This window comes from Pseudofrankia coriaricola (assembly GCF_032027725.1).
Taxonomy (GTDB): Bacteria; Actinomycetota; Actinomycetes; order Frankiales; family Frankiaceae; genus Pseudofrankia.
Window position 1 is genome coordinate 57,672 of the sequence record NZ_JASNFO010000058.1, and the last position, 48,213, is coordinate 105,884.

28 protein-coding genes, 1 tRNA gene and 1 pseudogene (1 of these 30 cut by a window edge) are annotated in these 48,213 nt (G+C 68.6%); 17 read left to right on the forward strand and 13 right to left on the reverse strand.

Translation table 11 applies throughout. The features are described 5' to 3' along the window. The 3 genes from QOZ89_RS28915 to QOZ89_RS28925 form a co-directional block, all read left to right on the forward strand. Positions 1 to 170 carry the 3' end of a hypothetical protein gene (locus QOZ89_RS28915; protein WP_312626621.1) on the forward strand. The gene continues 451 nt to the left of window position 1, outside the view, so only the last 170 of its 621 coding nucleotides appear in the window; the start codon falls outside the window, past its left edge; it ends in the stop codon at positions 168 to 170. Between the two features lie 2 nt (positions 171 to 172). Further along, on the forward strand, positions 173 to 934 hold the full coding sequence (locus tag QOZ89_RS28920) for a hypothetical protein (protein WP_312626623.1): 762 nt from the start codon (positions 173 to 175) through the stop codon (positions 932 to 934). A gap of 608 nt (positions 935 to 1,542) precedes the next feature. Further along, a complete protein-coding gene (locus tag QOZ89_RS28925) occupies positions 1,543 to 2,094 on the forward strand; it encodes an excalibur calcium-binding domain-containing protein (protein WP_312626625.1) in 552 nt (183 codons plus the stop codon). 603 nt (positions 2,095 to 2,697) lie between these two features. Here the strand turns inward: QOZ89_RS28925 and QOZ89_RS28930 are convergent. After that, positions 2,698 to 2,898: a hypothetical protein gene (locus QOZ89_RS28930; protein ID WP_312626627.1), complete on the reverse strand. Its 201-nt coding sequence runs from the start codon at positions 2,896 to 2,898 to the stop codon at positions 2,698 to 2,700. Between the two features lie 403 nt (positions 2,899 to 3,301). Continuing rightward, positions 3,302 to 3,478: a hypothetical protein gene (locus QOZ89_RS28935; protein ID WP_312626629.1), complete on the reverse strand. Its 177-nt coding sequence runs from the start codon at positions 3,476 to 3,478 to the stop codon at positions 3,302 to 3,304. Between the two features lie 82 nt (positions 3,479 to 3,560). Here QOZ89_RS28935 and QOZ89_RS28940 point away from each other — a divergent pair, with 82 nt between their 5' ends. The 3 genes from QOZ89_RS28940 to QOZ89_RS28950 all read left to right on the forward strand — a co-directional run bounded on the left by QOZ89_RS28940 (position 3,561) and on the right by QOZ89_RS28950 (position 7,202). Further along, positions 3,561 to 3,806 (forward strand): DUF6932 family protein, encoded by a 246-nt coding sequence (locus QOZ89_RS28940; RefSeq protein ID WP_312626631.1) that lies wholly within the window; start codon positions 3,561 to 3,563, stop codon positions 3,804 to 3,806. Positions 3,807 to 3,963: 157 nt separating this feature from the next. Further along, positions 3,964 to 4,569 carry a toll/interleukin-1 receptor domain-containing protein gene (locus tag QOZ89_RS28945; protein WP_312626633.1) on the forward strand — a complete coding sequence of 202 codons (606 nt, stop codon included), beginning with the start codon at positions 3,964 to 3,966 and terminating at the stop codon, positions 4,567 to 4,569. Positions 4,570 to 4,586: 17 nt separating this feature from the next. Continuing rightward, a complete protein-coding gene (locus tag QOZ89_RS28950) occupies positions 4,587 to 7,202 on the forward strand; it encodes an NACHT domain-containing protein (protein ID WP_312626635.1) in 2,616 nt (871 codons plus the stop codon). 794 nt (positions 7,203 to 7,996) lie between these two features. Here QOZ89_RS28950 and QOZ89_RS28955 read toward each other — a convergent pair. The 3 genes and pseudogenes from QOZ89_RS28955 to QOZ89_RS28960 all read right to left on the reverse strand — a co-directional run bounded on the left by QOZ89_RS28955 (position 7,997) and on the right by QOZ89_RS28960 (position 14,948). Next, on the reverse strand, positions 7,997 to 11,479 hold the full coding sequence (locus QOZ89_RS28955; protein ID WP_312626637.1) for an NACHT domain-containing protein: 3,483 nt from the start codon (positions 11,477 to 11,479) through the stop codon (positions 7,997 to 7,999). 393 nt (positions 11,480 to 11,872) lie between these two features. Continuing rightward, positions 11,873 to 12,331, reverse strand: a pseudogene (locus QOZ89_RS47670) (toll/interleukin-1 receptor domain-containing protein); the annotation flags it as partial. Positions 12,332 to 13,178: 847 nt separating this feature from the next. Continuing rightward, positions 13,179 to 14,948 carry a lytic transglycosylase domain-containing protein gene (locus QOZ89_RS28960; RefSeq protein WP_312626639.1) on the reverse strand — a complete coding sequence of 590 codons (1,770 nt, stop codon included), beginning with the start codon at positions 14,946 to 14,948 and terminating at the stop codon, positions 13,179 to 13,181. A gap of 1,147 nt (positions 14,949 to 16,095) precedes the next feature. Here QOZ89_RS28960 and QOZ89_RS28965 point away from each other — a divergent pair. Further along, positions 16,096 to 26,277: a DNRLRE domain-containing protein gene (locus QOZ89_RS28965; RefSeq protein ID WP_312626641.1), complete on the forward strand. Its 10,182-nt coding sequence runs from the start codon at positions 16,096 to 16,098 to the stop codon at positions 26,275 to 26,277. A gap of 13 nt (positions 26,278 to 26,290) precedes the next feature. Continuing rightward, entirely contained in the window at positions 26,291 to 26,773 is a 483-nt protein-coding gene (locus tag QOZ89_RS28970) for an SMI1/KNR4 family protein (protein ID WP_083419933.1), read from the forward strand. Between the two features lie 1,912 nt (positions 26,774 to 28,685). On the opposite strand, the gene QOZ89_RS28975 is transcribed toward QOZ89_RS28970, so the two are convergent. Genes QOZ89_RS28975 through QOZ89_RS28985 form a run of 3 tightly spaced genes read right to left on the reverse strand, consistent with a single transcriptional unit; the run spans position 28,686 to position 30,045 of the window. Further along, a complete protein-coding gene (locus QOZ89_RS28975; RefSeq protein WP_071053611.1) occupies positions 28,686 to 28,943 on the reverse strand; it encodes a hypothetical protein in 258 nt (85 codons plus the stop codon). Between the two features lie 11 nt (positions 28,944 to 28,954). Beyond that, on the reverse strand, positions 28,955 to 29,482 hold the full coding sequence (locus QOZ89_RS28980; RefSeq protein WP_071053610.1) for a hypothetical protein: 528 nt from the start codon (positions 29,480 to 29,482) through the stop codon (positions 28,955 to 28,957). A gap of 59 nt (positions 29,483 to 29,541) precedes the next feature. Continuing rightward, a complete protein-coding gene (locus QOZ89_RS28985; protein WP_071053609.1) occupies positions 29,542 to 30,045 on the reverse strand; it encodes a hypothetical protein in 504 nt (167 codons plus the stop codon). Between the two features lie 143 nt (positions 30,046 to 30,188). On the opposite strand from QOZ89_RS28985, the gene QOZ89_RS28990 reads away from it, so the two are divergent. From QOZ89_RS28990 to fxlM, 6 genes are all read left to right on the forward strand, one after another. After that, positions 30,189 to 31,037 (forward strand): helix-turn-helix domain-containing protein, encoded by an 849-nt coding sequence (locus QOZ89_RS28990; protein WP_071053608.1) that lies wholly within the window; start codon positions 30,189 to 30,191, stop codon positions 31,035 to 31,037. A 13-nt stretch (positions 31,038 to 31,050) separates the two neighbouring features. After that, positions 31,051 to 31,251 (forward strand): DUF397 domain-containing protein, encoded by a 201-nt coding sequence (locus QOZ89_RS28995; protein WP_071053607.1) that lies wholly within the window; start codon positions 31,051 to 31,053, stop codon positions 31,249 to 31,251. A gap of 486 nt (positions 31,252 to 31,737) precedes the next feature. Continuing rightward, positions 31,738 to 31,923, forward strand: a complete 186-nt coding sequence (locus tag QOZ89_RS29000) for an FxLD family lanthipeptide (protein WP_116271820.1) — start codon at positions 31,738 to 31,740, stop codon at positions 31,921 to 31,923. A gap of 78 nt (positions 31,924 to 32,001) precedes the next feature. Next, positions 32,002 to 35,067 carry a lantibiotic dehydratase gene (locus QOZ89_RS29005; protein WP_071053605.1) on the forward strand — a complete coding sequence of 1,022 codons (3,066 nt, stop codon included), beginning with the start codon at positions 32,002 to 32,004 and terminating at the stop codon, positions 35,065 to 35,067. Positions 35,068 to 35,069: 2 nt separating this feature from the next. Next, positions 35,070 to 36,266, forward strand: coding sequence for a lanthionine synthetase C family protein (locus QOZ89_RS29010; protein WP_071053604.1), 1,197 nt, complete (start codon positions 35,070 to 35,072; stop codon positions 36,264 to 36,266). Between the two features lie 64 nt (positions 36,267 to 36,330). Further along, entirely contained in the window at positions 36,331 to 37,524 is a 1,194-nt protein-coding gene (gene fxlM / locus QOZ89_RS29015; RefSeq protein ID WP_312626655.1) for a methyltransferase, FxLD system, read from the forward strand. 28 nt (positions 37,525 to 37,552) lie between these two features. On the opposite strand, the gene QOZ89_RS29020 is transcribed toward fxlM, so the two are convergent. Together QOZ89_RS29020 and QOZ89_RS29025 are read right to left on the reverse strand one after the other, a co-directional pair. Next, entirely contained in the window at positions 37,553 to 37,852 is a 300-nt protein-coding gene (locus tag QOZ89_RS29020; RefSeq protein ID WP_071053602.1) for a 4a-hydroxytetrahydrobiopterin dehydratase, read from the reverse strand. Beyond that, entirely contained in the window at positions 37,845 to 39,353 is a 1,509-nt protein-coding gene (locus QOZ89_RS29025; protein WP_491723677.1) for an NsdA family TPR-like regulatory protein, read from the reverse strand. The genes QOZ89_RS29020 and QOZ89_RS29025 overlap by 8 nt, the downstream gene beginning before the upstream one ends. Positions 39,354 to 40,177: 824 nt before the next feature. On the opposite strand from QOZ89_RS29025, the gene QOZ89_RS29030 reads away from it, so the two are divergent. Continuing rightward, positions 40,178 to 42,019 carry a hypothetical protein gene (locus tag QOZ89_RS29030; RefSeq protein ID WP_071053600.1) on the forward strand — a complete coding sequence of 614 codons (1,842 nt, stop codon included), beginning with the start codon at positions 40,178 to 40,180 and terminating at the stop codon, positions 42,017 to 42,019. Between the two features lie 539 nt (positions 42,020 to 42,558). Continuing rightward, complete coding sequence (locus QOZ89_RS29035) at positions 42,559 to 44,067, forward strand: site-specific integrase (RefSeq protein WP_071053599.1); 1,509 nt, start codon at positions 42,559 to 42,561, stop codon at positions 44,065 to 44,067. A 52-nt stretch (positions 44,068 to 44,119) separates the two neighbouring features. Here QOZ89_RS29035 and QOZ89_RS29040 read toward each other — a convergent pair. The 3 genes from QOZ89_RS29040 to QOZ89_RS29050 all read right to left on the reverse strand — a co-directional run bounded on the left by QOZ89_RS29040 (position 44,120) and on the right by QOZ89_RS29050 (position 46,363). Continuing rightward, positions 44,120 to 44,206 (reverse strand) — tRNA-Ser (locus QOZ89_RS29040). A 213-nt stretch (positions 44,207 to 44,419) separates the two neighbouring features. After that, complete coding sequence (locus QOZ89_RS29045) at positions 44,420 to 45,304, reverse strand: MTB12 C-terminal domain-containing protein (protein WP_071053598.1); 885 nt, start codon at positions 45,302 to 45,304, stop codon at positions 44,420 to 44,422. A gap of 150 nt (positions 45,305 to 45,454) precedes the next feature. Next, positions 45,455 to 46,363 (reverse strand): class II glutamine amidotransferase, encoded by a 909-nt coding sequence (locus QOZ89_RS29050; protein WP_071053597.1) that lies wholly within the window; start codon positions 46,361 to 46,363, stop codon positions 45,455 to 45,457. Positions 46,364 to 46,691: 328 nt separating this feature from the next. Here QOZ89_RS29050 and QOZ89_RS29055 point away from each other — a divergent pair, with 328 nt between their 5' ends. Continuing rightward, positions 46,692 to 47,642 carry an AfsR/SARP family transcriptional regulator gene (locus tag QOZ89_RS29055; RefSeq protein WP_083419938.1) on the forward strand — a complete coding sequence of 317 codons (951 nt, stop codon included), beginning with the start codon at positions 46,692 to 46,694 and terminating at the stop codon, positions 47,640 to 47,642. Positions 47,643 to 48,213: the final 571 nt, after the last annotated feature.

Consider the following 48,213-nt stretch of genomic DNA (forward strand, 5'->3'; position numbering starts at 1 on the left):
TCGAGGCGGCGGTCGCGTTCTACCTGGACGCGCGCCGCGAGGAGATGCAGGCCGGCATGCGGGAGCTGCTGAGCGAACTCGACGGCAGCCGTGCCTCGCGTGTGGCGATGCTCGCGGGGATGACCCGCGCCGAACTCGACGCGGTCGGCGGCGTCGACGAGGACGACTGACGGTGGCCCGACAGGCCCGCCCGACGCTGCGCTGCCTACGAGAAGATCTTGCCTTGGCCGTCCCGCGTGTGGACACGCCCTTGGAGGACATCGACCACCCGCTGCTCACCAAGGCCAGCGACCGCTTCGCCGACGACGACACGCCACGAGAGCGGATCGCCGCGATCGACGACCGGGTGCTGTTCAAGGTGAAGATCCAGCGCTGGCGCGGCGCAGTGTGGGTCGATGCCGGTATCCCATGGCTCGTGGCGGCCGGGCAACGTGAGGAAGGTTCGCCCGACGACTTCTACGCGGCGCTGGCCGCACGCGCGACTGCCGCACGGGCGCGCTACAACACTGAGCACTCGCCCGCCCTCACTACCACGACCTACACCGGCGACCTGCTGCCCCGCCACGAGGACGAGCTCAGGTGGAGGGCCGAGTCGGCGGTGCGCGCCGAGCGCGCGCTCAGACCGGCGGTGCACAGGCTCGTACGCGAGTCGCTGCTGGACGGCCGGGAACACGCCGCCATGCTGGATGGCGCGGCCCTGGGTATCCAGGTCCTCGCTGACCAGGGCCACGAAACCTACGTCGCGATCCGCATCATCGGCTCGGTCCCACCACGGCTCATCGCGACGATCCTCAGCCTCGTACCGGGCTGCCAGGCTGACACGTGGATGTCCGACTACGCGATGCCACAGCGGCCGGTGGCCCCCGAAGAGCAGATCTGGTCCAACATCATGGACCCAGCCGAGGCCGCGAAATTTCTCGACCAGCAGCCATGAGCCTCTCGCCCCGCAGGCCAACCTGGGCTGGCGCGCTGAACGTCGCCAAGGCGTTCGCCGGGTTCTGCTGCGCTATACGCGGCGCGCAGACGACCGCCGATTAGCTCACCCTGCTCACCGGCCCGTCCCGCATGCCGGGGCGGGCCGCGGCATTCAGCCTGCGGACAGTCTCCGGCAGGTGCAGCCCGGTGGACGTTCCCGACCAGTCAGGGTGAGCGCCAGCTGGCGGACGGCTCGGTACCGCGACGACGGGTGACGGACCCGGTGCAGCTCCTGGCATGGCGCGCAGCGGATCGTGAACCTGATCGACGGCCCCGCGTCCGGTCGTGGTGGATCCCCCATGGCGCGCCAGAGTAGAGCCTGGCCCGCGCCATGGGGAAGGGTCATGAAGGTGGCGAACCTGGCGCGGCGGTCACCCGGCCGCCGGGGCGTCGCCTCGCCAGCCAGACTGGCTAGCGTCCAGTTCGGCTGCCCCCAGTTGTGCCAGTCGTTGTGGTCGGCCTCGATGTGGCTGCGCTTGTCGCCACGGTCGATCAGTCACCCCGGTTACTGTCTGGTTAGCAAACGTGCGTTAGCGTGCCCCACCTAGACAACGGGGGAAACCAGGCATGCCACGCAACGATCTGCGCGACCGCGCCCTCATCGCCCTCGCCTGGATCCGGCGGCACCCCCGCCAGGCCGCCGGCGTAGGAGTCGGCGGATTCGTCGCCCTCATCCTGTTCGCCAGCTGCGTGGCCGCGATCGGCGGTGCTGGCACAGCAGATTCCGACCCGAGCCCCCGGCCGGTTGTCGCCACGGCGGCCACATCCACCACGCCGCTGGCAACTGGCACCACCAGTCCCGCGACAACACCTGCCACTACGAATCCGGCGACAACGCCGACCACCACAGCCCCGGCGGTCGCGGTGACTGACCCTGCTGGCGCGACCAGTCCGCCCGGTCAGGTCGACCCGCCGCGCACCCAGCAGGCACCTCCACCACCACCGCCAGCCCCGGCTACCACTGCCGCGCCGCCTCCGGCAGACCCCGATCCGGTGGATGTCTATTACGCGAACTGCGCCGAGGCGCGTGCCGCGGGGGCAGCACCGCTGCACCGAGGGGAACCGGGATATCGGAGCGGCCTGGACCGGGACAACGACGGCACGGCCTGCGACACCTGAGCGGTCGTATCAGAACGGCCCCGGCTTCGGTCGGGGCCGTTCCCGTTTTCGGGGCTGGCGGCGCAGGCCGGAAGGGTACGGCCCGTACGCGAGACCAGGCCATGACGGGACCCTCCGGCTAGGACGGGTGTACTGGAAGCTCGTAGAGGAGCTTGTTCCGGTCCCCTGCCATGACGAATATCGACACCATACGATTCCCCTCACTGCCTCTGCGGCGACGAACGCGTCGCTCTCATGTACGCGACCCGCGGTTCCAGCGTCTCTGAGCCGGTCGACCGTCCAGATCCCCACGGCGAGTCGTGGGACAACGGGACGCTTCCGAACCAGCACGGCAAGCCGGTCAAGCTGTCGGGGCTGATGTTCACTCGACCGGACGGTCGGCATCTGGCTCCGAGATACGTCTCCCAGCGCATGCAGACGATCGCGCATCGGGCGGGCCTACTTGCCACAATCCGGTTCGCTGCGCCGACCACAGCCGATCACCTCGTCGTCGGGGTGCTCCAGCGCGACCATGACCCGATCGGCGAGTGGACGCTCTACGTCAACCGCGAACCCGCCGGAACGGTGACCGTGACCGCGGTGACCCGACTGCGCGGCAATCGATCACGCCTCGACCTGGCCGCACCGCTCGCTGCCGACGTCCCCGCCGAGGCCGAACTCGGCCGCGGCCTGCTCTCTCCCCGACGTCTGCACGACCTCCGCCACGCCCGCCATCACCGGGGCGCTGTACGCCCACCTGCTGCGCCCGGCCGGCCGGCGCGCCGCCCTGGCCGTGGCGAACGCCGTCCTGCGTTCGACGCGCACCCCCACGCCCACCTGACGCCCACAATGATCTTCAAGGCGCCAGACCGGCCTCGCCGGAACGCAAACGCGCAGGTCAGGAGCGGAGGGCGTGGGATTCGAACCCACGATGAGGTTGCCCCCATAGCGGTTTTCAAGCCGCCCCTGAGACGTGTCACGGTGTGTCACGAAGATCCGCATGAGATCGCGGAGTCCAATGACCGCAGGGGTTTTCGCGGCACGTCGGGTTGCCCCGTGCCGGCCCGTTCCGCCCCGTGACGGGGCTTCCGCGACCACATACCGACCACAATGATCTTGGTGTTGCTGCCTGATTGAGCCTCGGATCCAGTCTCCCGTAGGCCGCGATTCATCGAGGCGGTCGGCTACGCACAGTGAGATGTTCGGTCATTGCCGAACACCGAACGTGCTAGGCGGGCGGCATCACCTGGCCGGCTGCCTCGCCCTCCGCGGCGGTGTGGTGGCTCGACGTCGCGGTGCAGGTCTTCGTCTCGTCGGACGCGAGCGCGAAGAACGATCGGGTCGCCCGTACTCCGGCCCGGTTTGTGATCTCCTGGCGTCGGATATCCCGGTCCGTATCTGCCACGGGTCTGCGACTTTCTGTAGCGTAAGGCAATCCCTGTCGCGACAGCGCCGGCCCGAAGATACTTAGCCGGAGTCCGCTGGTCGTGATCCCACCCTTGGTTGGTCAGCCGCCGCACCTACCTCCCGGCCGGTACCGGGCGACCCTCGACGAGGTCCTGGAGCGTTTCGTGGACGGCTTTCCCGGATCTTCGACCCGTCGGGGGATCTGGGACGGCTTCGTCGCCTACCTGCGCGTCTGGGTGGACTTCGAGGAGCGGTCGTCGTGCATTGATGGGCTGACTGGCTCTCGATCTCCGGGAACCATCTCGCTCGGCGGAACAGGCACATGATCAGCTTTGGTCCGTCACCCAAAGATCGACGATCTTGATCGTCATCGGGGCCGACGGTCAGCCACAAAGATCGGTGGGCAGAAAGTGGCGAGCGGGTGACAAGGGAAGCCCAACGATGCCACAATCTAAGATTGACAGATGAAGGCTGGGAGGCCCAGTGGCCGGACCAACAATCTTTATAAGCTATGCCGAAGTCGACCGGGCCTGGGCAGACTGGGTCGCATGGCAGATCAGTGATAAGGGCTATCCTCCGCTGTTGAAGGCTTGGCATGCCGTACCCGGGGCGAATCTAACGCGCTGGTTACATGAGGCCGTTTCCCAGGCCGGATTCACATTGCTTCTGCTTACTGAAGAATATCTCGTCGACACGAATGCTACCCTGGAGTGGCAGGCAGGCTTCGATGATGAGGGCCGGCTGTTGCCCGTGCGGGTAAAGCCGTGCGCCACCAATGGCCTGCTGGGCAATCTTGTCACGATCGACCTCGTCGGGCTCGACGAGAGTACGGCGCGACGGACCCTCCTTGAGGGCCTCCGATCTGCCGGCACCGGGTTGGCCAAACCTACGGGATCGCCGTCCTTTCCGGGCGCTCCATCGGACCCGCCTGCGTTCCCTGCCGGTCGGGATACTCAGCCTCTGCCGGACGCCAGGCCGGCAGCTGTCGCTCCGTCGACGAACGGGCACTTCAATACGCTGATCTCGGGCCGATCCCGGGTGGGAACAATTGCCAACATTGACTCGATCCAAGGGAATGTCACCTTCTGAGGAGTTGCCGATCTTTGATGTCTACTGACAATACGCAGTCGGAGGAAGAGGTTCTTTGGCGAGCGCTGCGGCACTGGTTAGAACGCGACCGGAGAGGCGCGGCAATCCTCGCCGTGCTGCTCGGTGACCCGGACGCTGGCGCGCCTGCGCTCACACAATGGCTCACCGTGCAGCGCGGCTTGGACGCGGTGCCACAGAATCTCGCCACGTATGTAGTAGGAAGCCGCGTCGAAAAGCTTGTAAACATAGCCTACGCTCACGCGGTCCACATAGCACAGGTAAATAATGTAGCCCCGATCGCGGACGCGTTGCTCCGCGCCTATTGTTGCGATCTGGCCGTCAATATACCCTGGGATGACGAAAGATACATCCAGTTAAAGGTGCGTCCAACTTCTGGTGTTAGCCAGTCCATATCCGTGATTGATGCGACTGAAGCGAGCTCTCGTCTTCTAGTGCTGGGAGGACCCGGCGCGGGGAAAACGACATCCATCCAATACGTCGCCCGCGTGCTTGCGAATCGTTACGTTCGTGGGGAGGGGCGGGGCATGATCCCGGTTATTGTTCCGCTCGCAAGCTATACTGGAGATCTCCGAGCGTCCATTAGAGGAGCACTTAACTCATCGGGCATCGTGCGCGCGTCCCTTGACCAGACGTCGCTTCTTCTCGAGCATGGCAACATGTTGTTGATGTTCGACGGGCTCAACGAGGTTCCCTATTCCACACGAGATGGCCTCCCCGCACAACTGAGCCTGCTCTTCCAAACTTACCCGCAGCACCGCTGTCTGGCAACATGCCGCCCGGAGGACCCTATCTGGTTGGCATTGCCGAGCGCGGTCGTAGGGACATCCGTTCAGATCGACGTCCTCACCGCTGTAGATATTGTGGAATTCCTAGCGTCGAGAATAGGTCCCAGGTCGGCACGGCTCGCCTTCGGCGACCTGCCTGGCGAGTTCTGGGATATCTTGAGCTCCCCCTTGCTCCTGTGGATGTTTTCCGAGAAACTCGGCAACCGGAACGTCGGCACACCAGACGCGGAGATCCGTATCAATGAGGCACATTTCCGCGCCGCCCGCCTCGGCAAGGAGACTCGCACCAAGGTCTACACCGAGTTCATCGAAGGCATTCTGGATCGCGAGGGCCGTAAAGGTGTCCACGCAACCCGCTTTACTTCAGTTCTCAAAAGGAGCATTCTTGATGACCTGGCGTTCCAGATGCAGCGTGAACACGTGGTATCACAGGCCTCGACAACACTCATTGGTATTGTTCGAAACGCGATGGACCGGAATGGCTTCATGGACCCGCCGGCGCAAATTCTCCAAGAACTGCGATTGAATGGCTTCCTTCTCGGTGAAGAGAAAATAAGATTTGCGCATCAATCCTTTCAAGACTATTTTGCCGCGCGGGTCCTTGCCAGGATGGAAGATTTCGAAGATGTCGTTTATGATCCTTGGTGGACGGAGTCGCTCGTCTTCTGCGGCGGACTCGTGGATGATCTCGTTTTGGCCGGCTTGACCGGAACAATGGCACGACATGATCCGACACTTGCTTTCCGGTGCAGCGTTGAGGCAGGTCAGGGGGCTCGGGCGACACGACAGGCTCTCTTCGACAACCTAATCATGTTTTTGGGCGACGAGAGCTGGGTCCGACGCCGGGAGGCAGTTGAGATACTGGGACTAATCGGAGGCGACAACATAGCAGAGATTCTTTGGCGGTCGCTTGACGATGAGAGCCAAGAGGTCCGCTGGCAGGCGGCGTCATCGCTGAGAAACTTCAGTTCGAAAGACGCAGCCCCCGCCCTCAGACGTGCTCTTATGGACCAACACTGGGCCACACGTGCGCGAGCGGCGGAAGCACTCGGAAGAATGCATGCCCAGGATGCCGCGAGAGACTTTGCGCCTCTGCTGGTATCTCGGTATCCTCGGGAGCGATGCGATGCAACCTATTCTTTGGTCCTCCTGCGTCCAGATTCTGACGACCCTGGACTACTGTCACTGCTGAACGCCAAGGACGAACTAGTCGCTACAGCGGCGCAGCTCGCCATCGACGTTGTCAGCTCGGCCGAACCCACGACGCTGCTTCAGCGTCTACTGCATCACGAAAAGGCATGCATACGAGAAAAGAGCGCCTACCTGTTGTGCCGGCTCGAGTGCGCTGAGGCCATCCCCGCCATAGCATCGCTCCTGGACGATCCAAACTCGGACGTCGTCATCATTGCGATGCAGGCCCTTGCCGAGCTATACGCGGTTGAGTATCTGCCGAATGTGCTCGAAAAACTGGCCGACGGCACCCCGTTTGTGCGAGCCATCGCTTCTTTCTGCTGCCAGCTTTTTGGGTCGCGTACAGTGGTCCCCAGGCTCCTCCCCCTTCTGTCAGATCCGGACAGCGAAGTGCGATTTGCCACGGCTCGGACACTTGGTGGGCTTGGGGCTGCTGAATCGGCGGATTATCTCCTCCCGTTGCTGCAGGATTCATCAGAACGGGCGCGCGCAGAAGCGGCGATCGCTCTGGGAGTTTTCGGCTCCGAACGACACCTGGAAGCTCTCTCCCTCCTGGTAAAGGATCCGAGCGCGGACGCGCGTGGAGCAGGGATAGCCGCGATCGCCGAGATTCAGCGAAGATCGGATCGAGCTTGATCAGTTCAGCGCCGGTCAGCCGTCCTTACCTGGCCAACAAACGCCTGGAGCCGTACCAACAGATGACCAGGATTTCGCGCATCTTCCACCGCCAGAGCGACCGTCTTACATTTGTGTCATGTCGGACGGTGTTATTTAGGCCGGCCGGCACGACCGTCTCAATTCCTAGTCGGCGGCAAACGCTGTCCGCCCTTGGCAGGTGCGCCGGAAAAGCGATCAGAAGGGCTGTTCTGTAGCTATTTTCGACCATCACCTTTCGTGCCCAGACAGCGGCCGCATGCGTGTCCACGCCCTCGGGCATCACGTGGATCGCACGATGTCCATCATGGAGATGGCAAGCCACTTCTGCGGGTAGTATCTTAGGAATGGAAACATCGTTTGCGATCCGCGCCAGATCCTTGTTTGTAACGTCATCGAAGCTCATACTCAAGAGGCAGTCGGCCGTAGCTGGATCTCCGTGCTGGGTGTAAGATCCGGTAATGCTCGAGTAGATCAAGTTCCACCACCCCGAAAACCAGTTAAGAATTTTCCTCGGCAACTCGGTTGTCCTTTCACGAAAAAGAGATAATTGCGACGATTACAAATTCTACCGACCCCATCAGGACTGGCTCGGGCACCTGGCACAGAGGAGCGCCCTGCGGGCGGAGCCGGGGCATGGCAGCTGGTACTTCGCCGTCCAGGCCACCACCAGCGGCGGACGCAAAGCCCGCTACCGCCGGGGCGGCTATGCGACCCCCACGTCGCCGGCCTAAGCAGCTGCCGACTTATGGGTCACAGTGAACCGACGCCGGTCGCTACCGGGCAGCGGCGAGTGCGTCTTGCAGGTCGAAGGCGCCGGCGTCGGAGAGCTGGTCGATGACGTTGAGGCATCGGTTCCGGAGCGGTTCGTGGCCCTGCCTGTAGATCCGCAGGACAAGGCCGACGATGTCGATCGCGGCTCCGGCCGCCGCGGTCCTGATGTCGCCGAGGTCGGTGCCGGTGAGGTTGATGGCGCGTTGGCATGCGTCCAAGGCGGTTTCGGGCAGGAGGCGGTTGCTGCGTTGGAAGGCGTGAAAGATCTCGTCCAGGTTCTCCGCGAAGGCGGCGCTGCGGGTGAACGCATCGACGAGGGCAGTGGCGACGGTTTCTGGCATGTGGTCAAGGCGGTCGAAGGTTGTCGAGGCGTTCTGCCTCACCTGTGGATCTTGGTCGTCGAACAGTGCGACGAGTTGGTCGAAGGCCTCCGCGGGTTGTGTGGCGAACTGGTCGGTGGCGCCTCGCTGGGCGGCGAGCGGAAGAGCATCGACGGTGCGAGGCAGCACGGCGGGAAGGTCGCCTCGAAGTGACTGGTAGGCCCAGATGGCGCCCGCGTACTCGGCGACGACCGGCTCAGGTCCATTCATCGCGTGCAGGAGGTAGCTGGCAAAGCGGTCCGGGTTCTGTTGGAAGACGGCGCCGAGGAGGTGCATGGTGTGGGGTCCTGGGGGCTCCTCGGCGGTGATGGCGTCGAGGACGGTCGTGGCGATCTGCAGCGCGGCCTCGGGCTCGGCGAGGAGGAGAGCGCCCGCCGCTGCGGCCGCAGTGTCGCGGACAGTGCGCGACGGGTCGATCGCCAGCCGTCGCACCATCGGTAGAAGGCGGGCGGAGTGACGCGGTGCGGTGTGCAGGACTTGGGCGACGGCCTCGCCGGCGGCTGCCCGTGTCGCGCCGCGCTGAGCCGCGGCCGCGCTCTCCTCGTACGATGTCGGTCCCGTGGCAGCCGTGACGTCCTGTTTGGGCTCGGCGTCGTCGAGGAAGCCTTCGACGACCGTGAGCAGTCCGGGGTGATGCGCGGCCGACCCACCGATCGCGCGGCACACGTCCGGTCCAGCCGCCAGGCCGGCGACCGCGCGTACGTGGATGCAGAGCTCGGCGAACCGGTCAGCGGGCAGGCTGCCAGCGACCGCATCGACAACATTGGTCAGGTAGACGGGAGCGATGTCCGCGCCGAGTGTCAGCGCCAAACTGGTGAACCGTTCGGGCTCGGCGGTTGCACGTTCTCGTAGGCGGCTGGCTAGGCCTGGCGCTCCGCTGACCGGCGGGCGGCGCGACCAGTCTGTCGTGTCGTCGGGATACTCGCGGATCTTCACCCTCCAGGCGTCGTCGGACAACAGCGCCGCTCCGTCCGGGGAGATCGGCGGCTCGACCGTACCGGTGTGGAAGTCTTCGAACGGAGCGAGCGGCTCGGCGAACTTCGGAGCGAGCTCGGTGAGGCGCTGCTCGGCCGCAGTGCCTCGCCGAGCCGGGTCGAGGGCGGTGAGCAGCCAGTACTGTGCCTGCCCCCGCCGATGGACGTCCTCCGGCCCGGTCTCGTCGTCGGGGTAGTACTCGAGCAGCCGGCCGAGCAGTGCCTGTAGGCGACGCTCATCGCAGTGCTGGGACGCAGCCGCGAGGAGGTCGTAGCAGGCCTTCTGGAGGAGTAGGTTGCGGTCGTCGGAAAGCAGCCAGTCGACCGCTTCGTCGCTGAATCCCGGCAGTGCGGCCCAGGCCTGGCACGCGAGGACGCGGAGATCGAAGATATTGGTCGCTGCCAGAGTCCTGGCGTAGTCGGCGGCCGCTGTGGGGCGGTCGCGGGCGAGCTGGCGTAGGGCCTCGGCGGCACCGTCGAGCAATGCGCCGTCCACGCTGGGAACACCCGGGGCGTGGCCCCAACGCCAGCGGCGAAGTGCCCCTTCGGGGCCCCATCGCGCGGCGTTCGTCGCGATTTCGACGACGACCGGAAACACCTCGTCGAGGAATGCCTCGGGCGCTTCTGCCGCGATCCGGCCGAGGGCCCCGGGCCCTGAAGGAGAGCGGGTCGAGAGGTGCTTGGAGGCGAACGGGTCGTCGCTCCCGTCCGCCCGGGCGCGGACAGCGGCGCGGCGCAGCCATGCCGCCGCCGGTCTCGCCGCCTCGGCCGGCGCCGTCTTCGCGGCGCCGTTCAGCAGCAACCAGAAGTCGAAGCCGTCAGGCCTGCCTCGAAGATGGTCCAGGTCGCCTCGTTCGACCAGCGCGACGGCCAGGTCCGCGAGCCCGGGGGAGGAGGCTCCGGCCCCGAAAGCCATCAAGACGTCTTCCCACCGTTGTGACGAGCCGAGCCGGGGCCTGATGAGCTCCGCGACCCGCTCGGGCCGGTGCCTAGCCGCCGCGATCAGCGAGCGGGCCGCCCCATCCTGGGTGCCCGAATCGTCCAACAGCCTGTCCCACCGCTCCGCCGCGTCCGCGGCGTCGAACCACGCCGGTTCGGACAGGAGCCAGGCCAGCTGCGCTGAGCGGCGGCTCGGACCGAACGCGAGTGGCTCGACGACAGACCAGTCCGCACTTGTCGCTGGCAGCCGGCGCAGCACCGCGACTACGACGTCGAGCAGGTGCGAGCGGATCCGGTCGCTCGTGAGGAGACCGCACACCGTAGTGAGGAACGCCGGCCGGTCGGCGCCGGCGAGATACTCCAGAACCTGACGGGTCTGGGCACGACGAAACAGCGCCTGCCGATCCTCGGCGAGGAAGTCGTGCAGGTCCAAGCCAGCTGCCACAAATCCGCGGGCGAGCAGGAAATCGAAGTAGGTCTCGTGGAAGAACCCCACTTGGGAGCCCTGGCGGACGAGCACGCCGGCTGACTCCAGCGCTCGCAGCTGTTCGCCCGGAAACCGGCTACCTACCACTGCTTCCGGGACGAACAGGCTTTCGCGGTCGCTCATCGCCGCCGTCAACGTCGCGACGATGTTCTGCCAGTCCAGGGCCTCGATCCGCTTCTCGATCGCCTGGACGAAGTCGCCGGTGTACCGCGAGTACAGCTCCGGGAGCGTCGCGTACGTCAGGAGGCGCGCCGACGCGGACAGCCCACAGAACACCGCCAGGTGAAGGGGCACCCGTAGCAACTCGAGCATCGAGCCGTCGGCAGCCGATCCATCGATGCCGAACCGGCCCAGCACCGCCTGTACCTCTTCGGGATCAAGGTCGGTCAGCTCAAGCCTCTCTAGACGCGGGCTGACCGCCAACACGTTCCGCATCCGCGGATCTTCCTCAAGGTCGACCGTGCGCACCGCGAGGATGACCTTGATATTTGGTGCGGCCTCGGCCTGGTCGACGATCTCGGCCACGGCCTCGAATGAGTCGGCCATCCGCCCGCTGTACTCGCTCACCGCGTCCAGCTGATCCACCAGCAGCACTGCCGGCGCACCCGCCGCGGCTTCCGTCAGCGACACCACCGGCGACCCCGGAAGGCCACCTGCCCGTCCGAGCCCGGCCGCCGTGCGCACCGCACCGCCCACCGCGTCCATCCTGACAACCGCGGCAGACCAGCCCTGGTCACGCAGTCTCCGCACCGCCTCAGCCGTCACCGTTGACTTGCCCGACCCCGCGCGGCCGTGGACGACCACGACTCTCGGGCCGTCGGCTTGGGTCAGCGATTTCACTAGCCGATCGACAAATGGGCGCGCCGCATCGGCCTCCGCCGGACGCCGCAGTCTGACCGCCCGGGCATGCTGTTCTGCGGTCTCGGCAAGCGCGCGGGCTATGGAATCCTCCGCCACGACCGGCGTCCCGCCCGAGCCCGAGGGGAACGGCGGTCGTGACGCCGCCGCACGACTACTGGCCGGGAACGGCGGCGGTTGGTCAGGTTTCGGCCGTCGGCCACCTGCAGCGTCACGGGCGTCCCGCACCAGTCTCGCGCGCGCCTCGACCTCCTGATACCCGAACAAGTCGATAGGTACCAGGGAGGAGAGCGGTGCAGGCGGCGAGCAGTCAGCGACCCGGACCACAAGGAGCCTACGCTGCTGACCAAGCCGATCGGCATCCCAGAACGTCTGCCACTCAACCAGGTCACCGGCGGCACGGGGGCGGTCAGACACCACGACCATCACCCGCTCAGACGAAACGCGTTCCTGAATTCCGAAGACCCGGTTGGACCCTGGGGGCGCGTCCCAACCCCAGAACCAGGTTGTGAAACCCGCGTCCTCGAGGGTCCAGGCAATCCATTCAGTCCAGTCCCGATCTTCGGGGGCACAGGACACGAGGAAATCCCGCCTCGCGTCCCCGACCGAGGCGCCCACGGCCATACCCCCGTCGGACACACCAACAGTCTCGCACCGGCGCACCGGCGCACCGGCGCACCGGCTGCGGCCGACCCGCATGCGATCGCGTTCTGTAACCGTCGCCAATCGAGTCAGATGGGAATCGATCCCAGTCGACGGGTCTACGACCAGGGCAAATCGCGTCAAGATCGAGTAGCGAAACGATAGCTACGAGCTATCCGCTCTGGTCAGGGCCTGACTACTCTGCGGGGTGCGCCGCCAGGGACTCGAACACTGAACTCGCCGGTTAAAAGAGAGCCATCACAAATGTCGTAATGTGTCAAAGGGAGTCGCGGTGTGCCGCGTTCTTCAATGACACCAAGGGTTTTCGGCGTCCGTCCTGCCGTCCGATGGCGGCTCGTACCGGGCGATGTCGGGGGGTTCACGCCCACACGACGCCCACATCGATCTTGTGGTGAGCAGAGGTTGAGGGCCGCGCGACCTTGGCGGCCGGCCCCCGCTGGCCGGCCGTGATGCCTGTTTCCCTCGCACGGAGGAGGCCAGGGGTTCGAGTCTTCTTCTCTGACGGGCGGAGCTATTGTCGCTGGCTGACGTGGGCTGCCGTTCACGGTCGTTTTGTGCTGCGGCGGTTGGCAATCGGGCGCGAGGCCTGGCTCGCGTCATTGTTGATCGTGCCGGTTGGTGACGGCTCGTGCCGTCGGCTGCGCCGCAGTTCGTCATCGGTTTGGCACCGGTCGACCATCGCGGCTGCCCTCATGGCGGTCACAGTCCGTCACATTATTAACAGTCGAAATCGTAGCGCGCGTTTCCTACCTGCAGGTGGATGGCGTTTGGTCGGCGTCTCGGTACTGGTCAGTTCGGTTCTGTGTGTTGTGTGGCCGTGTGTCTGATTTCGCTGTTCTCGATGGGGTCGTTGCGTAGCTCGGTTAGCGCAGCGCGGTGGTGCTCATGGTGTCGCCGGCGTCGAGGCTGGATTCTCGGGGCTTGGGCTGGTTGATGTGGGTGGTGCTGGGCTGCTGGGGGTGGGCGGGGTTGTGGTGTTGGGTCGGGTGATGCCGGTGATGGTGAGGGTGGCCAGGGATTGGGTGGGGCAACTGGTCGGGGTGGTGGTGAGGGTGACGGTGATGGTGGTGGTCTGGCCGGGGGTGGTGAGGTGGTCGAGGGGGAGACGGGTGAGCAGGGTGGGGGTGGTCGGTGGTGTGGTGGGGATGGTGGTGTTGGCGGTGGTGTCGTGGGCTTCGGCGTGGATGACGGTCGTCGGGCTGGTGCCGGTGGCGGTGGTGTAGCGGCCGGTGATGTCGAGGGTGGTGGTGTTGGTTGTCGCGGCGAGGGTGCTGGTTGTCAGGGTGATCGCCGCGCAGGTTGGGGTCGTCGCGGTCGGTCGGGCAGATGGAGTGGTTGGCCGTGGTGTCAGGTTGATGATCGGGAAGGGTGTCGGTGTCGGGTCGGTGGTGGTGGCGGGTGTGGTCGGGGTCGGCGTGGGGGCGGTGCCTGGTGTGGGGTTGGTGATCGGGGTGGGGGTGGTGTTGGTGTAGCCGGTGGTCCAGGCGAGGACGGCGCGGACGTAGGTGTCGGAGGGGTTGTAGGCGTAGATCGCGGCGTAGAGGTGGGTGGGGTTGGTCAGGTCGCGGTGGTAGGCGCAGAGGTAGGCGGCGGTGGTGAGGGTGGCGTCGTCGATGTTGTTCGGGTTTTTGGTGGTGTCGTGGTTGCCGTCGCGGCTGGTGGTGGTCCAGGTGGTGGGGAGGAACTGCATCGGGCCGATGGCGCGGTCGTAGGTGGTGTCGTGGTCGAGGGTGCCTTTGTCGGTGTCGGGGATGCGGGCGAAGCCGTTGGTGCCGTTGAGGCGGGGGCCGAGGATGGCGGGGGTGATGGTGCCGTCGGTGGTGGTGGTGTGGCCGGTGGCGTGGTTGGTTTCGATCTTGCCGATGCCGGCGAGGAGTTGCCAGCGCAGGTGGCAGCCGGGTTGTTCGGTGGTGAGGGTGGTGGCGGCTTGTTGGTAGGCGGTGAGGACGCGGGCGGGGATCTGGCGCTCGGTGGCGGTGAGGCGGACGAGGCCGGCGGTGATGCCGGGGGACGCGGCGGCGGTGGCGAGGTTGTCCGTGGGGACCTGGCTGGTGGTGCCGTCGCCGCCCGGGGTCGTGAGGCTCGCGGGTAGGGCGCCGGAGCCCAGCAGCGGCAGGACGTAGCCGCTGTTCGCGGTGGGTGGGGTGGCTGAGGCGTCGTGGTTGCCGAGGCCGAGGGGGGTGTCTGCGCCGGACAGCAGCGCGATGAGGAGGGCGGGGATCCCGAGGGCGGGCAGGCCGACGGCGTGCAGCAGGCCGATGGTGCGTGCGCGTGACCTGCGATGGCGGTGTCGGCCGCCAGGCCGTCGGGTTGGCGGGTCGTCGGCAGTCGGCGTCGGCGAGTTGGTGCCCGCGGTGTCGTCGGCGGGGGTGTCGTCGACGCTGGCCGTGGAGGCGGCGCCTGGATTTGCGATGCCGGCTGGGCCTGTGGCGCGGGTGGCGGGCGTTGCGGTGTCGGGGTCGCCGGGACCGCCCGATGGCTCGCGGGCGGATGGCACCTGGGCGGCGGTGCTGTCCGGCGTGGTTGGCGATGCCGGGGTGAGGTCCTGGGTGGTGGGTTCGCGTCGCGCGCGGGGCGCCGGATTTGCGGGAACGGGTGGTGCCGGGATGGCTGGCGTGCCTGTTCTGGAGGAAAGGCGGTCACGGCGGCTCACCCGTCGGCTCCTTCCGCTTCGTCTCGCGGACCGGCTGGGAATCCATCGTCGACGTGCGCGGGCAGGGTGGAGTGCCCGGCGGACGGGGGTGCCGGTCGCATTGTCAGAGTCGGTATGGGGTGTGGCGGGCCAGGGCACGGGAATGCGCGGCCGGTAAACTTCTGGTTTCGTGGAGAAGGCAGGCCGGATTCGAGAAAAGCTTGTCTCCCGGATCGCCTGGTGGCCGCCGGTCGAGTGGCGTGTGAGGTTGTGGTGGTCGTGGCGCGACGGGTATGGGGGCGGTGAGCCACTATGGCAGACCGTGGGGCGGTCTGACCAGTGGTTGGCGAGAAATCCCGCACTGAGCTGTGGGCGCAGTGGCTCTGTCCGTGTGCAGCCGGCCTATGTAGCTCTCGGTGGCGATGCTCGCTCTCGGTAACGAACCCTGGAAGCGATCAGCGGTCGGACTAGTTCTTCCTGTCGTTGACGGACTATCTCCGTGGGTGGTAGCCGCGCACGTGGTTCCTCTTGGGGGGCGGGGTTCCTGGCCGTCGGCGTTGATCCTCTGCTGGGATGCGTGGGAACCGCTTGTGAGTGAGCTGTGAAGCGTGCGATGCTTCCCGGCGCACCGCCAGCGCGGCTTCGGTCGCGTGGGTGTGACCCTTGTTCTCCCGCTGGTCTCCCTGGATTCATCCCGGGTGCCGGAGGCTGTTCTCGCCGTGCACGGCGCTGTGCCGGATTCCTGCCGCTGTTCCCGCCGTCTCCTAGCTGATCTGTGCTGCCCGCATGCCGCCAGCCACCCGCTGGCGCGGCGTCTGGGCAGGTCACCGGCGCTGTCGCCGGCTTTCACCGCCTGCCAATGGCAGGCGTTGTCGCACCCGGTTCTCCGGTGGCCGGTGCGGCCAGGCCCTCGCGCGCCCGTACTTCGTGGTGCGCATTTCGGCGGGTCTGCCGCGCCTACCTCGCGGTCCTTCAGCGGGGACGCGGTGAACAGGCCGGGTGGGTAAGGCCGTCGGGCTCGCTGCGTGTCCGGGGGCTGTGTTCCGCATGGCTCGTGCCTTTTCCTGCGTACTTGTTCGGAGCTGTGATGACCGGCCGGCACCTTTCCCCGCGTCGCCCTACGTCGTTTGGCCGCCGTATGTGGCGGCGGCATCTGTGGGTGCGCCGGGTGGCGCTGCTGCTGGTGCCGGTGTTGGTCATGACAGCGGTCGCGCTGGTTGTGATCGACCGGGTGACGCAGCCGGGGATGGTGCCGATCTCCGAGCAGAACCCGTTTCGTGACGGGAACGTGAAGCTGCCGGAGTCGACCTCGGGTAGCGCCGCGAATCGGGGCCATGAGGCGCCGACGAGCGTCACGCAGGCGGGGGCGGGGTCGTCACCGAGCGCGGCGGCGGTGCGCGGCCGGGTCGGCGAGGTGCCCGGGGCGGTGCCGGTGACGCCCGAGACGGCGCCGCGCAAGATCGACTATTCGAAGGTGACGCTCACTGCGGACAGACCTGCCGCGGGGACACCGTCCGCGGGTGGCGAGGCGGCCAAGCCGCTGCGGGCTGGCATGTCGATGCCGGCGACGCTCGCTCCTGGGGCGCGGGATCCGGGGAAGGTGCAGCAGGGCCGGGTCGAGGTGCCCGGTGGCCGTACCGAGAACGCGACGGAGTTCAGGAACCCAGACGGCACGCACACGGCCGACGTGTCGATGGGCCGTGAACGTTTCCGGGACGCCAAGGGCGACCTGGTCGACATCGACACCGCGTTGGTCGCCGGCGACAGGGGCCGTTTCCACAGCCGGGCCACGCAGCTGCCGGTGGATATCGCCGGGTCGGCGAACGACGCGCAGCTGGCGCGGGTCGATCTCGGCGGTGGGGTGTCGGCTGGGTTCGCGCTGGAGGGGGCGGCCGCGTCGCGTGCCTCGGTGAAGGGGTTCACGGCCTCGTTCCCGGGGGTGCGCACGTCGTCGGACCTGCAGCTGCATTCCACGGCGTCGGGGCTGGTGGAGGTGATGGTCCTGCACGGCGCGGACGCGCCGACGACGTGGACGTTTCCGCTGGCGCTCAGTGGGCTGACGGCGAGCATGGACAGGTACGGCCAGGTGGTGCTGGCCGACAAGGACGGCAAGCCGCGGGCGTTGATCCCGCACGGGTGGATGCAGGACGCGGGCACGTCGGGTGCGGCTGGTGGTCCGGCGATGTCGACGGGGGTGACCTACAGCCTGGTCGACGGGCCGGACAAGGGCCAGGTCTCGCTGCGGGTCGAGTTGGACAAGGCGTGGTTGTCGGCGCCGGAGCGGGTGTTTCCGGTGCAGGTGGATCCGCCGGTGACGTGGTTGGACCCGGCGGGGGATGACACCTATGTGTCGTCGTTGCACCCGTCGACGCCGTTCAGCTCGGAGTGGACGCTGAAGAACGGCATGTATCTGACGGACGTCAACCGCAGCTACATTCATTTTGACGGGCAGCCGGAGTTGACGGATGCCAATGTGCTGGGTGTCGATGTCTATCTGTACAACTGGTTGTCGGCGCAGTCGTGTGTTCCGAACCCGGTGTCGTTGCGGGAGGTGACGCAGAGCTGGGATGGCACGTCGATGACGTGGCCGGGGGCGGCGGTGGGCCCGGAGGTCGCGCAGAGCTGGTTCGCGTACAGCTACGACACGGCGTGCGGTCCGAACTGGGGGCATTTCAGTGACCCGCGGCTGACCGAGCTGGTGGGGGACTGGGCGGACGGGAGCAAGCAGAACACCGGCCTTGAGGTGGAGACGTCGTCGACGAACAGCGCGGCGTACAAGGAGTTCTACTCGGCGAGCTGTCTGTGTAACCCGGCGGATCCGCCGACGGACCTGCGCCCGCACATGGCCGTGACCTGGTCGCCGTATGGCGCGGACTACGAGTGGCCGTCCGGTTCGCCGCAGTGGTCGACGAACGTGACCGCGAACAGTCCAGGTGAGATTCCGATCCGGGTGACGAACACCGGGCAGTCGACGTGGCCGGCCTATGGCAACTACAAGCTGTCCTACCACGTGTACGACGCGTCGGGCACGACGGAGCTGGTGCACCAGGGTGCGGTGACGGAGCTGCCGACGTCGGTGGCCCGTGGCGAGTCGATCGACCTGGCGGCGGCGGTCGACCCGCTGCCGGCCGGTGACTACGTCATCTACTTCGACATGGAGGACTGGGGGACGGCGTGGTTCTCCAGTCACGGGATCAGTGCGTTCGGGTTCCAGGCCGAGTCGTCCGCGGTCGCCGCGCCGGGGATCGTGGACTCCTCGCCGCTGGATGGGGAGCATGTCCCGACGCTGCGGCCGGAGCTGAGCCTGACCGGGTCGACCGGTGGGCTGTCGTACGAGTTCCAGATCTGTGACGAGCCGGATGCGCAGTCCGGGAACTGCTGGGATTCGGGCGGGTTGACGTCGAGTTCGACGTGGAAGGTGCCGGCGTACGCGCTGGAGTGGGGTGAGGCGTACTACTGGCGTGGCCGGGTGAGTGATGGTTCGGCGGCCTCGGGGTGGACGCCGCCGATAGCGCTGGTGACGGATGTGGCCGCGCCGGTGACGAGTCAGCATTTCGGGACCGACCCGTATGTGCCGTCGGTGGCGTCGGTGACGCCGCTGATCGGGAACTACACGGCGTCGACGACGGACGTGTCGGTCCCCGCCGTGGGTCCGGCGTTGACGCTGACCCGCACGTACAACAGCCGTAACCCATATGTGGGCCTGTTCGGGCAGGGCTGGTCGTCGCAGTGGGACATGAACGTCAAGGCCGACGACACGGGTGAGGGCAACCTGGTCGTGCGCTATCCGGACGGCCGGGAGGGAAGGTTCGGCCGGAACTGGGATGGCAGTTATGTGTCCCAGGACGGCTACTACTCGGTCGTGCGGGCGCCGTCGCCGCGGGTCGCGTCGTTCACGGGGCCGGATTCGAACAGCTCGCTGGGTGACACCGACACGGGTGAGACGTGGACGGTCCTGTCGGGTTCGTGGGGTATCGAGGACAACGCCGCGAAGCTGGTGAGCGCGGGGAGCGGGTCGCGCAGCCTGGCGGTGATGAACGCCGCCTCGGACGGCACGATCCGGTTCACCGTCCCGACCGCGCAGGACCGGGTTGGTATCGCGTTCCGTGCCCAGGACAACAACAACTACTGGTCCCTGTACGTCAAGCCGTCGTCGGGCGCGTTGGTGCTGGCGAAACGGGTCGGTGGCACCGAGACCACGGTCGCCACGTATACGGGTGCCTGCTGTTCTGCGGATGACACCTACGCGATCGGGATGGCCGGGTCGGTGCTGACCGTCTACCGCAACGACCGGGTCGTCGGCAGCGTGACGGACGGTCAGTTCTCGACGGTGACGCAGGCCGGGCTGTACGCGTCGACGACCGGTTCGGGGCGGATCGGGTCGGTCGTGATGGTCGACGACCAGCACCGCGACACGTTCACCAACGCGAACTCGTCGACCGGTCTGGGCTGGACCGACAACGGCGAGAACTGGCAGTCCGGACAGGGCACCGGCGCCGGCACCTGGGGCACCTCGAGTAACGCCGCCTACCTGGCGACAGCGTCCGGCGACCGGAACCTGGTGACGGTGCCCGCCGCCGCCGACGGGACGTTCACGTTCAAGGAGCCGGTCGCGCAGGCCGGTGTGGGCCTGGCGTTCCGCTACGCCGACGCCGAGAACTACTGGCGCCTGGTCGCCCAGCCCGGCGCCGGCGCCTGGCAGCTGGTCAGGCGGGTCGGCGGCACGGAGACCGTCGTCGCGACGTCGGCGGGCGGCACGTGCTGCACCGCCGGCGACACGCTGACGATCACGACGGCCGGGGCGTCGATCGTTGTGGCGCGTAACGGCAGCCAGATCCTGTCCGTGACCGATACCGCGGTGCTACACGGCAGCCGGGTCGGCCCGTTCGCCGAGGCCACCGGCGCTGGCCGGATCGACGACTTCTCCGCGACCGCCGCCACCGTCCTCACGGACAAGACGGGTACCGGTTACACGTTCCGTTCCGATGGCCGGCTCGCGCAGGTCGTCGACGTCGCCGGCCGGTCGCTCACGCTGAACTACGACACGTCGGCGAAGCTGACGTCGGTCGTGAACAACACGACCGGGCGGACGCTGACGCTGACCTGGACCGGCACCCACGTCACCACGGTCGCCACCCCGACGGTGGCGGCCTACTCCGGCCCGCTGAGCTGGACCTACGGGTATTCAGGCGACAAGCTCACGACCGTCACCGGGCCGCAGTCGACCAACCCGACGACGTACGGCTACAACGGGTCGGGCCAGCTGACGCAGACGACCCTGCCCGCCGGCAACGTCGACGCGAAGATCGGCTACAACGGCGATGGCACGGTCGCCTGGCGTGAGGACGGTGAGGGTAACCGGACCGAGTACGCCGTGCTCGCGACGTCGCCGAACCCGATCATCCGGGTCACCGATCCTCGCGGCCATGACGAGGACTGGGAGTACCACGGCGGCCAGCTGATCTCGCACCGTGACGGGTTCGGTGACCGGCGGTTCGTCTACAACGATCGTGGGTTCCTGTCCCAGGTCACCGACGAGAACGGCAACGTCGTCCAGACCGCGACCGACGACCGCGGCAACGTGATTGCCCGTACCACCGCCCGGGCCAACGTCTACGGCACGCTGTGGACGAACACCGAGTACTACGAGTACTACGACGGCCCGCCGGGCGACCCCCGCGACAACAAGATCACCATCTTCCGGGATGCCCGGTCCTCGTCGCCGACGGACGACACCTACGCCACGACGTACGAGTACAACCCCTACGGCGACCTGGTCAGCCAGACCACGCCGGCCACCGGCGACTTCCCGTCCGGGCGGACCGAGACCTGGGCCTACTCCGACGGCACCGAGAACGCCATCGACGGCGGCACGATCCCCCGCGGTCTGCCCGTCTCCTATACCGACGCCCGCGGCAAGGTCACCGCCTACGGCTACAGCTCGAAGGGCGACCTGCGCCACGACCAGGACCCGGCCGGCCTGGTCCACGACTACACCTACGACGAACTCGGCCGGCGGCTGACGTCGAAGGAGACCTCCGACAGCTTCCCGTCCGGCCTGACGACCAGCTTCACCTACTCGAAGCTGTCACAGCTCGCGACCATCACCGAACCCGCCGCGGCGAACCTGATCACCTCGGTGACACACACCCCGGTCACGACCAACACCTACGACGAGAACGGGAACCTGACCGAGACCGTCGTCTCGGATGCGACCGGCGGTGACACCGTCCGCACCACGACCTACGACTATGACGACGATGACCGACAGACCTCGGTGACCGAGGCGGCCGGTACGCCGATCGAGGCGACCAGCGAGGTCAGCTACGACGAGAACGGCAACGTCGCCACCTCGACCGACCCGAACGGCACCGTCGTCGAGTTCGGCTACACCGAGCACAACCAGCTCGCGACGACCACGGTCAAGGACTTCGTCGACGACCCGGTCGCCGGCTCCGAGGCGCGTGACCTGCTGGTGGAGTCCCGCGCCTACGACCCGGCCGGCCGGCTCGCCTCGGTCACCGACTCCCTCGGCCGTACGACCAGCTACACCTACTGGCTCGACGACCGACCCCACCAGGTGATCTTCGAGGGCTACCACGTCCCGGACTTCACCGTCGGCGAGCTGTCCAACACCGAGACCCGGAACATCGTCCTGGAAGACCACGGCTACGACGCCGCCGGCAACGAGACCTCCACCACGGCAGGCGGCGGGCTGCGCGCGGTCACCGCCGGCTACGACGAGGCCGGCCGCAACGCCTGGACCAGCGTCGACCCCGAAGGACTCAACCGCTGGACCACGTACGACTACGACGCGGTCGGCAACCTGCTGGCCTCCACCCACGGCGCCGACGGCACCTTCGCGACCGACCGCGTCGAGTACGGCTACGACGACGCCTCCCGACTGGCGTCCACAACCGTGCTCGGGGACGGCACCGACCGGTTCACCGCCGCACTCACCCGCGACGCCCGCGGCTTCGTCACCAGCACCGTCGACCCCCGCGGCTACACCGACGGCTCCCCCTTCAACTCCGCCTACGTCACCGACCAGGTCACCGACGCCGCCGGCCGGCTCACGCAGAGGGTCGCGCCGCCGGTCCAGGTCGAGCAGAACGGCGCCGCCGCGGCGACGGACCGGCCCTCGGCGGAGGTCGGCTACAACACCTTCGGCGAGCTGACGCAGAGCCGCGACGCCCGCAACCAGGTCACGACCACGTCGTATGACGCGCTCGGCCAGGTCACCCAGATCACCCACCCGTCCTACACCCCACCCGGCGGATCGGCCATCACGCCGACCGAGTCGTGGACCTACGACGACAACGGCAACCCACTCACCCACACCGACACCCGCGGGCAGACGGTCACCACCGTCTACGACAAGCTCGACCGGATCGTGGCCGTCACCGACCCGCAGGTCACCGGCCAGCCCGAGGCGGGCGTGAGCCGCTATGTCTACGACGACGCCGGCAACCTGCTCGACACCGTCGACCAGAACGGCGCGTGGACGATCTACGCCTACGACGACCTCGACCGTCTCTGGGCATCCTCGCCAACCGAACGCTCCCCACTGCAGGCGTTCACCACGTACATCGACCATGACGACGCCGGCGACGTCACCCGCACCCTGCGCCCGTCGAACTTCGCCACCGGCGCCTCGGCGACCGCCGTCTACAACGGCGCCGGCGATCTCACCGAACAGCACGACGAAGCCGACAAGGTCACCAGCTACACCTACGACCAGTCCGGCCGGATCACGTCCGTGACCGACCCGCTGGGCCGCTCCGCGCACTACACCTACGACCGCGCCGGCCGGCAGACCACCACCGAGCAGTACTCCGACACCGACACCCTGCTGCGCTCCACGTCGGTCGGCTACGACCCCGCCGGCAACGTCACGTCACAGACGGACCCGAACGGGCACGCCTCAACCTTCACCTACGACGCCCTGGGCCAGCTGCGCACGATCACCGTCCCCGTCTCCTCCGGCACCTCGATCACCTCCAGCGCCGGCTACGACGCCGCCGGGAACCGGACCCGGCTCACCGACGGCCTCAACAACACGACGACCTACACGTTCAACAGCCTCGGCCTGCCCGAGAAGACGATCGAACCCTCCACCACCGCCTACCCGAACCTGGCCGACCGCACCTGGCAGGTCTCCTACGACGCCGGCGGCCTGCCCACAGCGCAGCTGGAGCCGGGCGGTGTGATCCGGGCCGTCAGCTACGACGAACTCGGCCGGGTCACCGCCGAGACCGGGTCCGGCGGCGGCGCCACCGCCGCGTCCCGCGCGATGAGCTACGACCTGGTCGGCAACCTCGCCGAGGTCGACGAACCCGGCGGCGGCTCCCAAATGTTCGGCTACAACGACCGCGGCCTGCTCACCGGCGCCTGGGGCGACGGCGGCACCTCCTCCTTCGTCTACGACGAAGAAGGCCGCACACTCCAGCGCGCAGACCCCGGCAGCTGGTCGGACTACTACTACGACGCCCGCAGCCGCCTCGTCGCCGTCGGCGCAGCCATCACCGGTGACACCCGGGGCTACGACTACGACGACGCCGGCCAACTCACCTCCATCGACTACCACGGCGGCACCGGCGCCACCCAGACCTTCGACTACGACCAACTCGGCCGCCTCACCGACGACACCCTGGCCGGCCCCTCCGGCACCCTGCGCGACCAGACCTACGCCTACGACAACAACGACAACCTCACCTCCACCACCATCACCGGCACCGGCACCGGCACCGGCACCGGCGTCGCCGGCGCCGGCACCCAGACCTACGGCTACGACTGGGCCGACCGGCTCACCTCCTGGACCAACCAGTCCAGCGCCACCACCACCTACGGCTGGGACGAGGCCGGCAACCGCACCTCGACCGGTGGGACGACCGCGACGTTCGACGCCCGCAACCGGCTCACCTCCGACGGCACCGCCAGCTACACCTACACCGCCCGCGGGACCCTCTCGACCCGGACCGCCGGCTCAGCGACCACCACCACCGCCTTCGACGCCTTCGACCGGCTGACCAGTCACACCGCCGGCCCGACGACGACGTCGTACAGCTACGACGGCCTGGACCGGATCGCGACCCGCAACACCAGCCGCCAGTTCCTCTACGACGGCCTCGACCTCGAACCCGGCATCGACGGCAACTCCGCCTACGCCCGCGACCCCTCCGGCGCCGTCATCGGCGCCGGCACCGACGACGGCGCCTCAGCCACCATCCAGAACCTCCACGGCGACACCGTCGCCGCCTTCACCACCGACGGCACCCTCACCGACACCAAGAACTACGACCCCTTCGGCCAACCCCTCACCCCGGGCAACACCAACATCCAGACCGGCTACCAATCCAGCTGGACCGACCCCGACACCGGTCTCGTCAAAGCCCAAGCCCGCTGGTACAACCCGGCAACCGCCACCTTCCTCACCCGCGACACCTACTCCCTCGGCTGGACCGGAACAGCCGCCGACAACCGCTACACCTACGCCGGTGGGAATCCGCTCACCAACAACGACACCACCGGATACGCGAGCGACAACGGGCACTGGGACTATGGCTACTGCAACACCGGCAGTTTTCTCCACCAGGCGACTGGCCAATGCAAGACCTGGATTCCTGACAAATCGCCGCCGCCAGCCAGCGCCACCAACGATCTTCGCTCGAGCAACGATGTGCCATGGGGGACCCTCGTCCTTACCCCCCGGCCTCCCTCGCCGCCCACAGTATTCGTGGTGATCGTTCCTAGGCCTGCCGGGGGAGGAAATCGGACCCAAAGCGCACCGAGCAAGCCAGCCACCACTACGTCAGGCCGTCCGGCGACAACAACCAGCACTGGGTCCGCCGCAGCCGGCGCGGCGACCACGAACCGACCGGCCGCCGCACCCGTCGCCTCACCGGCGGCGCCCGCAGCGCCAGCGATCACGATCGATCTCGCCCAGTGGATCGCCGCGACTCCGAAACCGTCGACGCTACCGGCGGACGCCGCAGCGGCGAGTTCGTTCGTGGTCCTGCCCGTCAACGCCCTGCCGGTGGGCGCGCTGCCCATCGCCGCTCCGGCTCCTGGGACCAATCCCGCCGCCGCTCCGGCCGCTGCCTACACCCCAGCCCGCGCCGCGGACCCGGTCTACGGGTACGGCGACAGCACCATCCTCATCGCCTACGGCGTCGCGTCTAGCCCAGGCCAAGACCCCCTCGCCACCACCGGCGCCCCTGACCGGCCTCAACCGGTCGAAAAGAACTGCGACGCTTGGTGCAAATTGAAGGGCGCTGGCAGCGCGATCGGTCACACCGTCACCAGTGCTGCCACCGGCGCCTGGAACTACACCCGGAACCACCCAGTCGACGTCGCACTGAACGCCGCCATGATCGGGCTCGCGTTCGTCCCGGTCGGCGGTGAGCTCGCCGACGCCGCCATCATCGGCTGGCGCGCCGAACGCGGTATCCAGTCCGGCATCACCCTCGCCCGAACAGCCGAAGCCGAACCCGAAGCAGCAACCGCCCTCCGCGGTATCGGCCGCGCCCTCGAAAACTGCGCGACCGGGAAACCCGGCGGCAACAGCTTCACCCCCACTACCCCTGTCCTCCTCGCCGACGGCACCACCAAACCCATCGATCAGGTCCACGTCGGCGACAAGGTCCTCACCACCGACCCCGACACCGGCAAAACCGAACCCCACACCGTCACCGCGGTCATCGTCGGCCACGGCGACAAACAACTCGTCGACATCACGATCCACACCGACCACGGCCCCGCCACCCTCACCGCCACCAACGGCCACCCCCTCTACGACACCACCACCCACACCTGGACCACCGCCGACCACCTCACCCCCGGCCACACCCTCCGCCAACCCGACGGCACCACCGCCACCATCACCACCACCCACCTACGCCACCAAACCACCACCGCCTACAACCTCACCATCGACAAGATCCACACCTACTATGTGGAAGTCGGCGGCGCAGCCGTCCTCGTCCACAACTGTGGAGTTGGCGAATATGATATTGTGCGCTACCGTCCAAGTAATGCACCACTAGAGAACCATCATGGAATTATGGATGCGTGGGCGAAAAATAACGTTCCTGGTTACGTAAGTCGCGCATCTGACAACCCCACAATCGCGCTCAGTAGTGCCAATCACGGTGCGACAAAGGTAGTGTTCCGCGACTGGCTGGAGGAGAACTACGGTGCGCGTGTTGGGGTAAAGGTCGATTGGGCATCGATTGGTCCTCGGGAGATATACTCACTCTCGGAGAGAATGTTCGACGCCGCTGGTGTGCCGCAAGCTGCGCGAGATGCATATTATGGCGGATTCAACCGGTACATCTACGGTCTAGGCTGATAGGGAGAACAATGTGGCCATAGCCCCATTGGTTGGAAGAGCCTCTCGGGCTGTCGGCTGCCGCGTATACCCTCCCGCTGGCCCGGCTACCCCGCCGGCTGACCTGAGAATCCCCGAGGACCTCGCCGCCTTCTACGAAATCTGTGGGGGTGTCGATCTCTACGCGAATCACGACTACGCCCTCTCTATCGTTGGGCCAAATGATCTGCGGTCGGCGAACATCGCTATCTTGGGTGAAGACTACCCAGGCGACATATCGTCGTCCTGGTACACCATCGGAGTGACACCTGATCGTGAGTACCTGAGCATAGATTTGTCCGCAAGGCGCAACGGTCGATGCTATGATAGTTTCCACGAGGTCCACGGCCTAGTTGGCTCGTGCCCGATCATAGCGTCCAGCTTTACGGAGCTGCTTGAGAGACTGCTTGAGTCGAGTGGCGGACGCTGGTACTGGCTTGATCCAGACTTCGTCGATCTCGGTGACGCCTACGACTAAATTCGGACGCCCTGGCCAAATGATGCAGTGCCAGAAGGTGCGGCGTCTCTGGAGGCCACGAGGAACGGACCGACGACTGGAATCTTAGCGGCGCGGAAGCTGCGCGAACAATCGTGAATCGAGCACGAATTTTGCGCACGCTGCGGCACGTGGCGGCATGGGCGTCCTCGGGGGTGGCGGCGTAGCCGCCACCCCCATAGGTGCACGGAGGGTCGCGGTGACCCCGGGGGGTTGTAGTTGCTCCTGCCTGGGAAGTGCACCGGCCTTCGGTACGGGCCGGCGCCGGAGACGGTGCGGGCAGGTCTGCCGCAAGCCGGTTCAAGGTTGACGGTAGGTACCTCGCAATAAAACTTCACGACAATCACCAAACCGAAAATAATCATGGATGGGTGGCTGCAGAAACAGCCGTCGAACGGCGTCCTGGCGTCGTGGGAGAGGGCTTAGCGCGCGATGTGCAGCTGGCCTTTGGGGTACTGAGAAGGCATGTGGTCTGGTTCCATTTGTCCTGGGCGGTGCGTGGTGTGGGGAGGTCGTAGATCGCCGAGTCGAGTCCGACCTGGATGCACAGGTCGGCAACGCAGCGCGCGAGGACCGCAGCGCCCGCTCAGGCGTCGGTGTGAGCTGGCGGGTAAGGACGGTGTGGATCTGGTCGACGGAGCTGGCGGCGCCGGGTCGTGGGCGAGGTGGCGGGCGCGGTAGATCGTCAACGCTGCGACCGCGTCCTCCCAGCCGGTTTGCTGGGGTCCAGTCGTGGGTCGCGGGCCGGCGCGGGTCAGCAGTGCAGCTGATGGGGCTGTGAGCGCGGCGGGGCGGAGCGCGGTTTCGGCGGCGACTTTGGCGCGCCGCAGCGCCACCTGGGGTGGGAGACCGGCGCGGGTCAGCGCGAACCGTGTCCCGTCTGGCGCGGCCGTCCTGGTGGGTGATGCGAACGACGGCGCGAGCAGCGGCGCGGGCGGCGCGTCGACGGGCACTGATGGCGCGTGGCGCGGTGCGTCCGGTTCGCGGTCCGGTGCGGTCGCGCCGGCGCGGTTCGCGCTCGCGGCGATGGGCCGATGTGCCGGGGCGGTGGCGAGGCGCCGAGCGTCGAGTTCGGCGGGGCTGTGCGTAGGCGGAGCTGGTGGACGGCGTCGGCGTCGGGGTCGGGGTCAGTGGCGAGGCGTTCGGTCCGGGTGCGGGCGAGCCGGTCGGCAAGTCGGTCGAGCGGCCCGCCGGCCTCAGCATCAGTATCGGGGCAGGGCACAGGCGTTGGCGTTGAGCGTCTCGACGTCACGCTGCCGCTCGGCAATCATGCGCACCATCACCGGCCGGGCCGACACGCTTCCCGGAGACCACCTGGCCACCGCCCCGCGGGTCCCACGTCTGCGTTGACAGCCCGGGCAGCGGCGGTGAACGACGTCGCGCCGTCACCTAGTCCGGCTGGCGCGCCGCGCGCATCTTCGCCATCTGATGCGACCGGCGCGCGACGCTGGATGGCGCGATCGCGCCATCCAGCGTGGCCGGCGCGGCGCGGATCGGCGCGCATGCCGTCGCGCTCGCGCCGTTCGCGCCGCCTGCGTGGCGCGTGTCCGCGCCGTTCGCGCCCTGCGCGCTGGTCGGCTGTTGACGTCTGTTGCCGGCCGTGGCCTGGGTCGGCGGAGCGGGCCGGGATCGGGCCGCGGCTGTCGTCTCCCGCTCGCCCCAGGGTGGCACCCGCGAACCCGACCTGGGCGGCACGGACACCCGAAGGCTTTGGCACTGCCGCCCACTGTCACCGCGAACGACACCGCAAGAGACACCGCCAACGACACTCCGATGCGCTGGCGCGAACGCGCGCATCGCGCAGGACATCCCGGGAGACACCGTGGGTCGAGACCCACGCACGTCACCATCGCGCCGGCCGGCAAGCGGTGAGCCATCGACCCAGGACAGTGCGTCAGCCGGCGCGCGTCGCCACTGGCCCAGCACCGGCCGCGGCCGCGTCGTCCTGCGCGGCGTTGCCGTCGGTTCTGTCAGCGGTGGTGTCGAAGGCCAACGGGCTGACCAGGCTGTGCGCCAGGCCGTGGTGACGGGCGTAGGCGCGGGCAGCGGTCGGCGACTCGAACGGCAGATACACGGCCAGCGCCCGGGTGTGGTCAGGGTCGGCGAAGCTCACCACCCCGTACACGCATCCCTCGTTCCCGACGTCGGACATCGCGCTCTCCCTCACCGCAGGTCCGTATCCACGCCGGCCGCTGCAAGATCGGCCAGCTGGTCGAGCACGCCGGCGAGCAGCTCGACGACCACGCCGAGGTCTTCGGCAACGCAGGCCAGCGCCGGCCGGTCGTCGTCACAGCCAGCCAGCCGCGGCCCAGCCCCGGCACTGCCCACGTTGCCTTCCACGAAGCCGCCCTCGCCGCGGTCTCCAACCTGGCGCGGTCGCCGCTTCCTGGCGCCGACCACGCGCGGCCGTGTACCGGTGGCGTCGGGAGGCTGTTCGCCGAGCAGGACCCGGATCAGGTGGTCGCCGGGCCATCCCGGCGCCCCGGACAGCACGGCCAAGGTGTCGTCACGGGCCCGACGACCACCAGCACCGCGCTGGAGCCGGCGAATCGTCGCCACAGAAATCCCGGCCACCTCGGCCAGCCGATGCTGACTCATCCGGCAGACCGCCAGCCGCGCGTTGAGCGCTTCGGCGACCGCCGCCCAGTCCTCCTCGCCCCGGCCACCAGCCGCGCTGGCATCAGGATGCATCTGGGCCTCAGGCCCGGCAGGAGTCGGATCGCGGAAGGCCAGGCGGGCCGGGTCTCTCGTCACGCGGCCACCGCCGCCGGCAGCGCATCAGCCGGAACGACGCTGGACAGCCAGCATTCGGCCCGTGGCCGGTTCTTCAGCTCCCACACGACTCGTAGCTGCGCCGCCTGCGGCGTCACCACCGACACCAGGTGCGGCAGCACGATCTCGCCGGTCTGCCACGCGCACCGCGGCCGAACCGGGCAAACTACGACCGGCGCTGGCACCGGGCCCGGCCAGCCCGCCTCCCACGCGTCGGCGAGCAGCCGGCCCACTGCCAGCGCCAGCCTCGTCAACCCGGGCGAGACCAGCGGCGGACACGCCACGAGCACCCGCTCGCCGCCCATCTCGGCCAGGGCCCGAGCCGCCGACTCCGCCGGGAACGGATGCGACGGTACGAACACGGGGCCTACCCGCGGCGGCCGGTCACACATCACCCCCGGCCTCGCCGGCAACGGGAACGGTTCCAGGTCCACCGTGGTCGGCCCACCGGGCCCGCCATCGACATCGATCATCACCTGCATCAGATCGCCTCCTACCGGGCAGACCGGGCAGCGTTGCTGCAACTATGAACGTTGCTGCAACGTTGAGCAAGGTGGAGACCCGGCGCCGGCCACACTTCGGTAGCCTCCGGTGCCGTCACCACCGGCGGGAAAGGAGACGGGCCATGCCACGGCGACCCCCGTCCGCCCGCGCCCGCGGCCTCGGCGCCGAGCTCCGCGACCTACGCGCGACCACCGGCCTGTCCGCCCGCGCCGTCGCCGACCGGCTCGCCTGGTCGCCATCCACCCTGAGTCGCCTGGAGAACGGGCTGCGCTCGATCAGCCCCGAGGACGTCGCCACCCTGCTCGTCGTCTACCAGGTCACCGGCGACGACCGCGACCGCCTACTCGCCCTCGCCCGCGAGATCGACCGGCCCGGCTGGTGGGAGACCGGACCCGCCGGCATCCCCAACCAGCTCACCGCCCTCATCGGCTTCGAAGCCCAGGCCAGCCGCATCACCGACGTCGCGATGCTTCTCATCCCCGGCCTGCTCCAGACCCCGGACTACGCCCGCGCCGTCATGACCGGCGGCGACGTCCCCGCCCACGAGATCGACGCCCGCGTCGCCACCCGCCTCGGCCGCCAAGCCGTCCTCACCCGGGCCGACCCGCCCCACCTGCACGTCCTGCTCGACGAGGCCGCCATCCGCCGGCCTATCGGCGGCCCGGCGGTCATGGCCGCCCAGCTACGCCACCTCGCCGCGACGGGCACCCGGCCGAACATCACCGTTCAGGTCCTGCCGTCCGCGCTCGGCGCCCACCCCGGTATCGACGGCTCCTACGTCATCCTCCAGTTCGACAAGGCCCCGACCCTGATCCATCTCGAACACCTGAGGTCCAGCCTGTTCGTCGACGATCCCGCCGACGTAAAGCCCTTCCTCAGCGCCGCCGATACCCTGGCGGCGCAGGCACTCGACGCAGCCGCCTCCGCGGACTTCCTGACCACAGCGGCCGACGACCACGAGCAGGGGTGAACCCGCGACCGCCATGGACCTCACCAACGCCACCTGGCACAAGTCCAGCCACAGCGGCACCCAGACCAACTGCGTCGAAGTCGCCACCCTCCCCGACGGCACCCGCGCCGTCCGCGACTCGAAGAGCCCTGACGGCCCGATCCTCCTGTTCACACAGGGCGAGTGGAAGGCGTTCCTCGCTGGCGTGCATGACGGCGAATTCGACAACGGATAGAAGATAGCTCTTTCCTACGAAACCGCCGGCCATTCAAGATCCGGTGTAGCCGGAACCCCAAAAGGGCGCCGGCAGTGCGCAATCCCGCCTACGTTCCTCGACCAGCGTTCAGGCCGCGCGTCGGGAGGGACGGTTCTGGTACCTACGCCGAGGCGGTCCGTCGTGCCGTGCCCACGCGGTGCGGGTCGCGTGCCACTGGCATGTGCGGCCGGCTGACGAATGCTCCCGTGGATTCTGAGGTGTCGGCGGTCGTGCGCGCCGTGATGGGGGCGCGACGATCCGGCTCGCGGACGATTCGGCGCCGATCCTGAGCTGCACGCCGAGCGTAATCCTGCCGCGGATGTTGTTTTCGCAGGTCAAGCGTCACTGGGAGCGCGAACCGAAGGTTCTGGTTGGAGGGAATGACTCACGGATGGGGCCGGAGGATCCTAACGGCACGCCCTCTGGGTGCTGCCCTGTCCGTCCGTCTTGAAGAGGTTAATGACGATGACACCCCATGGATCCGTCGGCGCGGTTCTCGAGCGGACCGATTCGGCGCCAGAAAGCATCCTGGACGAGTTCCAGCTGGATGTGCAGGTGACGGTGGAGGCGGCGGCCGGTTACACGATCCGGGCGTGCGACACCAGTGACACCTGTGGTTCTACCTGCGGGTCGGCCTGCATCAGCAGCTGACCAGGCGAGGACTACGGCGTCGGCCCGCCGGTTGCCCGTGCGCGGCGGGCCGGCGCCGCGGTGTTCAACGGAGGTGTGATGATCGACGCGGATGTGCGGCTGTATCGCCATGCTGGTGGAGCGATGCTGCGTGCGGCGGTCCTTCCGCTGTCCCAGCAGTTGGATGATTGGCCGACGTTGTCCGACCCGGACTCGTGCCGGTCGTGGCTGCGCACCATGTGGGTCCTGCCCGGGTTCGCCGACGCGATCCGCCATGCGAGCGGTTCGTTCGCCGCCCGGGTCGAGGCCGTACTCGACGGCGAGAATGCGGGCAGCAAGCAGGTCCGGCGGGTGACGTCGGCGGTCGTCCGCTACCTGTTGCGTTCGATGGGGCGTCCCACCCCGTTCGGCCTGTTCGCCGGTGTCGCCGGGGCCCGTGTCGGCGAGGACGTGCGGGTGCATTGGGGTGCCGATCACCGACTGGCTCTGCGCGCCGACACCCTTTGGTTGGACGACGTCGTCGGCCGGTTGGAGGCGCTGCCCGACCTGCTCGCGCACCTGGATGTCGTGGTCTGTGACCTGCTGGTCGAACGCGGTGACCGGATCGAGATGCCCCGCGGCCCAGGACGGGTGACGGTACGCAACACCTCGGTTATGCGGCTCGTCCGGGGCCTGGCGGCCAAGCCACTACCGTTTCACGCTCTGCTTGACCAGGTCGCTATGGAATTCCCGACGGCCCCGGCCGTGGCTGTCCGCCAAGCGCTCGGTGAACTCGTCGCTCAGGGCGTTCTGATCACGAATCTTCGTGCGCCCATGACGACGGCCGACCCACTGACGCATGTGGTCACGATCGTCGAGCGCGCCGTCGCCGGCGGCGTCGAGGCAGCGGGCACCATGCTGAGCGAGCTCCATGCCGCCCACCGCGTGATCCTCAGGCACAACGCCGACGACGCCGAGCCGGAGGCGCGGGTACGGCTGCGGGATGAGGCAGTGGAACGCATGCGTCGCCTGTCGCCTGCCGGTCGGACCCCGCTGGCCGGTGATCTCCATCTCGACTGCGACATCGACGTCTCCGTCGGCCTCGCTGATGAGATGGCCCGCGCGGTCGGTGCCTTACTGCGACTCACCCGCCAGCCACGTCCGGACCAGGGGTGGAACGACTGGTGTCGCGAGTTCTGGGACCGCTACGGCACCGGAGCCCTGGTCCCCGTTCTGGATGCGGTGCATCCCGACACGGGTATCGGCTGGCCGGCTGGTTTCCCGGGCAGCGTGCTGGCCGAGCCCGAGGACACGGTAAGCCGCCGCGACGAGGAACTGCTGCGCCTGGCCTGGGAGGCGGCCATCGCCGGACAGCGCGAACTCGTGCTCACCGACGAACTCATCGCCGCGATCACAGCGGACCGGCCGGTGGACCCACGCTGGATTCCGCCACACGTCGAGCTGGGCGCCCAGGTGCACACCACGAGCATCCCGGCGCTGGAGGCGGGGGACTACACGTTCAGCGTCCACCCCGCGTGGGCGTTCGGCACGCTGACCTGCCGGTTCGGCGCGGCCGTCAGCCGCGCGGGCCTGGACACGGTTTTCGCCGCCGCTCCCCCGGCCGTCGACGGTGCGCTGCCGGTCCAGTTGTCGTTCCCGCCCCTGTTCCCGCATTCGGAGAACGTCGCGCGGGTTCCCCGCTGGCTGCCGCAGGTATTGCCGGTCGGTGAGCACCGGGCCGACGACGCGACCGTGATCCGCATTGATGATCTCGGTATTGTCGCGGTGGCTGATGGGCTGCACCTGGTCAGCATGTCGCGACGCCAGCTCGTCGAACCGCAGGTATTCCACGCGCTCGCCCTGCGCAAGCAGGCACCGCCGCTGGCCCGGTTCCTCGCGACGCTGACCCGTGGTTTCCTCGCCCGCTTCACCGAGTTCGACTGGGGACCGGCCGCCGCCCGACTGCCGTACACGCCCAGGGTGCGCTACCGGCGCGCGATCCTCGCACCCGCGACGTGGCGGATCAGCGCCGCCGACCACACCGCCCTACACGCCAACGCCCACTATTGGGAGCAGGCCTTCGCCCAGTGGCGGCAGCGGTGGGGCTGCCCAGACGCGGTGGAGCTTCATGACGACCACCGGTCGCTGCGCCTGGATCTCACCGTGGACGCGCATCTGGCGATCCTGCGCGAGCACCTGGACAAACACGGCCACGCGACGCTGACCGAGACCGACGCCGCCGAGAACCTGCGATGGATCGGCGGCCACGTCCACGAGATCGTCATGCCGTTCGCCCGCGCGGTACCGGCAGCGCCGAACCTCGTCACCGGCGCCCTGCCACTCGTGACCAACACGAACACCGCGCACCGCCCGGCATCACCGCAAGGCTCCTGGCTCTACGCGCAGATCTTCACCCATCCCGAACGCCTCGACGACATCATCCGCACGCACCTGCCCCGGCTGCTCGCCCTGTTCGACGGCGACCGGCCGTACTGGTTCGCCCGTTACCGCAGCGTCCGCGAGACCGACCACCTACGGCTGCGAATTCGCGCCGTCGGTACCGAGGAGTACGCCGCGGTGACATCCGCGGTTGGTCTGTGGGGGCAGCAGCTCTGCGACGCGGGCGCGGCGTCCCGGCTGACTCTGGCGACCTACTATCCCGAGGTCGGCCGCTACAGCAACGGTGCCGCGATGGACGCGGCCGAAGCCGTGTTCGCGGCCGACTCGCACGCGGTGGCACTCGCACTCCAAGCCCCGACGCCGCTCGCTGTCCATCCGATGGCGCTCGCCGCCATCGGCATGGTGGCCATCGCCGACGGATTCCACCCCGAGCCCATGCGCGCGAACGACTGGCTACTGGAACGCCTCGCTACCGGGACCGCGCCGTCCGCGGACCGGACGATCCTCGAGCAGGTCACCCACTGGGCAGCCCGAGGGACCGTGCCAGGCGACGCCTTATTGCCCGCCGCCGTCATCCAGGCGTGGCAGGCCCGTCAGGAAGCGCTGACGCGCTATCGACTCGCCCTGCCGCACGAGGCCGACACCGACCAGATCCTTTCCGCGCTCCTGCACATGCACCACAACCGCGCCAGGCCCGTCGACCGCACCGACGAAACCGCCTGCCGACGCCTGGCACGCCAGATTGCGCTCACCCGACGCGCGCACGCTACGGCGGCAAGCAGATGACCATGACGCCTCCCGCCATCCCGGCCCTCCCGATTCCTGCCGACGCCAAGTTGGCATGGTGGGCGCAGTCGCTCGGCGACGGAGCACCAGGCATCGCGTTGAAGCACATCGCGCGAGCCCGTGCCGGCGACGCCGGGTGGAAACCCGTCCATCACCTCGCCTCGGCGATGACCCACGCGCCGGTGAACGCCCACCCCGACACGGCCAGCCTGTTCCAGGGCGCGCCGGCCGTCGCCTACGCGCTGCACACCGCCGACCACCCCGCCTACCGCGCGGCGCTGACCACCCTCGACAAGGCCATCGCGACCATGATCCGACACCGACTGGACGCCGCCCACCAGCGCATCGACGACGGACAGCGGCCACAGGCCCGCGAGTACGACCTGATCAGCGGTCTTACCGGCCTCGGTGCCTACCTCCTGCACCGCGGCCGCGACGGCGACCTTCTCCGCGACGTGCTCGCCTATCTGGTGCGACTGACCAGTCCCGTCCCTGTGGATGGCCGTGGCCTGCCTGGGTGGTGGGCTACTGGCAGCCCCGACCGACGCGTTTCCTCCCGTTGGAACGCCGGCCATGCCGGTTTCGGCATGGCCCACGGCATCGCCGGACCGCTGGCGCTCCTGGCCATCACGATGCGGCAAGGCATCGTCGTGGCCAGACAGGCCGACGCGCTCCACACCGTCGTCGCGTGGCTCGACCAGTGGCGGACGAGTCAGGGGAAGACCGCCTGGTGGCCCGAGGTGATCGACCACGACGAGGCACGCGCCGGCAGCGTCACCCACCCAGGGCCGCATCGACCTTCCTGGTGCTCCGGCACTCCCGGAATCGCGCGAGCCCAGCACCTCGCCGCACTCGCCGTAGGCGACCAGCAACGAGCGCGCGGCGCGGCGAGGGCCCTCGCCGGATGCCTCACCGACGAACGTCAACTCGCGCACCTCACCGACGCGGGACTCTGCCACGGCTGGGCCGGCCTGCTCCTGACCGCTCGCCGGACCGCGGCCGACACCGACACCGACGAACTCGCCGCCGCCGTCAGCGCAGCCGAAACCCGCATGCACAGCCATCTTCACGACCAGGGTCAACCTGCCGGAGAAGGACTCCTGGACGGCGCCGCCGGCATTGCGCTCGCCAACGCGGCCATGGACGCCACGGCCGTCCCGGCACTGCCAGGCTGGGAACGCTGCTTACTGATCGGCTAACAGCCATGACCGGCCGGCGCCAGCGCCACCGCGACCGCGCGTCCCGACACCGCCAAGGAGAACGATGGACACCACCACCGCGTCACCGCAGGCCCTGCGCGACCGGATGGTCGATCGCGTCCTCTCCAGCCAACAGCTGCCCCCACAGGTCGAAACAGCGCTGCGACGCGTCGAACGCCACCGCTACGTTCCCGACGCGCCGCTGACCGACGCCTACGACGAGAAGGCGGTCATCACCCACACCTTCGCCGACGGCACCCATCTCAGCTGCGCCTCCGGTCCGACCATCGTGGCCGCCATGCTCACCGCCCTCGACGTCCGGCCCGGCCAGCGCGTCCTGGAGATCGGCGCCGGCACGGGCTACAACGCCGCCCTTCTCGCCACCCTCACCGGAGCCGACGGCCAGGTCACCACCATCGACATCAACGCCGACGTCACCGCAGCCGCGCGGCGCAACCTCGACGACACCGGATTTCCCCACGTCCGGGTTCTCACCCGAGACGGCGCGGACGGTGCCCCCGAGCACGGCCCGTTCGACCGGATCATCGTCACCGTCGGCGCCTGGGACATCCCACAAAACTGGTGGGACCAGCTCGTCCCCGACGGCCGCCTAGTCCTCCCGCTGCGCTGGCGCGGCACCACCCGGGCCGTCGCACTGGCCAAACACGATGACCACTGGAAGTCGGACTGGGTCTTCCTCTGTGGCTTCGTCCCCATGCTCGGCCAGCCCGGCGAACAGAAGACCCTCATCCACCCCGACGGCCTCGCCGCCCTGCACCACGATCTGGACCAGTCCATCGACGCGGACGCCCTGCATGACGTCCTCGACCAGGAGAAGTCCACCGTCTGGTCCGACGTGACCGTGCACGGCCAGGAACCGTTCGACCGCGTCTGGCTGCACCTCAGCGCCGTGGACGACGGCACCGTCCGCATCGAGGCCGACCAACAGGCCGTCACCGCCGGGCTGTGCACACCCGCCATCGCCTCCCGCAGCCCAGCCGTGACCAAGAACGGATCACTGGCCTACTTCGCCGTCCAGCGCGCCTCCGCCCCAGGACGCTGGCAGCTCGGCGCCATCGGCCACGGACCCCTCGGCCACCACCTCGCCACCCGCATCGTCGACCAGATCGACGCCTGGGACCAGGACCGCACCGCCGACCCCGAAATCCTCGCCTTCCCGACCGGCGCGCCAATCCCCAGTCAGACGCGAGGAAAGGTCATTACCAAGCCCGAGATTCGGCTGGTACTGCGCTACTAATAGTAAGGGCCCCGTTCGGAACCGTTCTCTATCCTGCTCCGTGCGCGGACGCGATGTCGTGGATACGCCTGGCGAGTTCTACGTCGTGCAGGGCGACATAGCCGCCGATGTCGCTGGAGCTGATCGACACGTGCACGGTCTTATATCCGAGAGTCGCATCAGAATGGTGACCGAACTCGTTCTGTATGGCGGCTATGTGCACGATGAAGGCCGCCCCCTGGACATGCGCGACCGAGTACAGCCGTTCGATACGCCGCCCGTCAGTCGTCCATCCCTCCAGGGCCTTGAGGTGCTCTTCGATCTGGTCCCGTGACAGTGCCTCAGCCATGACGTCTCCCAGTCTTCTCAGTAGTGACGGGCGCGAGCGCCTCCGCCAGATCCTGGCCGACGGGGTGAGCGTGCCAGGGGGCCATCGCCGCCGCGACCGCGGCCAGTTCTCGCCGGGCCCGCGCGGAGCCGGTCTCCACCGCGAGCGCGGTTGCCCGGCGCGCGAGTTCGACCGCCTGTTCCGGCTCTCCTTGTTGTGCGGCGGCGAGCGCGTGACGCGCCGACCAGACCCCGATATCCCGGCGGGCCGAGGTGGGTGCGGCGGGGATGATCTGCCGCCAGAGACGATCCGCATCGTCGGCCAGGCCAAGCCGTCCGTAGCAGGTGGCGCGCTGTACCTCGACGTAGCCATCCGTGCGGCGGCAGGCCGTGCCCCATTCCTCGATGTCGACCTGGTCCACGAGCCGGCCGGCCTGATCGAGCAGGAGATCAACCTGGTCACGGTCGCCGCGCAGCGATGCGCCATGCGCCTGCTGCTGTAGAGCGAACACCTGAACCTCAGGCGAGAGGCGTCGGGCGTCGACCAGCGCGGCCTGGCACAGGTCGACCACAGCCGCCGCGTTTCCCAGATCGGTGAAGGCCATGGCCCGGTCGACCAGCGCGCAGGCGACAGCGTCGCGCTCGCCGCAGCGGTGCGCCAGCTCCAGCGCCGCGCCGTGACAACGCATCGCCGCCACCGGGTCGCCGGCATCCAGCCACAGCCAGGCCGCGAACGCGGCGAACGACGAACCGACCTTCGTCATGCGCTGGCGGGTCGACCCGTCCGCCTCGTCCACCAGCTGCGCGATGACGTCGTACTGCGACGTAACCGTCCCGATCAACGCACCGGAGCCGAGCAGCATGTCCGCGAGGTAGTGGCCCTTCAGCTGACTGTCGAAATAGGAGACGAGTTCCGGGGCGACATGGCGCCCGCGACCAGCGCCCAGGACGCCCGCCACGACCGCCGATCCGGCGAGGAGGGTGAATCCGCGACGGCCGAGAGCGCCCACCTCCTCGATGCTCCCAGCAGGCTCGTCGGGGCGCAGCCTTCCGGCCGCACCGCGGCCATATCCGCTGTTGGAGGCCGCGCCAACCTGCCAGGAAGGCAGCGTGGTCGGCAGTGGCGCCAGCGATGGCGGTCCAGCCTGCGGCGTCGCCGGAACATCCCGTCGGGTGGTGGCGAGGAGGAGCAGGTCGGCTTGAGGCATTTGCTCCCGGTCATCAAGGTCGAGCAGATTGTGAATACTGGTGCCGTAGACCTCGGCGAGCAGGGCGAGAATCTGGGGAGTGGGCCGGCGGCGATCGGGGACGGGCCAGTTCTCCAGCTCGCACAGCCGCGGGCCGGTCATGGAAGCGACGCCGTTCGGGTCGAGGCCGGTGCGGGCGGCGTGGGCGTTGATACGGTCCGCCGCTTGGGGCTGGGTCCAGCCGTGCGCGACACGGTGGGCGGCCCGGGGGCGCAGCTTGTAACGGCAGCCGAACTCTACGGCGATGTCATCATCGGACATGCCGAGCGCACGCATCCGCGCCCGTAGCTCCTCCTGCTCCACCCGCCGACTCGGCTTAGCCACGCTGGATTCCCTCCAGATCCGCCTGCGGCCTGACGCTGGTCCGTCGTCTCAGCCGCGGCTCGATCATCGCCGCAGTGACGGGTCCGCCGCTATCGAGCCACAGCCGACGGATGAGCCCACGCCGCGTCAACTGCCTGTTGCTCGGCGAGCTCGGTAGGAGAATCAGGACGCCCGTTCTGGGGATGGTGGCCGGCTGAGGTCGTCGATGACAGCGACGGCCCGATGATCGCGATCCGGGTGTGTCCAATGATCACTCCTGTCATAGGCGGTGCTGCCGCCTCGCCGGCCGACAAGCCAACCATGATGGTCACGGGGCATGGCGTGTGTCATTCCCTGTCACGCGAATGATTTCTTCGTGGCCTCATCAGCTCGCTGAGCTGCGGAAATACCCTGCGGCGGTGCGAACTGTTCGGCAAAGAATGGTCCACCCCTTCGCACCCGGTCGAGGCGGCGGCACGCGTTCGCCGCCAGCACCAGCCGGGCGCCCAGCGCGCGTGCCAGCCGGGACCGCGATCCTCGCGCCTGCGTCGTCATCCCACGGCTCATCGCCGCACCCACCGCCGGGGACATCGTCGCTGTTTACGTCCTCACGACGAACATCGCCGCCGTCACCCAACCACCCAGTCCAGCGAGCAGGCAGGTCGTCCTGCGATTCGGCCACGAAGCAACTCTCGGCACAGGCGGCGGAGACCGGACTCCCGCCGAGACCTCCAGCACGCGCCGGCGGTGTCCTTCGCGGTGACTGTCACGGTGACCGGCCGGCGGACCGTCAAGCCATGTCAGAGCACCCAGCAACATCAAACCTGCGCACAGGGGAGACGGTCTGGACCGGCCGGGGCCCGCGGATACCCATCAGCTGGCTGGCGGCGGCCGGCCGCGCCAATCCGGAGGTACGCGTCCAGGTCCCCGCCGGCTGGTGGCGGCTAACCCCCGCATCCACACTTCACGACCCCAACCCGGGCTACATCGCCGAGTTGGCCGTGCCCGTCGTCGGTCACGACGCCCCGCAGGTCATCTACTCGACCCGCACAACCACCCTGAGCCAGTTGGAGGCGGCCCTCGGCTGGCCGATCCCGCTGCCCATCCGCCTGCTTCTGACCCTGGCATCGCTGTCCACCCGATCAGCGGCCACCGGGCCTCGGACGTCACCCGGCGCGGACCGGCCCGCACTGACGGCCGACCCGGCCGACCCGGCAGAGTCAGCGATCTACCGGCCCTCCCGCTCGAACACCGTCCAGGCCGGCGACCTCTTGACCACCTACGGCCGGCTACTCGCCGCCGAGACCGTCATCGCCACCTGGAGCTACGGCACCGCCCGCGTCGATCTGCTCTCCGACCCACCACCCAATGGCGTGGACGACGACCTGGCCTACTGGCGTATCTACGACGGCGAACGGATCCTCTTCGCCGGCGCCCACGTGCCCGGCCTGCTCGACCTCACCGCCGACCCCTCCGAAGCACTACGGAGTCTGCTCGGCCTGCCCGCGGGCCTGCGCCGCGCGTCCATCCGTCTGGCCGCGGGCCAGGCCTGGTTCGTCGACCGCTACGCGGACCTGTTCGACCAGTTCGCTGCCATCCCCGGCCAGATCTATCCGCCCGGCACCCACGTTCGGGTCACCCTGCCCGACGGACAGGACGCCGACGGCGCCCTCTACGCGTCCGCCCCACGCGACGGCGGCGGCACGACCTACCGGTGGCGCCCCGACGCCGCCAACCAGCCAGGCCACCCCTGGCAACGCCACCCCACCTGGACCCTGGAAACCACTGAGCTCCACCTGACCGACATCCTCGGCACCCACATCTCGACCGACGACCAGCCCGACGTACCGCTCGCCACCGGTGCGGTCGTCCGGACCGTCGACGACCCCCGGTTCACCGTCGGCACCGTGCTGCGCGCCCTGCACTACCGCACTGGCTCGCCGACGTATGAGGTCCAACCCCACGACACCCCGACGCGCCCGCTCCTCCTACCCGCCGACGCGGTCCTCCCGCTCCGACCCAGCGCATGGCCTTCCCTCGACAGGCTGCTGACCGCCCGCGCCGATGCGGGCCTGGACCTGCTCTCGGGCGAGGTCCTCGCCACCACGACTGAGACCGCGCGCGTCTTCGACGGCCCTCACGGACCCCGGCTCTACGACGTCCGCCCGACCCCGCCCGGCCCGGTCGACCCAACGCGCGCCGCCGAACCAGCCACCGTCTCCGACGAGGTTCCGGCCCTGCTCACCCTGCTCTCCGGGCCGACACCCACCGCGACCGCCCAACTCATCGGAACGACCCGTCTCGTCCGCGACCCGGTCCACGGCCACCTCGCCGTCCACGAAATCGAATACCAGCAGGCACTCGCGCTCGGCCCCGACCGCCTCGGCGCCCTCCTCGCCCGCCGCCCCTGGCTGTCGCCCGGCAACCCGCCCCTGGAAACCGCCGCAGCCCTCGCCGCGATCCATGCCCCGCTCGACGTCCTGACCACGTTCGTCCGCCTCAGCCAGCCGCCACCGACCTCAGCCCCGGGCAGCCCCGGCATGGAGGACGTCTCCCGGCCGGCCGCGCCTTCACCCGACAGCCCGTCACCAGCAACGAGCCTCAGCGACCCGGCAGCTCCCGCCTGGGACGGCCCCTGAACACGAACACCGCCGGAACCAGCGACTCACCCATATGCCACCGTCGCCGGGCCGGATGCTCATGCATCTACAGACCACCGGCCCTCGACGGCCACTTTGCGAGATATCCCCGTCCAACGGTCACAACCGCACCTACCCATTGCATCGCCGAAAGACCAAGCGCGACGCTTTATTGACGAGAAAGCACCGCTTCAGCGTCATCATCGACCGATCACTGACAAATCTGGCAACAGTGAATAAAATCGAGAAAGGCGATCCGCAGAGCCCTTCCCGGGATGCGGCGATGCGGGACACGCCGTGGCGCGCACAGCTGCCGAGCGTGGGGTTTGGGGCGTATCGTCCCAGTTGGCGAGGCATGCCAGGCATGCCAGACACGCGGCAGGCGGGCCACTCCCAGCGTGCTTTCCATTCTTCGGCGACCATCGCCATTTTTCTTGGCTGTCAGCCTTCAGACGCCGACTCAGGAAGTCGACAGACTTCCGCCCCTCTCCTGTTGCCGACAAGACCGTCCCCTGACCGAGATGGCGGGAGTTTCTCACATGCAGATCAAGACTGAAAAGCGGTGCGGCTGCCGCGACCCCGAGACCGGGAAGCAGCTCGGTAGGCGCTGCCCGAGACTGAAGGGCAAGAAGCCGCACGGGATGTGGTCGTGGCGCATAGATGTGCCCGACGAGCTGGTACCGCTGGTCGGCAGGACCGGACTGCGCGGCTCTGGCTTCGCGACCAAGGAGGCGGCCGAGAAAGACGCCGAGGAACAGCTGTCGAACGTGCGGGCTGGGCAGCGGCATGCCGGGACGCTCACCGTAGGCCAGTACTTGGACGAGTGGCTGGAGTCGAAGCGGCGGCTGCGCCCGAGCGCGCGCCGGGCGTACGAGGTGCACATCCGCGTGCATCTCAAGCCCTGGCTCGGCAAGGTGCCGTTGGCGGGGCTGCGGGCCGACCACATCGACCGGGCCTTCCGGCAGCTCGAAGCGGCCGGAGCCGTGAAGGCGCGGCCGACCGGCCCGGCGACCGTCGAGCGCATCCGGGACACGCTGCGCAACGCGCTGAACGACGCCGTGGACCGACGGATGATCCAGTTCAACCCGGTGCGCGGTGTCGAGCTGCCCGAGTACAGCCGGCCCGAGGTCGAACCGTGGGAGGCGCACGAGGTGGGCGCGTTCCTCGACGAGGCGGCCACCGATCGGCTCGCGGCCATGTGGGAGCTGATCGCGCTGCATGGGGTCCGCCGGGGTGAGGCGTGCGGCGCGACGTGGCCGGGCCTGGACGCCGACACATCAGTGCTGACCATCAGCCAACAGATCACGCAGAACGGTGGCAAATGCGGCGTGTGGGCGCCCAAGACGCGCTCCGGGAAGCGCAAGGTGGACCTGGATCCGATCACGCTGGGATCCCTCTTGGCCCACCGGCTGGCTCAGGACACCGAGCGCAAGGCGACCGGCCCCGAATGGGACAACGGCACGCTGCCAGACCAGCACGGCAAACCGGTGCACCTGTCGGGTCTGATGTTCACCCGCCCAGACGGCCGGCACCTGGCGCCCGGATACGTGTCGCAGCGCATGCAGACGATCGCGAAGCGGGCAGGACTACTCGCCACGGTTCGGCTGGCGGCGCCCGTCGAATCCCTGGCCATCGTCGTCGGCGCGCTCCCACACGATCGCGACCCGATCGGCGAATGGACCCTGTACGTCGACCGGGCGCCAGTCGGCACCGTCCGGGTGACCGCGGCGACCCGCCTGTTCGGCAACCGCCACCGGTTCGATCTCGCCGAGCCGCTGGCGGCCGACGTTACGCCCGGTACCGAGCTGGGCCGAGGGCTGCTCTCCCGGCGCAGGCTTCACGACCTACGGCACGCGAGCGCGTCGATCCAGCTCGCCGAGGGCATCGACCTGGCGCTCGTCTCCAAGAGGCTCGGTCACTCTTCGCCAGCGATCACCGGGGCGCTGTACGCCCACCTGCTGCGCCCGGCCGGCCAGCGAGCCGCGGCGGCAGTGGCAGCCGCCGTGCCCCGCGCGGTTCGTCCACCGACCACATACCGACCACAATGATCTTCAAGGCCCTGAACGGATCTTCAGTCAACGCAAAAGCGCTGGTAGAGAGCGGAGGGCGTGGGATTCGAACCCACGATGAGGTTGCCCCCATAGCGGTTTTCAAGACCGCCGCCATCGGCCACTAGGCGAGCCCTCCCGACCAGCGGTCCCGCGTGGCCGGACGTCGAGCATGCTCGGGTGCCGGTCGCTGTCCCGCGAACCGTCGCCGCGTTGGCGACGGTTGGTCGGCACCCAGTATCCCAGCCACCACTCCGGTCCGTCCCAGGCCCCGTCCGATCACGCGCCGGAAGCCGGCGGCGGCTCGTCGGGCCGCCGCCGGCGCACTACACCCAGAAGCCGCGGGCGCGCCTCAGGGAGCTGGACAGGTGGCGCCGGCCCAGCCCATGACGGTGCAGAAGGTCTGTCGGCTGACCTTCCAGTGGCCATCGACGAGCACGGCGGTGCCGGATTGCACGCCGAAGTCGAGACCACCCTGGTAGGTGATGTGGAAGCGAAGCCACGCATTCCGCGGGTCGGTGAAGACGATGTCGCTCGTGGTCACCGCGGCGGTAGCCGTCGCCTCGGGGAAGTTCTGCATCGCCTGCGCGAGGGTGTCAGCCAACGCCGGGCCGTCCTGCACCGCGGCAAGGCTGTGCGCCGGGTCCTGACCGCCGGTGAACGCCTGCGCATACGCCTGCTGAATGGCGCGCTGGGCCGCGGCAGGATTCTGCGGCTGGTGTCCCGCCTTGGGCGGGCAGACGGCACCCGCCCAGCCCATCACGGTGCAGAATGTTTCCCGGCTGACCTTCCACTGGCGGTTGACAACCACGGCGGTGCCGTCCTGCTCGCCGAAGTCGGCACCCCCCTGGTAGGTGATGTGGAAACGCAGTTTCGCGTTGAGCAGGCCCTTGAAGGTGATGCCGCTGACAGCGACCTGCGCCGTGTGGGTGGCCTCGGGGAAGTTCTGCATCGCCTGCGCGAGGGTGCCGGCCAACGCCGGGCCGTCCTCCACCGCGGCAAGGCTGTGCGCCGGGTCCTGACCGCCGGTGAACGCCTGTGCATAGGCGGCCTTGATTGCGGTCTCAGCCCGCGCCAGGGGCGGCTGGAATCCGTCCCCGGCCAGCGCCCCCTGCGCCGGAATCAGGGCCGTCGCGCCGGCGACCAGAAGCGTCAGCCCGGTCAGGCGCCTTCTCCAGCGGGTCCGGGTGGCGCGGCCGTCGGTCGGGTGCTGCCCTGGCCGGTCGGACATCGTCATTGCGTCCTCCTCCGCGGCACGATTGCCGCACCCGTATCAACGCGCCCTCGGTCGGGGAACATTGATACGAGACGGGAGGAATCTCCTGAACGCGAGCCGCCGCCAGCGCCGCCTCGGCCTTGACGGCGGCGGCATCGCGATAGGCGCTGCCTACGCCGTCACCGTCGCCGCCGGCTCGGCCTCCGTCGACGGGACGTTGACGATCTGGGAGAAAGCGGCCTCGGGGCGCAGGTCGTCGAGGGAAAGCTGGTGGGCCGGCGGGACGGACAGGACCACCCGGGAGGTGACCGTCAGGTCGGGGGCGACGTGGAGCAGCTCGCCGGAAGCCATCAGACGCCAGGACGGGTCCTCATCCATCCGCTCGCTTTCCACCGCGACCGCCGGCCGCTCGGCGAGGTCGAACGACCGGGCCCTGATCTCGCTGAAGGGGCTCGCGTGGTCGAGGTGGCGGTGGTGGCGGCCGCCCGGCTCACGGCTCAGCGCGTAGAGCCGGTTCGTGTCCGGGTAACGCAACGCCCACAGCTCGTCCGCCGTGGCCATCACCATGTTGATCGAGTAGAGCGGCAGGTTGGCGGCGATCCACCGGGCGGCCGCCACGATGCCCGATCCGACGTCGCCGCCCAGGGCCGCGATCTCCCGGTTGATCAGCGCGAAGTAGCGCTCCGAGTCTGTGTCGCCCTGGACCAGGGCGCGGTCATCGCCGAGATGGGCGTCCAGGCGGTCCAGGCCCTCGATCACCCCGTTGTGGGCGAACACCCGGTTCTCGTGCTGGAAAGGGTGCGTGTTCGCCAGGTTGGCGCGTCCCGTCGAGGCATGCCGCACATGGGCGACGAAAGTCGACGAGACGAGCGTTCGCGGCTGATGGGCGAAGTCGGCGCCGGCGCGCACAGTGATCGGTTGTTTGATGACGCGAGGCGTGCCGTCCGGCGCGAACGTCGCGATGCCCGCGCCGTCAGGGGACCGGGCAGTCCGCGCCCGCTCGCTGTCTGGCGCATCGAGCAACCAGAACGTAGCCTCGACCGGCTGCGCTCCACTGGTCAGCGCAAACATGTGGCACATCTCGCCTCCACCGACCGTTATCACCACCCATGGCCTTCCGGCCGCCCACCGCCGCCCGCCCCGCGCGGCGCCCACGTCTGGAGGGCCGCCGCTCCCACCAGCATGCGGCCTCCGATAGCTCGGGCGCCTGGCAGTCGGTGTGCCCAGACCTGTCTGGCGTCATCCGTTTTGTTACCGGGACCACTTGGCCACCCTCCGCGGGGGATGGTCGTTTCGAGCCGAGGAGGCCGTCTGGCGGGAGCAGGAGCGGGTAGACAGCGCAGCGTGACCACAATGCGTGACCAACTGCATTCGCGCCGCTTTCGACGCGGGTTGGGGGACAGCGCCGATGCGTACTGCCGCGACCGCAACCACCGTCGTCGTCGGCGATGACGCCAGCGCGGAGGTGGGTCTGGACGTGGCCCGGTTCGGCACCCTGGGGCCGTTGGAGGTCGCAGCGGCCGACGGAACGTCCGTGTTCATCGGCCAGCGCAAGAAACGGCGACTGTTGTCCCTGCTCCTGTTGCACGCGGGCAGCTGGGTGAGCACCGAGCAGATCGGCGTGGCGCTCTGGGAGGACGACCCGCCGCGCTCAGCGCTCGGCAACATCAAGACATACGTCTCCGAGCTGCGTCATGCCCTGCCGCCGCTGCCACCGATGGCGAGCACGCCGCCGGGTCACGATCCGCCGACCGCGGGCCACAGACCCAGCCGCATAGCCAGCCGGGACGGCGAGTACGCCATCCGGCTGGCGCCCGGCGAGCTCGACGTCGACCTGTTCGACACCCGGGCCCGCGGCGGCGGCGAAGCCCTGGCCGACGAGCGGCCGGCCGAGGCGGTCCGGCTGCTCGAGCAGGCGTTGGAGCTCTGGCGTGGCCGGCCGTACGACGACCTGCCGGCCGACGTCGCCGTCGCCGAGACCACCCGGCTCGAGGAACTGCGCTGGAACATCTGCGAGAACCTCGTCGACGCTCGCCTGCGGCTCGGCCAGCACAGCCTGGTGCTGCCGGCGCTACGCGCGCTCACCATCGAGCACCCGACCAGGGAACGGCTGTGGGCTCAGCTTCTGATCGCGCTCGACCAGGACGGGCGGCGGGCGGAGGCGTTGCACGCCTACCAGGCGGTGTACCGAACGCTCACCGAGCGGCTTGGCATCGAGCCGGGCGAGGACCTGCGCGCCCTGCACCAGCGGATCCTGCGCGGCACCGGCGGGCAGGCCGCCACGGAGCTGGCCGGTCCGCGGTCGGCCCACACCGGCCTGCCACCGGCCAGGCGGCACCGCCGCGAGTCGCCACCGTGAGTAATGAACCGTGGCTGAACCGATCCTGGGAAGTACCTGTCTTGAGCCGCCGACGTGGCGATCTGGATGCGGAACTCACGAGTGATTCTGGAGGAAGGGCACAGGAAGGGCACGGCGAGCGCCGCCAATGCCCCGGGGCTGCCGGAGAGGCGAGGAACGAAACCCCTCGCCGATGTCGGGGCCAGGGCGCGGCGGACGCGGCGAGCACTGACGCTCACGCCGAGCCGGACCGTCGCCGCCAGTTCAGGTAACCGGCGTTCTGGCGAACGGCCCGGGCGAGCGCTCCTTCCAGGCCAAAGGGCAGAGGCCCACCGCTCCGGAGAACCGCCAGGCGGCTCACAAACATATCGGCCCAACACGGACCAATGTCGGGTCGCCCACCGCGGCCGTACCACCGGGCACGGCGGTGGGGGCGTGATCATTATCGGTGGCGGAGGAGGCGGCTGGTGACCGGCCCCGCCGAAGCGGTCGACGCCTGACACCACGGAACCTGCCACCAGCTGGCGGGGGGGGGCCCCGGGGGGGGGCCCCCCCCATATTTTGGCCGCGCGGAACACGCGCCCCCCAAACA

Excerpts from the sequence above, each read along its gene's own strand:
- QOZ89_RS28925 (WP_312626625.1), top strand. The coding sequence starts at position 1,543 with ATGCCACGCAACGATCTGCGCGACCGCGCCCTCATCGCCCTCGCCTGG.
- QOZ89_RS28950 (WP_312626635.1), top strand. The coding sequence starts at position 4,587 with ATGTCTACTGACAATACGCAGTCGGAGGAAGAGGTTCTTTGGCGAGCG.
- QOZ89_RS28955 (WP_312626637.1), bottom strand. The coding sequence starts at position 11,479 with ATGGACGCGGTGGGCGGTGCGGTGCGCACGGCGGCCGGGCTCGGACGG.
- QOZ89_RS28975 (WP_071053611.1), bottom strand. The coding sequence starts at position 28,943 with ATGTCCGACGTCGGGAACGAGGGATGCGTGTACGGGGTGGTGAGCTTC.
- QOZ89_RS28980 (WP_071053610.1), bottom strand. The coding sequence starts at position 29,482 with ATGCATCCTGATGCCAGCGCGGCTGGTGGCCGGGGCGAGGAGGACTGG.
- QOZ89_RS28985 (WP_071053609.1), bottom strand. The coding sequence starts at position 30,045 with ATGCAGGTGATGATCGATGTCGATGGCGGGCCCGGTGGGCCGACCACG.
- QOZ89_RS28990 (WP_071053608.1), top strand. The coding sequence starts at position 30,189 with ATGCCACGGCGACCCCCGTCCGCCCGCGCCCGCGGCCTCGGCGCCGAG.
- QOZ89_RS28995 (WP_071053607.1), top strand. The coding sequence starts at position 31,051 with ATGGACCTCACCAACGCCACCTGGCACAAGTCCAGCCACAGCGGCACC.
- QOZ89_RS29000 (WP_116271820.1), top strand. The coding sequence starts at position 31,738 with ATGACACCCCATGGATCCGTCGGCGCGGTTCTCGAGCGGACCGATTCG.
- QOZ89_RS29005 (WP_071053605.1), top strand. The coding sequence starts at position 32,002 with ATGATCGACGCGGATGTGCGGCTGTATCGCCATGCTGGTGGAGCGATG.
- QOZ89_RS29010 (WP_071053604.1), top strand. The coding sequence starts at position 35,070 with ATGACGCCTCCCGCCATCCCGGCCCTCCCGATTCCTGCCGACGCCAAG.
- fxlM (WP_312626655.1), top strand. The coding sequence starts at position 36,331 with ATGGACACCACCACCGCGTCACCGCAGGCCCTGCGCGACCGGATGGTC.
- QOZ89_RS29020 (WP_071053602.1), bottom strand. The coding sequence starts at position 37,852 with ATGGCTGAGGCACTGTCACGGGACCAGATCGAAGAGCACCTCAAGGCC.
- QOZ89_RS29025 (WP_491723677.1), bottom strand. The coding sequence starts at position 39,353 with ATGCGTGCGCTCGGCATGTCCGATGATGACATCGCCGTAGAGTTCGGC.
- QOZ89_RS29030 (WP_071053600.1), top strand. The coding sequence starts at position 40,178 with ATGTCAGAGCACCCAGCAACATCAAACCTGCGCACAGGGGAGACGGTC.
- QOZ89_RS29035 (WP_071053599.1), top strand. The coding sequence starts at position 42,559 with ATGCAGATCAAGACTGAAAAGCGGTGCGGCTGCCGCGACCCCGAGACC.
- QOZ89_RS29045 (WP_071053598.1), bottom strand. The coding sequence starts at position 45,304 with ATGACGATGTCCGACCGGCCAGGGCAGCACCCGACCGACGGCCGCGCC.
- QOZ89_RS29050 (WP_071053597.1), bottom strand. The coding sequence starts at position 46,363 with ATGTGCCACATGTTTGCGCTGACCAGTGGAGCGCAGCCGGTCGAGGCT.
- QOZ89_RS29055 (WP_083419938.1), top strand. The coding sequence starts at position 46,692 with ATGCGTACTGCCGCGACCGCAACCACCGTCGTCGTCGGCGATGACGCC.